Annotated in this window: 49 protein-coding genes and 1 tRNA gene (1 of these 50 running past the window's edge); 26 read left to right on the top strand and 24 right to left on the bottom strand. The window is 59.5% G+C overall.

All coding sequences use genetic code 11. The features are described from left to right. A protein-coding gene (gene crp, locus PMI32_RS20280) for a cAMP-activated global transcriptional regulator CRP (protein WP_008027103.1) crosses the window boundary here: on the top strand, positions 1 to 463 show its 3' portion. The gene continues 182 nt to the left of window position 1, outside the view; 463 of the gene's 645 nt are visible here — the last part of the coding sequence; the start codon falls outside the window, past its left edge; its stop codon occupies positions 461 to 463. Here the strand turns inward: crp and PMI32_RS20285 are convergent. From PMI32_RS20285 to PMI32_RS20350, 14 genes are all read right to left on the bottom strand, one after another. Then, positions 460 to 1,161, bottom strand: coding sequence for a lipoate--protein ligase family protein (locus PMI32_RS20285; protein ID WP_008027101.1), 702 nt, complete (start codon positions 1,159 to 1,161; stop codon positions 460 to 462). The two genes, crp and PMI32_RS20285, sit on opposite strands and share 4 nt — an antisense overlap. Before the next feature lie 141 nt (positions 1,162 to 1,302). Then, positions 1,303 to 2,139: an indole-3-glycerol phosphate synthase TrpC gene (trpC, locus tag PMI32_RS20290; RefSeq protein WP_008027099.1), complete on the bottom strand. Its 837-nt coding sequence runs from the start codon at positions 2,137 to 2,139 to the stop codon at positions 1,303 to 1,305. Next, positions 2,136 to 3,185, bottom strand: coding sequence for an anthranilate phosphoribosyltransferase (gene trpD / locus PMI32_RS20295; protein ID WP_008027097.1), 1,050 nt, complete (start codon positions 3,183 to 3,185; stop codon positions 2,136 to 2,138). The genes trpC and trpD overlap by 4 nt, the downstream gene beginning before the upstream one ends. A 9-nt stretch (positions 3,186 to 3,194) precedes the next feature. Next, positions 3,195 to 3,788 (bottom strand): aminodeoxychorismate/anthranilate synthase component II, encoded by a 594-nt coding sequence (locus PMI32_RS20300; RefSeq protein WP_008027095.1) that lies wholly within the window; start codon positions 3,786 to 3,788, stop codon positions 3,195 to 3,197. Between the two features lie 107 nt (positions 3,789 to 3,895). Further along, positions 3,896 to 5,377 carry an anthranilate synthase component I gene (trpE, locus tag PMI32_RS20305; protein ID WP_008027093.1) on the bottom strand — a complete coding sequence of 494 codons (1,482 nt, stop codon included), beginning with the start codon at positions 5,375 to 5,377 and terminating at the stop codon, positions 3,896 to 3,898. Positions 5,378 to 5,448: 71 nt separating this feature from the next. Beyond that, positions 5,449 to 6,267 (bottom strand): phosphoglycolate phosphatase, encoded by an 819-nt coding sequence (locus tag PMI32_RS20310; RefSeq protein WP_008027089.1) that lies wholly within the window; start codon positions 6,265 to 6,267, stop codon positions 5,449 to 5,451. Next, positions 6,264 to 6,938 (bottom strand): ribulose-phosphate 3-epimerase, encoded by a 675-nt coding sequence (rpe, locus tag PMI32_RS20315; protein ID WP_008027088.1) that lies wholly within the window; start codon positions 6,936 to 6,938, stop codon positions 6,264 to 6,266. Before rpe ends, PMI32_RS20310 begins: the two co-directional genes overlap by 4 nt. A gap of 80 nt (positions 6,939 to 7,018) precedes the next feature. Then, complete coding sequence (locus PMI32_RS20320) at positions 7,019 to 8,167, bottom strand: iron-containing alcohol dehydrogenase (protein ID WP_008027086.1); 1,149 nt, start codon at positions 8,165 to 8,167, stop codon at positions 7,019 to 7,021. 225 nt (positions 8,168 to 8,392) lie between these two features. Then, entirely contained in the window at positions 8,393 to 9,217 is an 825-nt protein-coding gene (locus PMI32_RS20325) for an ABC transporter permease (protein WP_008027084.1), read from the bottom strand. 13 nt (positions 9,218 to 9,230) lie between these two features. Next, positions 9,231 to 10,478 carry an ABC transporter permease gene (locus PMI32_RS20330; protein WP_008027082.1) on the bottom strand — a complete coding sequence of 416 codons (1,248 nt, stop codon included), beginning with the start codon at positions 10,476 to 10,478 and terminating at the stop codon, positions 9,231 to 9,233. Positions 10,479 to 10,684: 206 nt separating this feature from the next. Then, positions 10,685 to 11,728 (bottom strand): ABC transporter substrate-binding protein, encoded by a 1,044-nt coding sequence (locus PMI32_RS20335; RefSeq protein ID WP_008027080.1) that lies wholly within the window; start codon positions 11,726 to 11,728, stop codon positions 10,685 to 10,687. Between the two features lie 44 nt (positions 11,729 to 11,772). Then, positions 11,773 to 12,897 (bottom strand): ABC transporter ATP-binding protein, encoded by a 1,125-nt coding sequence (locus PMI32_RS20340; RefSeq protein WP_008027079.1) that lies wholly within the window; start codon positions 12,895 to 12,897, stop codon positions 11,773 to 11,775. Between the two features lie 316 nt (positions 12,898 to 13,213). After that, the gene (locus tag PMI32_RS20345) at positions 13,214 to 13,843 is read right to left on the bottom strand and encodes a response regulator (RefSeq protein WP_003210977.1); all 630 of its coding nucleotides are present in this window, start codon (positions 13,841 to 13,843) and stop codon (positions 13,214 to 13,216) included. 141 nt (positions 13,844 to 13,984) lie between these two features. Further along, positions 13,985 to 16,381, bottom strand: coding sequence for a PAS domain-containing sensor histidine kinase (locus PMI32_RS20350; protein ID WP_008027074.1), 2,397 nt, complete (start codon positions 16,379 to 16,381; stop codon positions 13,985 to 13,987). Positions 16,382 to 16,454: 73 nt separating this feature from the next. Here PMI32_RS20350 and PMI32_RS20355 point away from each other — a divergent pair, with 73 nt between their 5' ends. Beyond that, entirely contained in the window at positions 16,455 to 17,444 is a 990-nt protein-coding gene (locus PMI32_RS20355; RefSeq protein WP_008027072.1) for an alpha/beta hydrolase family protein, read from the top strand. Between the two features lie 138 nt (positions 17,445 to 17,582). Here the strand turns inward: PMI32_RS20355 and PMI32_RS20360 are convergent, their stop codons facing one another. Genes PMI32_RS20360 through PMI32_RS20370 form a run of 3 tightly spaced genes read right to left on the bottom strand, consistent with a single transcriptional unit; the run spans position 17,583 to position 20,039 of the window. Continuing rightward, entirely contained in the window at positions 17,583 to 18,350 is a 768-nt protein-coding gene (locus PMI32_RS20360) for a TerB family tellurite resistance protein (protein WP_008027071.1), read from the bottom strand. A gap of 1 nt (position 18,351) precedes the next feature. Continuing rightward, the gene (gene murU / locus PMI32_RS20365; protein WP_008027069.1) at positions 18,352 to 19,023 is read right to left on the bottom strand and encodes an N-acetylmuramate alpha-1-phosphate uridylyltransferase MurU; all 672 of its coding nucleotides are present in this window, start codon (positions 19,021 to 19,023) and stop codon (positions 18,352 to 18,354) included. Continuing rightward, a complete protein-coding gene (locus tag PMI32_RS20370; protein ID WP_008027067.1) occupies positions 19,020 to 20,039 on the bottom strand; it encodes an aminoglycoside phosphotransferase family protein in 1,020 nt (339 codons plus the stop codon). Before PMI32_RS20370 ends, murU begins: the two co-directional genes overlap by 4 nt. A 130-nt stretch (positions 20,040 to 20,169) precedes the next feature. Between PMI32_RS20370 and PMI32_RS20375 the strand changes: the two genes are divergently transcribed. The 11 genes from PMI32_RS20375 to PMI32_RS20425 all read left to right on the top strand — a co-directional run bounded on the left by PMI32_RS20375 (position 20,170) and on the right by PMI32_RS20425 (position 34,364). Next, the gene (locus PMI32_RS20375) at positions 20,170 to 22,968 is read left to right on the top strand and encodes an LPS-assembly protein LptD (protein WP_008027066.1); all 2,799 of its coding nucleotides are present in this window, start codon (positions 20,170 to 20,172) and stop codon (positions 22,966 to 22,968) included. After that, entirely contained in the window at positions 22,949 to 24,265 is a 1,317-nt protein-coding gene (gene surA, locus PMI32_RS20380; protein WP_032828657.1) for a peptidylprolyl isomerase SurA, read from the top strand. The genes PMI32_RS20375 and surA overlap by 20 nt, the downstream gene beginning before the upstream one ends. Next, a complete protein-coding gene (gene pdxA, locus PMI32_RS20385; RefSeq protein WP_008027062.1) occupies positions 24,262 to 25,251 on the top strand; it encodes a 4-hydroxythreonine-4-phosphate dehydrogenase PdxA in 990 nt (329 codons plus the stop codon). Before surA ends, pdxA begins: the two co-directional genes overlap by 4 nt. Continuing rightward, the gene (rsmA, locus tag PMI32_RS20390) at positions 25,248 to 26,066 is read left to right on the top strand and encodes a 16S rRNA (adenine(1518)-N(6)/adenine(1519)-N(6))-dimethyltransferase RsmA (RefSeq protein WP_008027060.1); all 819 of its coding nucleotides are present in this window, start codon (positions 25,248 to 25,250) and stop codon (positions 26,064 to 26,066) included. The genes pdxA and rsmA overlap by 4 nt, the downstream gene beginning before the upstream one ends. Positions 26,067 to 26,189: 123 nt before the next feature. Continuing rightward, positions 26,190 to 26,570, top strand: coding sequence for a Co2+/Mg2+ efflux facilitator ApaG/CorD (gene apaG, locus PMI32_RS20395; protein WP_008027059.1), 381 nt, complete (start codon positions 26,190 to 26,192; stop codon positions 26,568 to 26,570). Next, entirely contained in the window at positions 26,570 to 27,454 is an 885-nt protein-coding gene (locus PMI32_RS20400; RefSeq protein ID WP_008027057.1) for a symmetrical bis(5'-nucleosyl)-tetraphosphatase, read from the top strand. Before apaG ends, PMI32_RS20400 begins: the two co-directional genes overlap by 1 nt. A 33-nt stretch (positions 27,455 to 27,487) precedes the next feature. Continuing rightward, positions 27,488 to 27,817 carry a thiosulfate sulfurtransferase GlpE gene (gene glpE, locus PMI32_RS20405; RefSeq protein ID WP_008027054.1) on the top strand — a complete coding sequence of 110 codons (330 nt, stop codon included), beginning with the start codon at positions 27,488 to 27,490 and terminating at the stop codon, positions 27,815 to 27,817. A 296-nt stretch (positions 27,818 to 28,113) separates the two neighbouring features. Further along, positions 28,114 to 30,036 carry a PrkA family serine protein kinase gene (locus PMI32_RS20410; protein WP_008027052.1) on the top strand — a complete coding sequence of 641 codons (1,923 nt, stop codon included), beginning with the start codon at positions 28,114 to 28,116 and terminating at the stop codon, positions 30,034 to 30,036. A 204-nt stretch (positions 30,037 to 30,240) separates the two neighbouring features. Continuing rightward, positions 30,241 to 31,512, top strand: coding sequence for a YeaH/YhbH family protein (locus PMI32_RS20415; RefSeq protein WP_007947798.1), 1,272 nt, complete (start codon positions 30,241 to 30,243; stop codon positions 31,510 to 31,512). Further along, positions 31,509 to 33,071: a SpoVR family protein gene (locus PMI32_RS20420; protein WP_008027050.1), complete on the top strand. Its 1,563-nt coding sequence runs from the start codon at positions 31,509 to 31,511 to the stop codon at positions 33,069 to 33,071. Before PMI32_RS20415 ends, PMI32_RS20420 begins: the two co-directional genes overlap by 4 nt. Before the next feature lie 63 nt (positions 33,072 to 33,134). Continuing rightward, positions 33,135 to 34,364 (top strand): multifunctional CCA addition/repair protein, encoded by a 1,230-nt coding sequence (locus PMI32_RS20425; RefSeq protein ID WP_008027047.1) that lies wholly within the window; start codon positions 33,135 to 33,137, stop codon positions 34,362 to 34,364. 82 nt (positions 34,365 to 34,446) lie between these two features. Here the strand turns inward: PMI32_RS20425 and folK are convergent, their stop codons facing one another. Continuing rightward, positions 34,447 to 34,965: a 2-amino-4-hydroxy-6-hydroxymethyldihydropteridine diphosphokinase gene (folK, locus tag PMI32_RS20430; protein ID WP_008027045.1), complete on the bottom strand. Its 519-nt coding sequence runs from the start codon at positions 34,963 to 34,965 to the stop codon at positions 34,447 to 34,449. Beyond that, positions 34,956 to 35,312, bottom strand: coding sequence for a dihydroneopterin aldolase (gene folB, locus PMI32_RS20435; RefSeq protein ID WP_008027044.1), 357 nt, complete (start codon positions 35,310 to 35,312; stop codon positions 34,956 to 34,958). Before folB ends, folK begins: the two co-directional genes overlap by 10 nt. 74 nt (positions 35,313 to 35,386) lie before the next feature. Between folB and plsY the strand changes: the two genes are divergently transcribed. Beyond that, entirely contained in the window at positions 35,387 to 35,956 is a 570-nt protein-coding gene (gene plsY / locus PMI32_RS20440) for a glycerol-3-phosphate 1-O-acyltransferase PlsY (protein ID WP_008027042.1), read from the top strand. 23 nt (positions 35,957 to 35,979) lie between these two features. Here plsY and tsaD read toward each other — a convergent pair whose 3' ends face one another. Further along, on the bottom strand, positions 35,980 to 37,005 hold the full coding sequence (tsaD, locus tag PMI32_RS20445; protein WP_008027039.1) for a tRNA (adenosine(37)-N6)-threonylcarbamoyltransferase complex transferase subunit TsaD: 1,026 nt from the start codon (positions 37,003 to 37,005) through the stop codon (positions 35,980 to 35,982). A gap of 199 nt (positions 37,006 to 37,204) precedes the next feature. Here tsaD and rpsU point away from each other — a divergent pair, with 199 nt between their 5' ends. The 5 genes from rpsU (at position 37,205) to PMI32_RS20470 (ending at position 45,757) form a co-directional block, all read left to right on the top strand. Then, on the top strand, positions 37,205 to 37,420 hold the full coding sequence (gene rpsU, locus PMI32_RS20450) for a 30S ribosomal protein S21 (RefSeq protein WP_002551877.1): 216 nt from the start codon (positions 37,205 to 37,207) through the stop codon (positions 37,418 to 37,420). A gap of 481 nt (positions 37,421 to 37,901) precedes the next feature. Beyond that, positions 37,902 to 39,881: a DNA primase gene (gene dnaG / locus PMI32_RS20455; protein WP_008027037.1), complete on the top strand. Its 1,980-nt coding sequence runs from the start codon at positions 37,902 to 37,904 to the stop codon at positions 39,879 to 39,881. A gap of 67 nt (positions 39,882 to 39,948) precedes the next feature. Further along, a complete protein-coding gene (gene rpoD / locus PMI32_RS20460; protein ID WP_008027035.1) occupies positions 39,949 to 41,796 on the top strand; it encodes an RNA polymerase sigma factor RpoD in 1,848 nt (615 codons plus the stop codon). 122 nt (positions 41,797 to 41,918) lie between these two features. Further along, a complete protein-coding gene (locus PMI32_RS20465) occupies positions 41,919 to 45,665 on the top strand; it encodes a bifunctional diguanylate cyclase/phosphodiesterase (protein WP_008027034.1) in 3,747 nt (1,248 codons plus the stop codon). A gap of 15 nt (positions 45,666 to 45,680) precedes the next feature. Then, positions 45,681 to 45,757 (top strand) — tRNA-Ile (locus tag PMI32_RS20470). A gap of 84 nt (positions 45,758 to 45,841) precedes the next feature. On the opposite strand, the gene PMI32_RS20475 is transcribed toward PMI32_RS20470, so the two are convergent. Both PMI32_RS20475 and PMI32_RS20480 read right to left on the bottom strand, forming a co-directional pair. Next, positions 45,842 to 46,147 (bottom strand): helix-turn-helix domain-containing protein, encoded by a 306-nt coding sequence (locus PMI32_RS20475; RefSeq protein WP_008027032.1) that lies wholly within the window; start codon positions 46,145 to 46,147, stop codon positions 45,842 to 45,844. Beyond that, positions 46,140 to 46,505, bottom strand: coding sequence for a type II toxin-antitoxin system RelE/ParE family toxin (locus PMI32_RS20480; RefSeq protein WP_008027030.1), 366 nt, complete (start codon positions 46,503 to 46,505; stop codon positions 46,140 to 46,142). The genes PMI32_RS20475 and PMI32_RS20480 overlap by 8 nt, the downstream gene beginning before the upstream one ends. 494 nt (positions 46,506 to 46,999) lie before the next feature. Here PMI32_RS20480 and PMI32_RS20485 point away from each other — a divergent pair, with 494 nt between their 5' ends. Then, positions 47,000 to 47,308 (top strand): DUF3077 domain-containing protein, encoded by a 309-nt coding sequence (locus tag PMI32_RS20485; RefSeq protein WP_008027027.1) that lies wholly within the window; start codon positions 47,000 to 47,002, stop codon positions 47,306 to 47,308. A 69-nt stretch (positions 47,309 to 47,377) separates the two neighbouring features. Here PMI32_RS20485 and PMI32_RS20490 read toward each other — a convergent pair whose 3' ends face one another. Then, entirely contained in the window at positions 47,378 to 48,025 is a 648-nt protein-coding gene (locus PMI32_RS20490) for a zinc metalloprotease (RefSeq protein WP_008027024.1), read from the bottom strand. 146 nt (positions 48,026 to 48,171) lie between these two features. After that, positions 48,172 to 50,526: a glucose/quinate/shikimate family membrane-bound PQQ-dependent dehydrogenase gene (locus PMI32_RS20495; protein WP_032828656.1), complete on the bottom strand. Its 2,355-nt coding sequence runs from the start codon at positions 50,524 to 50,526 to the stop codon at positions 48,172 to 48,174. A 174-nt stretch (positions 50,527 to 50,700) separates the two neighbouring features. On the opposite strand from PMI32_RS20495, the gene PMI32_RS20500 reads away from it, so the two are divergent. The 6 genes from PMI32_RS20500 (at position 50,701) to pqqB (ending at position 57,591) form a co-directional block, all read left to right on the top strand. Continuing rightward, positions 50,701 to 51,162 carry an Lrp/AsnC family transcriptional regulator gene (locus PMI32_RS20500; RefSeq protein WP_008027020.1) on the top strand — a complete coding sequence of 154 codons (462 nt, stop codon included), beginning with the start codon at positions 50,701 to 50,703 and terminating at the stop codon, positions 51,160 to 51,162. A gap of 260 nt (positions 51,163 to 51,422) precedes the next feature. Beyond that, the gene (locus PMI32_RS20505) at positions 51,423 to 53,105 is read left to right on the top strand and encodes a flavin monoamine oxidase family protein (protein ID WP_008027019.1); all 1,683 of its coding nucleotides are present in this window, start codon (positions 51,423 to 51,425) and stop codon (positions 53,103 to 53,105) included. Between the two features lie 12 nt (positions 53,106 to 53,117). Further along, a complete protein-coding gene (locus PMI32_RS20510; protein ID WP_008027017.1) occupies positions 53,118 to 53,912 on the top strand; it encodes a carbon-nitrogen hydrolase family protein in 795 nt (264 codons plus the stop codon). Positions 53,913 to 53,950: 38 nt separating this feature from the next. Then, entirely contained in the window at positions 53,951 to 56,377 is a 2,427-nt protein-coding gene (pqqF, locus tag PMI32_RS20515; RefSeq protein ID WP_008027016.1) for a pyrroloquinoline quinone biosynthesis protein PqqF, read from the top strand. Positions 56,378 to 56,532: 155 nt separating this feature from the next. Beyond that, positions 56,533 to 56,607, top strand: coding sequence for a pyrroloquinoline quinone precursor peptide PqqA (gene pqqA / locus PMI32_RS29635; RefSeq protein WP_009045898.1), 75 nt, complete (start codon positions 56,533 to 56,535; stop codon positions 56,605 to 56,607). Positions 56,608 to 56,679: 72 nt separating this feature from the next. Next, complete coding sequence (pqqB, locus tag PMI32_RS20520) at positions 56,680 to 57,591, top strand: pyrroloquinoline quinone biosynthesis protein PqqB (protein ID WP_008027014.1); 912 nt, start codon at positions 56,680 to 56,682, stop codon at positions 57,589 to 57,591. The last annotated feature ends 80 nt before the right edge of the window (positions 57,592 to 57,671 follow it).

Below are 57,671 nucleotides of genomic sequence, written 5' to 3'. Positions count from 1 at the left end.
GATCATTGCCTACCTGAACTCCGGGGACTTCTTCGGCGAGTTGGGTCTGTTTGAACAGGCCGGTCTCGAACAGGAACGCAGCGCCTGGGTGCGCGCCAAGATCGAGTGCGAAGTCGCGGAAATCAGCTACGCCAAATTCCGCGAGCTGTCCCAGCAAGACCCGGACATTCTTTACGTACTTAGCGGACAAATCGCACAACGCCTGCGCAACACCACGCGCAAAGTCGGAGACCTCGCATTCTTCGACGTGACAGGCCGCGTTGCCCGTTGCCTGCTGGAATTGTGCAAACAGCCCGATGCGATGACCCACCCCGATGGCATGCAGATCAAGGTGACCCGTCAGGAAATCGGGCGGATTGTCGGGTGTTCCCGGGAGATGGTCGGTCGCGTCCTTAAAGATCTGGAAGAACGCAACCTGGTGGACGTCAAAGGCAAGACCATGGTGGTCTTCGGGACGCGCTAAGCCTTGAACATGTCTGCCAGCAACTGGCGATAGAGTGCATCGAGCCGTGCCAATGCGTCAGGTGCGGCGAACTTCTCATGGAGCGCGATGTGGCTTTCGGCACGGACCCGTTGCTCCAGGCCGCACGCCTCATTGAAGCGATTGACCGCCGCGACCATTGATTCGCGCTCGTTATCCAGCAACAACGCACCGTGCACCAATCCGACCGGGCGCGTGCCGCCCTTGCTCTGGCGCCAGCGCTGGGCGGTGCCGACCATCTTGCGACCGTCGAGATTGACGTTGAAACGGCCATCGCAAAATGCGCCGTCGATTTCGCCCAGGGACGAAACGCCGCCCAGTTCATCCAGCAACTGACAGATCGGATCGCAAAGTCGGCGATAGGCGGTTTCGATGCGGTTCTGGTCGCCCTCGCTACGCGGCGGCGCGTAGACCAGTGCGATGTTGATGGTCGAGGCCGATTGCGGCACGGGCTCGCCACCGGTTTCACGCAACAGCACAGGCCAACCGGCAGCGGCGGAGACTTCGCAAGCGTGATCGAAACCGGGCAGGCGATTCAAGCGGCGTGGCATGACCAGTGCGCGATCGCTTGGCTGCCAGAACAACAGGCCAAACTCGGCGTCGCTGGTGCAAACATGGGCCAGCAGGTCCTGTTCGGCGAGCAAACCCGCTTCGACAGTCAGTGAGGTAGGCTTGAACATGAACAACTCCTTAAGACCTAAGGTCTTTGGGGAATTTTGAGAGCCTCTTCGCGAGCAAGCCCGCTCCCACATTGGAATGCATTTCAAATGTGGGAGCGGGCTTGCTCGCGAATGGGGACACCAAGGTTTTTCTATCTGCACTCAGTCGAGTGTAGAACCGCTGACCGGAACACCACGCTCCGGGAAGAACAGGCGCTGAAGCTCGGTGCCCGGGCTTTCGGCGCGCATGAACGCTTCGCCGACCAGGAACGCATACACGTCGCTGATTTCCATCAGTTCGACATCGGCCCGATTGAGGATGCCGCTTTCAGTGATCACCAAACGGTCACGCGGAATCCGCGGCAACAGGTCGAGAGTGGTTTCGAGGCTGACTTCGAAGGTGTGCAGGTTGCGGTTGTTCACGCCGACCAGCGGCGTGTCGAGGGTTTTCAAGGCCCGCTCCAGTTCGTCGCCGTCATGGACTTCCACCAGCACGTCGAGGCCAACGCTTTTTGCCACCGCCGCCAGCTCGGCCATTTTCACGTCGTCCAGTGCGGAGACGATCAACAGCACGCAGTCGGCGCCCAATGCACGGGCTTCGACGATCTGATACGGGTCGATCATGAAATCCTTGCGGATCACCGGCAGTTTGCACGCCGCCCGGGCCTGTTGCAGATACGCATCTGCGCCCTGGAAATAATCGATATCGGTCAGCACCGACAGGCAGGTCGCGCCGCCCTTCTCGTAGCTCCTGGCGATATCGGCAGGAACGAAGTTCTCGCGAATCACGCCTTTGCTCGGCGAAGCTTTCTTGATTTCAGCAATGACCGCTGGCTGCTTTAGCTTGGCCTGCGCCAGCAATGCCTTGGCAAAACCACGGGGTGCATCGGCCGCCTTGGCCAGACTTTCCAGCTCGGCCAGGCTCACACGAGCGCTACGCTCGGCGACTTCCTGGACTTTGCGCGCCAGAATGTTTTCCAGAACCGTCGGTACACTCATCCCTCATTCTCCACTTTGAATACCGCGGTAAATGCACCCAACTCCTCAAGTTTTTCCCGAGCGAGGCCTGTGTGCAGCGCATCGTGCGCCAGGGCAACGCCTTCTTTCAAACTGGTCGCCAGGTCGGCGGCATAGAGTGCAGCACCGGCATTGAGCACGATCATCTCGGCAGCTTTCTGACCGCTCTCGGTCTTGCGCTTGCCCAGGGCATCGCGAATAAGCTCAAGCGAAGCGGCCGGGCTTTCCACCGCCAGGCCGTGCAGGCTCTGGCTCTTCATGCCCAAATCTTCCGGCTCGACCCAATACTCGGTAATCTGATCATTCTTCAATTCCGCCACGTAGGTCGGCGCAGCCAGACTGAATTCGTCCAGGCCGTCTTTCGAGTTCACCACCAGCACATGCTTGCTGCCCAGACGTTGCAAGACTTCGGCCAATGGCCGGCACAACGCCTGGCTGAACACGCCCACCACCTGATGTTTCACGCCAGCCGGATTCGTAAGCGGGCCGAGCATATTGAACAGGGTACGCAGACCAAGATCCTTGCGCGGGCCGGCGGCGTATTTCATGGCTTTGTGATGAGTCTGGGCAAACATGAAACCGATGCCGACGTTGTCGATGCAACGCGCCACCTGAACCGGCGTCAGGTTCAGATAGATGCCCGCCGCCTCCAGCAGATCGGCGCTGCCGCTTTTACCCGAGACCGCACGGTTACCGTGCTTGGCCACAGTGCAACCGGCGGCTGCCACCACAAAGGAAGAAGCCGTCGAGACGTTGAAAATGTTCGCCCCATCGCCGCCGGTGCCGACCACATCAACCACGCCGTCGAGGGTCTTCAGTTCGACCTTGTCCGCCAGCTCGCGCATGACCGACACGGCGCCGACGATCTCGTCGATGCTTTCGCTCTTCATGCGCATGGCCATCATGAACGCGCCGATCTGCGCGTCCGTGCATTGACCGGTCATGATCTCGCGCATCACATCGCGCATTTCATCGGTGCTGAGGTCGAGTTGATCGACGATACGGCTGAGGGCTGTCTTGATATTCATGGGAAGTCCTTAGCGCGTGCCGCCGGTTTGTTTGAGGAAGTTGGCGAACAGCTCGTGGCCCTGTTCGGTCAGGATAGACTCAGGGTGGAACTGCACACCTTCGATGTTCAGCGTCTTGTGGCGCAGGCCCATGATTTCGTCGACCGAACCGTCTTCAAGCTGAGTCCAGGCGGTCAGCTCCAGGCAGTCCGGCAAGGTTTCGCGCTTGACGATCAGCGAGTGATAACGCGTGACGGTCAGCGGATGGTTCAGGCCTTCGAAGACACCTTTGTCCTCGTGGAACACCGGGCTGGTCTTGCCGTGCATCACCTGGCGGGCACGAACCACATCGCCGCCGAAGGCCTGGCCGATGGATTGATGACCCAGGCACACGCCGAGAATCGGCAGTTTGCCGGCGAAATGCTTGATGACGTCAATCGAGACGCCCGCTTCGGTCGGCGTGCAAGGACCGGGCGACACAACGATGCGCTCAGGGTTGAGGGCTTCGATTTCGGCAACGGTCAGTTCATCGTTGCGCACGACTTTGACCTGGGAGCCTAGCTCACCGAGGTATTGCACAACGTTGTAGGTAAAAGAGTCGTAGTTATCGATCATCAGCAACATGGCTTGAGAACCTCTTGAATTCACGGACTATAAAGGCTGCCTTCGAATGAGCGACCCGCAGCGCTTTGTCAGCCAAAGCGACATGGCATACGGGTCACGTTCATCGGTCAGCTTTCCGGGGTTTGTTCAGCCAGGGCGACTGCGCGGAACATGGCACGACGCTTGTTCAGGGTTTCTTCCCATTCCAGCGCCGGCACCGAGTCGGCAACGATGCCGCCACCGGCCTGCACGTGCAGTTCGCCGTTCTTGATCACGGCGGTGCGGATCGCAATCGCCGTGTCCATGTTGCCGTTCCAGGCAAAGTAACCGACCGCGCCGCCATAGACGCCACGCTTGACCGGCTCCAGTTCGTCAATGATTTCCATCGCGCGAATCTTCGGTGCGCCGGACAAGGTGCCCGCCGGCAGGATCGCCCGCAATGCGTCCATCGCCGTCAGCCCGGCTTTCAGTTGCCCGGTGACGTTGGAAACAATGTGCATCACGTTGGAGTAACGCTCGATAACCATTTTCTCGGTGAGCTTCACCGAGCCGATTTCCGATACGCGACCGGTGTCGTTACGACCCAGGTCGATCAGCATCAGGTGTTCGGCGATTTCCTTGTCGTCGGAGAGCAGGTCTTTCTCCAGCGCCAGGTCTGCCTCTTCGTTGGCTCCACGTGGGCGAGTACCAGCAATTGGGCGAACGGTGATCAGATTGTCTTCGACCCGCACCAGCACTTCCGGTGAACTGCCGACGACGTGGAAGTCGCCGAAGTTGAAGAAGTACATATAAGGCGTCGGGTTGAAGCAACGCAGCGCCCGATACAGATCAATCGGCGCCGCCTTGAAGTCGATCGACATGCGCTGGGACGGCACGACCTGCATGCAGTCACCGGCCAGGATGTATTCCTTGATGGTGTCGACGGCTTTTTCGTAATCGTCCTGGGTGAAACTGGAGCGGAACACCGGATCAGCCGATTGTTGCTTGCTGAAGTCCAGGCCTCGGCGCGGGGTGATTGGCTGACGGAGTTTTTCCAGCAGCGCTTGCAGGCGCGCCTGACCTTGCTCGAAGGCATCGTCTTGCGACGGGTCGGCCAGGACAATTGCGTGCATTTTGCCGGCGAGGTTGTCGAACACCACCACCGCATCGGACACCATCAGCAGAATGTCCGGCACGCCCAGCGGATCGGGGTTCGGGCACTTGCCCAGACGCTTTTCCACATAGCGCACGCAGTCGTAACCGAAGTAACCCACCAGGCCGCCGTTGAAGCGTGGCAGGCCGGGGATGCTCGGTACGTTGTAACGGGCTTTGAATTCTTCGACGAACGCCAGCGGGTCTTCCGCTTCATGGCTTTCGATCTCGACGCCGTCATGGGTCACGCTGATGTGATGGTCATGAGCCCGCAGCACGGTGCGGCACGGCAGGCCGATGATCGAGTAACGGCCCCACTTCTCCCCGCCCTGCACGGATTCGAGCAGGTAGGAATTGGGCTCGTCGGCCAGTTTCAGGTAGATCGACAGCGGCGTGTCGAAGTCGGCCAGGGTTTCGCAAGCAAGCGGGATGCGGTTATAGCCGGCAGCGGCCAAACGCAGGAATTCTTCGCGGATCATGGGGTAGCCTCGTGGCTTGAGGTGCTAACAGTCAGGTATGCAAACGCGCCGGTAGACCGGCCAGGAACAAGTCAGGCGCGCCAACGCCAGCGGGCCAGGGCCTTGATGACTTTCATCCAGAGTTTGCGGGTGACCACCACGATGGCGTTTCCAGAAGGGGGTTGAACAGCGTCGGTCAACGTTATCTCAGCGGCCGGATCCAGGCAACCGGGAATTAGCTTGCGCAGGTCGTCGATGACCAGCGCCGGCGACTCTTCGGCAATCGGCCGACCGTGGTTATAGCCATAACTGAGGGCCACGCACTTGACCCCCGCCGCTTTTGCCGCCAGCACATCGCTGCGCGAATCGCCGACAAACAGCGATTGCGACGCCGGGATGTTGGCCATTTTCATCACGAAAAACAGCGCAGCCGGGTCGGGTTTCTTCTGCGGTAGGGTATCGCCGCCGATGATCCATTTGAAATAGCGGCCGATTTTCATCTGATCCAGCAACGGCGCGACGAAGCGCTCCGGCTTGTTGGTGATCAGCGCCATCTCCACGCCTTGCTTGTTCAGCCACTTGAGGGTGTCACGCACGCCGGGGTAAACCACCGTCAGGTCGTGACCGTCCTCGTAAAAGCCGTTGAACAATTCCAGGGCATGTTCAGCCTCGACATCATCGACACCTTCGGCGTCGATGTGATTGGCCAGGGCCCGGCGCACCAGCATGTGCACGCCGTTGCCGACCCAGTCACGCACCGATTCGATGCCGACAGGCTGGCGCCCGAGTTTGAGCAGCATGTTATCCACCGCCGCGGCGAGGTCAGGGACCGAATCGACCAGCGTGCCGTCCAGATCGAACATCACCAGCCGTGGCAGACGCCCCGGGAACAGCTGCTCAAAGCCACTCATGGACGGGCCAGCGCCAGTTCGGAACGCATCTTCTCGATGACTTCCTGGTAGTTCGGCGCGTTGAAGATCGCCGAGCCGGCCACGAAGGTATCGGCGCCAGCAGCCGCGATTTCACGAATGTTGTTCACGTTCACGCCGCCGTCGATTTCCAGGCGGATGTCACGGCCCGAGGCATCGATCAATGCGCGTGCTTCACGCAGCTTGTCGAGGGTGCCGGGGATGAACTTCTGCCCGCCGAAGCCAGGGTTGACGCTCATCAGCAGGATCATGTCGACCTTGTCCATCACGTACTTGAGCACGTCCAGCGGGGTCGCCGGGTTGAACACCAGGCCCGACTTGCAGCCGCCTTCGCGGATCAGTTGCAGGGAACGGTCGACGTGCTGCGAGGCTTCCGGGTGGAAGGTTATGTAAGTCGCGCCGGCCTCGATGAAGTCGCCAACGATGCGATCCACCGGGCTGACCATCAGGTGCGCGTCGATCGGCGCGGTTACGCCGTACTTGCGCAGCGCGGCACAGACCATCGGGCCGATGGTCAGGTTCGGCACGTAGTGGTTGTCCATGACATCGAAGTGCACGAAGTCGGCGCCGGCGGCCAGAACGTTGTCCACTTCTTCACCCAGGCGGGCGAAGTCGGCGGAGAGAATCGACGGAGCAATTACGAAGGGCTGCATGACGCACCTTTTCTGAGCAGAATCACGATGGCGCGCATTGTATACCTCATGCTTTGACGCGCGCACCGTAAGGACGATGATCAGTAGGCCGCGCGGTAGATCTTCTCGATATCAATCGCACTCAATTTGCGTGGATTGTTGCGCATCAAGCGCTCGATACCCGCTGCTTCCAGGGCCAAGGCCGGAATCGCATCCTCTGGAACACCGAAACTGCGCAGGCCCGACGGGATTTCTACCGCTGAGCACAACGCGGTCATCGCCTCGACGGCTTTGTCCGCGGCGTCATTGGCGCTCAGATGAGCGGTCTTCACGCCCATGGCTTCGGCAATATCCTGCATGCGCTCGACGCAGGCCATCTTGTTCCAGTTCATGACGTACGGCAGCAACAAGGCGTTGCTGACACCGTGGGCGATGTTGAAACGCCCGCCCAGCGGATACGCCAGCGCATGCACCGCGCCGACCCCGGCATTGCCGAACGCCATGCCGGCCATCAGGCTGGCGGTGGCCATGTCTTCACGCGCCTGCAGATTGGAGGGATTGGCGTAGGCCTTGGGTAACGCCTGGGTGATCAACTTGATCGCGCCGATGGCCAGCGCGTCGGTAATCGCTGAAGCATTGAGGGACAAATAGGATTCGATGGCGTGCACCAGCGCATCGACGCCACTGGCGGCGGTGACACTGCGCGGGCAGGTCAGGGTCATTTGCGGGCTGACCAGCGCCACGTCGGGCAACAGATAGTCGCTGATGATGCCCTTTTTCAGCTGCGCGACCTTGTCGGAGAGGATCGCGACGTTGGTCACTTCCGAGCCGGTGCCGGCGGTGGTCGGGATGGCGATCAGCGGCGGCCCCTTGCGCGGCACCTGGTCGATGCCGAACAGATCCTCCAGCGCGCCGTGATAACCGGCATACGCGGCAACACTTTTGGCGATGTCGATCGCGCTGCCGCCGCCCAGGCCGATCAGCCCGTCGTGCCCGCCTTCGCGGTAAACGCGCATGCAGTCTTCGACGATGGCGATTTCCGGGTCTGGCAGTACACGGTCGAAAATCTCGTAGCTACGGTCCCCCAACTGCGCGAGCGCCAGCTCCACCGTGCCGGATTTGACCAGCGCGGCGTCGGTGACGATCAGCGGGTTGTCGATGTCCAGGCGCGTGAGCTCGGCGGACAGTTGCTCGATGGCAGCTGCGCCGGTGATCAGTTTGTGTGCGATTTTGAAAGAGGAAAGACTCATCGTGCGCAGCCTCTTATAGATAGGGGAGCTGGGCACAATAGTAGCTGGGGATTGGGGTTTGTCTGCTATTCAGGGTGTGAATGATCAAACATCCTGAATACCACCGAAAACACCTGTAGGAGCGAGCCTGCTCGCGATGGACTTGAAAACGCCGCTGGGTGTCAGGCTTCCAGCGTTATCGTTGACAACCATCGCGAGCAGGCTCGCTCCTACAGGTGATCGGTGTCAGACCTGGGCGGTGCGCAGTTTTTCGCTGCGGCCACGCAGCCATTCCAGGGTCAGCAGCAGGATCACCGAGAAGGCGATCAGCAGCGTTGCCGCGGCGGCAATCGTCGGGCTGAGGTTTTCGCGGATACCGCTGAACATCTGCCGTGGCAAGGTCGCTTGCTCGGGACCGGCGAGGAACAACGTCACCACCACTTCATCGAACGAGGTTGCGAAGGCAAACAGCGCACCGGAGATCACACCCGGAGCAATCAGCGGCAAGGTCACGCGGCGGAACGCCGTCAGCGGCGAAGCACCGAGGCTGGCGGCGGCGCGCACCAGGTTGTGGTTAAACCCCTGCAACGTTGCCGACACTGTAATGATCACAAACGGCACGCCCAACACCGCGTGCACCACGATCAACGAGAAGAAGCTGTTGCCCAGGCCCAGCGGTGCAAAGAACAGATAACTCGCGACGCCGATAATCACCACCGGCACCACCATCGGCGAAATCACCAACGCCATCACCAGCGCCTTGCCCGGAAAGTCGCCCCGAGTCAGGCCAATCGCCGCCAGCGTACCGAACACCATCGCCAGCACGGTCGCCGCCGGGGCGACGATGATGCTGTTCTTCAGTGCACGCATCCATTCCGCCGAGGCGAAGAAGTCCTGATACCAGTGCAGCGAAAAACCTTGCAGCGGATACACCAGGAAACTGCCCGAGTTGAACGACAACGGGATGATCACCAACACCGGCAGAATCAGGAACAGCAAAATCAAGCCGCAGAGAATCCGCAAGCTGTAGAACCACACCCGTTCGATGGGCGACATGTAAGGACTCAGCATTTCGATTCTCCCCTTAGCTCAGGCGCAGGCGACTGGCGCCCACCAGCCAGCTGTAAATCAGATAAAGCACCACGGTCGCCAACAGCAGCAGCCCACCGAGTGCGGTCGCCATGCCCCAGTTGATGCTGGTGTTGGTGTAGAAGGCGACGAAGTAACTGACCATCTGATCGTTCGGGCTGCCCAGCAAGGCCGGGGTGATGTAGTAGCCGATGGCGAGGATGAACACCAACAGGCAACCGGCGCCGACACCGGCATAGGTCTGCGGGAAGTACACCCGCCAGAAACTGGCGAACGGGTGGCAGCCGAGGGAAATCGCGGCGCGCATGTAGGTCGGCGAGATGCCTTTCATCACGCTGTAGATCGGCAGGATCATGAACGGCAGCAGGATGTGCACCATCGAGATGTAAACCCCGGTGCGATTGAACACCAGCTCCAGCGGCTTATCGATAATGCCCATGGCCATCAGGCCGCTGTTGATCAGCCCGCCCGATTGCAGCAATACGATCCACGCGGCGACGCGCACCAGAATCGAGGTCCAGAACGGCAGCAGCACCAGGATCATCAGCAGGTTGCTTTGACGCGACGGCAGATTCGCCAGCAGGTAAGCCAACGGATAGGCGAGTACCAGGCAAATGGCGGTGATGATCAGGCCCATCCAGAAGGTGCGGGCGAAGATGTCGAGGTAAATCGCCTGATCGGGCGTGGCCGGGGCGATTTCGCCAAGGTCATCGATGCGGTGATCGACCGCTGCCAGCAAGTAGTACGGCGTGATGTTGCTGGTGTTGCGGCGCACCGCTTGCCAGTAGGCCGGGTCGCCCCAACGCTCGTCGAGCCCTTCCAGCGCGTCTTTATAAGAGGCCGGTTCGGTAGCGAACGGCAAGGCGCGGGCGGTTTTGGTCAGCAGGCTGCGATAGCCGGCCAATTCCATGTTCAAGCGCTTGGACAGGTCGCCCAGGGTCTGATTCTTGCGAGCTTCAGCGAGGTCTTCGCTGGCCGCTTTGTAAACCGGTTCAGCGGGCAGGCCACGGCCGTCCCAGCTGGCGATGGCCGCCACGGTGCGCGGCATGCCGCCGACCACTTCCGGGTTACCAACGCTTTTGTAGAGCAGCGCCACGATGGGCACCAGGAACACCAGCAACAGAAACAGCACCAATGGCGCGATCAAGGCCTGGGCCTTCCAGCGGTTGATCCGCTCGGCGTGCTTGAGCCGCTGCTTCAAGGTGGGGTCAGTGCCCGCGTTCAGGGGAATGGCGGTGGCCATGGCGTACTCCGGAAATCTTTGATCGTTACAGAGGCGGCATCCATTGACCGCGAGGCCGCCTCTGTTCTTGATAACTACACATCCCCCCCGTAGGAGCGAAGCTTGCTCGCGAAGGCAGCGTGTCAGTCAACATTGCTGTTGAATGTGCTGACGTCTTCGCGGGCGAGCCTCGCTCCTACGGGAGTCGATAAGCCCGCGGTGCGGTCTTACTTCGCAGCCCAGGAATTGAAGCGCTGTTCCAGTTGCTCGCCGTTGTCAGCCCAGAAGCTGACGTCGATCTGCACTTGGTTGGCGATGTTTTCCGGGGTGGTCGGCATGTCTTTCAGGACATCCTTGGCCAGCAACGGTACGGCTTGGGTGTTGGCCGGGCCGTAGGCGATGTTTTCCGAGTAGGTCTTCTGCTGCTGCGGCGCCACCGAGTACGCGATGAATTTCTTCGCCGCTTCAGCACGTGCCTTGTCCAGGCCTTTTGGAATGGCCCATGCGTCGAAGTCGTAGATACCGCCGTTCCACACGACTTTCAGGTTGCTTTCTTTCTGCACGGCAGCGATCCGGCCGTTGTAGGCCGAGCTCATGACCACGTCACCGGAAGCGAGGTATTGCGGCGGTTGTGCACCGGCTTCCCACCACTGGATGTTTGGTTTCAGCTCATCGAGCTTCTTGAACGCGCGGTCCTGACCGTCTTTGCCGGCCAGTACTTTGTAGACGTCTTTCGGCGCAACGCCGTCGGCCATCAGTGCGAATTCCAGGGTGTACTTGGCGCCTTTACGCAGGCCGCGCTTGCCCGGGAATTTCTTGGTGTCCCAGAAATCCACCCAGCTGGTGGGTGCGGAGGCCAACTTGTCGGCGTTGTAGGCCAACACGGTCGACCACACGAAGAAACCTACGCCGCAAGGCTGGATAGCGCCTTTGACGTAGTCTTCGGTCTTGCCGAACAGCGCCGGGTCGAGTTGCTCGAACATGTCTTCGTCGCAACCGCGGGACAGTTCTGGCGACTCAACTTCCACCAGGTCCCAGGACACGCTCTTGGTGTCGACCATGGCTTTGACCTTGGCCATCTCGCCGTTGTACTCGCCCGCTACGATCTTGCCGTTACCCGCCGCTTCCCACGGTGCGTAGAAGGCTTTGACCTGCGCGGCCTTGTTCGCCCCGCCAAAGGACACCACGGTCAGGTCCGGGCCCGCCGCCATCGCGTGTGCCGCACCGATCATGCCCATGACCAGGGCGGTGAATTTCAGGGATCTCAACATTTATTGTTCTCTCCACGTGCAGGGTTGGTTGAAGCAGGGGGCGATCAGTTCGCCTCTAGAAGTGGGTCGAGCGCGCGAACGTGTTCGACCTCCCAGCCAAGCGGTACCACGTCGCCGACAGCAAGCCCGGGATCGAGCTCGGCAATCGGTTGTTTCACGAAGAAGTCGGTCTTGCCGCAGACTTCCAGGCGAACCCGGACGTGGTCGCCCAGATAGATGAATTCCGCCACCCTCCCTGAGAAGCGGTTGACACAGGACTCGCTCGAACCATTGAGGCTCACGCGTTCCGGACGAATCGACAGCGTGACGGGTTCGCCGGTCTTGCCGACATTGACCGCCAGCGCTTCAACCTTTTCACCGCGACCGAGTTCGACGATGCAACGATCGCCGGTCTGGCTGTGCAGGCGGCCGTTGAGACGGTTGTTCTCGCCGATGAAGTTGGCGACGAAGGTGTTTTTCGGTTCTTCGTAGAGGCTGCGTGGAGGGGCGATCTGCTGGATTTCGCCCTGATGGAACACCGCCACACGGTCGGACATGGTCAGGGCTTCGCCCTGGTCGTGGGTCACGTAGACCACGGTCACGCCGAGGCGCTGGTGCAGATGCTTGATCTCCATCTGCATGTGTTCGCGCAGTTGTTTGTCGAGTGCGCCGAGGGGTTCGTCCATCAGCACCAGTTGCGGTTCGAACACCAATGCACGGGCCAGGGCCACACGCTGTTGCTGACCGCCGGACAGTTGCGCCGGATAACGCTGGGCGAAGGTCTCGAGCTGAACCATGCTCAGGACACGTTTGACCCGGTCGCTGACATCGCTCTTGTTCAAGCCGCGCACGGTCAGCGGGAACGCGAGGTTCTCGGCGACGGTCATGTGCGGGAACAGTGCGTAGTTCTGGAACACCATGCCGATGTCGCGCTTGTGCGGCGGCACGTTGTTGATGGCGCGCCCGGCCAGGAGGATTTCACCGGCGGTCGGGGTTTCGAAACCGGCGAGCATCATCAGGCTGGTGGTCTTGCCGGAACCGGATGGCCCGAGCAACGTGAGGAACTCGCCTTTGCGAATGTCCAGGTTGAGGTCTTTGACGATCAGGTTCTCGCCGTCGTAGCTCTTTTGCACTCCACGAAAGCTGACCAGAATGTCATTGGCCCCTGCGCTTGAATCGACCTGGCTCATACCCACACCTTTGTTATTGATGACTGCTGTGGACTAAGCCTAGTGGACGCTGGGGAGCACGCAAATCGGGGCGCAGGAGAGAATCGCCTCAGCCGGATGGAAGGTTGGGGGTAGGGATTGCCCTACAAGGATGGCGGGAATGGATAGGTTGGCGGCGATTGTCCAGCTGCAACCCACAGGAACGGGCAATAGCGATTTGGCGGGATGTCGCAAATGGATATGCGCATGCGATCTCCTGTAGGAGCCCGGCTTGCCGGCGATGGCGATTTCGAGGGCGCCATCGCCGGCAAGCCGGCTCCTACAAGGGATTGGGGTGTCAGAGCAGTTTGTGTTCCATGGCGTACTTCACCAGTTCGGCCAGCGAGGTGATGTTGAGTTTCTGCATCAACCGCGCCTTGTGGGTGCTGATGGTTTTGCTGCTCAGGGCCAGTTGCTGGGCGATGTCGTTGACGTTGGCGCCCTGGGCCAGGCGTTCGAACACCGAGAATTCGCGCTCCGAAAGCAACGAATGCAGCGGCCGCGAATCGGTCAGGCCGACTTCGAAAACCATGCGGTCGGCCAGGTCCGGGTCGATGTATCGACCGCCCGCCGCAACCTTGCGGATCGCCGTCAGCAGCAGCGCCGGGTCGCTGTCCTTGGTTGCATAACCCGCCGCGCCGACCTTCAACGCCCGGGCAGCCATTTGCGCTTCGTCGTGCATCGACAACACCAGGATCGCCGGTGGATTGTTCAGTGCGCGAATCCGCGGAATCGCTTCCAGGCCATTGACGCCCGGCATCGAGATGTCCAGCAACACCACTTCGCAAGGCACATGACGCAAGGTTTCGAGCAACTGCTCGCCATTGCTCGCCTCGCCCACCACCAGCAAGTCCTTGGCCAGGCCGATCAGTTGTTTAATACCTTCGCGAACGATGGTGTGGTCTTCGGCTACCAGTACACGGATCACGGTCTTTCTCCAGATTCAAGATCTATCGCGAGCAGGCTCGCTCCCACATTTGGATCTGTGGCGTTCACACAATCCGTGTGGGAGCGAGCCGGCTCCGGGCGGCGTTCCGACGAAGGTGTCAGTAAAACCAACACAAATTCTTCAGGCCTCATCCAAAGGTACGCGCACACTCAACGTCGTGCCCTCCCCCGGCTCACTTTCAAGCGACAGCTCCCCGCCCATGATCAACACTCGCTCGCGCATGCCCACAACCCCAAAGGATGTTGGCCGACCAGTAGTGGCGACAAATCCTACGCCATCATCGCTGACAGTCAGGCACAACTCGTCGCCCTCAAGCGTCAATGTCAGTTCAACAGTATGCGCCTGGGCATGCCGCATGACATTGGTCAGCGCTTCCTGAAGAATCCGGAACAAGCCGATCGCCTTGGCATCGCTGAGCACCGGCAAGTTCTCCGGTACTTGCACCAGACACGGAATCTGCGTGCGCGCCTCGAAACGCCGGGCCTGCCATTCGATGGCCGAAGCAATCCCGGCATCGAGAATCGGTGGCCGCAGCGCCGTGGCCACATCGCGCACCAGTTGGAACAGCTGAGCGATCAAGCGCTTCATGCTGTTCAAACGCTCATTCAGACCTGGGTCGAGCTGGGCGTAGGCCAGTTCGCACATGGACGTTTCCAGTTTCAGCACGGTCAACATCTGACCCAACTCGTCATGAACTTCCCTGGCGATGCGCGCCTTTTCCTCTTCTCGCACGCTCTCCAGGTGTGCGGACAATTCACGCAATTGCTCACGGGAGCTGGCCAGTTCCAGCTCGATGCGTTTGCTCTCGCTGATGTCCCAGACGATGCCGTCCCAGACATAGGTGCCGTCATCGAGACGACGCGTGATGGCCTTGATCTCGGCCCAGCGCTGATCGCCCTGGCGCGTGAGAATCCGCCCTTGCCACGACCAGTCACTGTCAGTGTCCAGCGCATGATCCTGCGTCTGGTGGTAACTGGCCTTGTCATCTGGATGCACCAGGCTACGCAGGCCTTTGTCGCGGTGGGCCAAGGTGGTGGGGGAATAACCGACCAGGCTCTCGCTGCCCTCACTGATGTAGGCAAAGTCGATCTGCCCTGTCACCGGAGCCCGCTCCAGGCGAAAGACCAATCCCGGTACGTTGGCAGCGATCCCTTGCAGACGCGCCTCACTTTCCTGCAACGCGGCCAGCGCACGACGACGCTCGGTGACGTCGTTGAGGTAGACCACCAGGTATTCACCATCGCGAAAACGCAGGAAGCTCAACGACACATCCGTCGGCAGAATGCTGCCATCGGCTCGCAGGCAATTGGTTTCAAAGCTGAGCGGCCCTTCTTCGCTGGCGCGGGCGCGTTTCCACAGGTTCAGCCAGCGGTCCATGTGCAGACCCGGTTCAAAGTCGATCAACGGCCGATCGATGATGCCACCCGACGGATAGCCGAGCATGGTTTCGGCGGCGCGGTTGGCGTAGCGCACATGGCTATCCCAGTTGACCCAGAGAATGCCGACGGTGCTTTGGTCGATAGAAAACTGGGTGAGGCGCAATGCTTCTTCGCTGGCGGCACGCAAGGCAATGTCTTCCCGTGCTACCAACAACCGTTGCTCAAGACTGTGTTGCTGCCGACGCTGCCAGACCACGATCGCCATGCAGCTCAGCATCAACACCGCCAACAGCAGGCAGAGGTTCTGCCAGAAACCCGGCGACTCGGTCAGTCGCGGGTATTTGGCCTGCAGCCATTGGTTGTGCAGTTGCTCCAGGTCCTTGGCGGGGATCGCCCGCAGCGCGCTTTCGATGATGCCGGCGAGCTCCGGCCAGTCCCGCCGTGTAGCCACACGCAGCAGTTGCGGCAGGCCAATATCACCGACCACCACCAACCCGGCAAACTCCGGCTCGACAGACAAACGCCCCAACTGTGCCTCGTCGACCACGGCATAACTGGCCTGCTGACTCAACAACAGTTGCAGTGCCTGACGCTCGATCGGCACGCCCTGAAGGTTCAAGTGCGGGTAATTGCTGCGCAGGTAATCGGCGGTGGCGCTGGGCATGCGTACAGCGACGCGGGTCTGGCTGTCGAGTTTTTCCAACTCGACCACGCCGGCGCCCTTCTGGTCACTGACCACCAGTTGCGGCACCCGCATGTATGGATCGGAAAACTGCCACAGGCGCAGGCCGCCAGGGGTTTGCGCCAACCCCGGGGCGATGTCGATTTCACCTTCGCGCGCGGCGGCTTCCAGTTGCGCAAGGTCGGGATAGTTACGCCAGCTCAGCTCGACCTTGAGCGCTTTTGCCACCCACTTCATCAGCTCGACGTTAACCCCGGACAGCCGCTGCAAACGGCGATCGTATTGCGCATAGGGCACTTGCAACACCAGTCCGACGCGCAATTCATTATGTTGCGCGAGCCATTGCTGCTGGCTCGCAGACAACTGCGCGGTGTGCTCCGGTGGCGCAGGCGCCGCCCAGCCCATCAAGGGAAACCACAAACAGCCGATAACCCACAGACAGCAAAAACGCATCATTGAAGTCTCACACACTGACAAATACTGACCAACCCATTAGGCTGCCGGAACCACTTCTGGCCTGGAATATCCGATGCCCCCTGTCTACCGCCTGGCACTGCCAGCATTGTGCCTGTCGCTGATCCTGCCTTGCGCCTTTTCCGTCGAGGCCGCAGACCCGGCACCGGCCGCCGCGGAAAAGTCCGCAGACGAAAAACCGGTCGAACGTCAGCCGCTGCTTGAGCGTAGTCAGGAAGAAGCGGCAGCACTTGAGCGAAAAATTCCCGCTCAGGAACAGCAACAACTCCAGGCCGGCAGCGACACGTTTCTGGCCTTGTGGAAGCCGGCCAATACCGCTGACCCCAAGGGTGCGGTGATTATCATCCCGGGCGCTGGCGAAACCGTTGACTGGCCGCAGGCAATCGGCCCGTTGCGGCGCCAATTGCCGGACGCCGAGTGGAGCAGCCTGAGTATCACCTTGCCAGACGTGCAAAGCGATGCCATTGCGCCACGTATTGTTGAAGTAACGCCACCGCCCAAAGCACCTGATGCCGCCAGCAAGGACTCGACCACGGCGGCGCCCATCGAGCAGGCGGCGGGCGGTGAAGCGGAGGTGGCCGACAAGGCCATTGCTGAAACCAGCGATGAACAGGTCAAAGCCGACGCCGAACGAATTTTCGCACGCATCGATGCGGCTGTTGCCTACGCCGAACAGCAGAGCGCTCGCAGCATCGTGGTGCTGGGTCATGGCACCGGCGCTTACTGGGCCGCGCGTTATCTGAGCGAGAGGCAGCCCTCGCAGGTCGAGAAGTTCGCGATGGTCGCTGCGCAGACGCCCGTGGCAGCAAAACCTGGCTTGGCTGAGCTGACGCCGACACTAAAACTGCCCACCGCCGACATCTTCTACAAGGACAAGCCGCTGGACCGCAACGCGGCTCTGGAACGCTTGCAGGCCAGCAAGCGTTTGAAGGGTTCGGCGTTCAGTCAGGTATCGCTCAAGGCGTTGCCGGGTGACTCGAAAGCAGAGCAAGAGCAGTTGGTTCGCCGGGTGCGGGGCTGGTTGAATCCTCAGGCTGCGGACTGATAGACCGAGTTGCCCCCTTCGCGAGCAGGCTCGCTCCCACAGGGTTTATGCCGTACGCAATTTTTGTGATCGACATAAAACCTGTAGGAGCTGGCTTGCCAGCGAAGGCGTCATCACTGACGACGCATCACACACTGACTACCTGAAATCCCGCCGCTGACGAATCAACGTATAGGCGCTATGCAATTCACGCGTCTTGTCCGTCGCCTCGCGTACCTGCAACGCCGTCGCACCGCTGCCGGCAATTTTGTCCGGATGATGACGACTCAGCAGGCGCCGATAGGCGCGTTTGATCTGCGCCGGTTCGGTGGTGGCGGACACACCCAACAGCGACAACGCTTCCTGATAAGTGATGGCAGTGCCGGCCGACGATTGCTTGTGCGGCTCATAGTCAGCCGCCAGCGCCTGCACCTGATACGACGTCCAGCCCAGCCATTTACCCCATTGGCGAATCAGTTCGCGCTCGGCATGCCCGGCACGACCATCGGCCCAGACCATTCGCCAACAGGCGCGCAACACACCTTCCGCCGCGTGGGGTTGCTCACTCAAGCGCCGCAGATAACCACGCAACCGGTCATGGCCCGACTTGCCGCGGTTAAACGCCGCAATCGCCCGACGCTTGGCCGGCTCGGTCATGTCCAGTGCCTGCATTTCCAGGCGCGCCTGCTGGATATGCCCGTCTACCACTCGCCCATCGCATTTGGCCAGCCGTCCCAGCAACACGAACAGCAGCTCATCGTTGCGCAGCACCGGCCTGCCACCGAGCTTTTCACGCAAATGTCCCCACGAATGCAATTGCAGGTGCCGATCCAGCGCCTGCCCCAATAAAGCGCCGAGCAAGGCCCCCGGAATGCTGGCAATGGCAAAGCCCGCTCCGGCTCCAATCAGAGTCCCTGGCCACAGCATCTCAGCGACTCGCTTCGATCAGAGTTTCAACTTCCGCCAGACGCTCGTGAGTTCCGACATCCACCCACCGTCCGCTCAGCCGTTCACCCGAAACTTGTCCATCGGCCATGGCCGTGCGCAGCAGCGGTGCAAGCTTGAACGCCCCGGCGGTGTGCCCGTCGAACAGCTGTGGATGCAACACTGCAATGCCGCTGTAAGTCAGGGTCGGCGAATCTGCCTGGCCGTCGTGCACTTGCCCGTCGACCAGCGTGAAATCGCCTGCCGGGTGGTGGCTCGGGTTATCCGCCAACACCAGATGCGCCAGGCCGCTGATGGGTTGATGCAAGACGCTGAAGTCGTAGTCGGTCCAGATATCACCGTTGACCACCACAAACGCCTCATCACCCAACAATGGCAATGCGCGGAAAATTCCGCCACCGGTCTCGAGCGGTTCACCTTCGGGCGAGTACTGGATGCTCACGCCATAACGCGAACCATCGCCCAGATAGTCTTCGATCTGCTGTCCCAGCCAGGCATGGTTGATCACGATTTCGGTAAACCCGGCAGCCTCCAGCGCGCGCAGGTGATACTCGATCAGCGGCACCCCGCCAGCGCGGACCAGCGGTTTTGGCGTGGTCAGGGTCAGCGGGCGCATGCGCTCGCCTTTGCCCGCAGCCAGAATCATTGCCTTCATGCATTCACTCCAGCACGCAGACTCAGCAGCAACACATCCAGCTCCGCCAGTTCAGGACGGCGGGCGATCACTGCGTCTATATAAGCAAAGAAGCGCGGCACGTCGGCGAGGTAACGCGGCTTGCCATCGCGATGACAGATGCGGGCGAAGATACCGATGACTTTCAGGTGACGCTGCACGCCCATCAGGTCGCTGGCGCGCAGGAAGTCTTCGAAGTCTGGCTGGACGGGAATGCCGAGGGCGCCCGCTTGCTGCCAGTAATCTTGCAACCAACCGTGCACTCGCTCCTCGGGCCAGCTCAGGAACGCGTCCTTGAACAGGCAGGTCACGTCATAGGTCACCGGCCCATAGACCGCATCCTGGAAATCCAGCACGCCGGGATTCGGCTCGCTGAGCATCAGGTTGCGCGGCATGTAGTCGCGATGCACCAGGACTTTCGGTTGCGCCAGGGCGCTGTCGATCAGCAGCTGCAACACGTTCTGCCAGAGCATTTGCTGCGCAGCGTCGAACTCGATGCCCAACTCACGCTTCACAAACCACTCGGGGAACAATTCCAGCTCGCGACGCAACAGCGCCACGTCATAACTCGGCAGCGGAGCAACCATCGGCAACTGCTGAAAAGCCAACAGAGCCTGCAACGCATCCTTGAACAAATCGTCGGCATTTTCGCTGTCGATAACGTCCAGATAGGTCTTGTTGCCCAAGTCATTGAGCAAAAGAAAACCGCGTTCGAGGTCTTCGGCATAAATTTTCGGCACATTTATTCCGGATTTCGCCAGCAAAAAAGCGATATCCACGAAGGGTTTGCAGTTTTCCTGGGGCGGCGGCGCGTCCATTACGACGAAACTTTTGCCGCCGCCTTCCCAACGGAAATAGCGCCGAAAACTCGCATCACTGCTGGCCGCGGTCAACGTGGCCGGGGGTACGGCGCCCCAACTCTGTTCTGCAAAGAGGGTCGCCAATTGCTCATCGAGCCAAACTTTCAGGTGTTGCAAACGTACATCTTGGTCAGGCATTGCAAGGGTCTCCGACGGCGCTAGCCGTCAAGCGGGTCATGCTTTATTATCCAGCATCTTTTTCAGACCATCGAGAGGCGTGCGGCCCACACCGCGGGCAGATGGCACGCAGGAAGCCCGGACTAATAAGATGGCATTGAAATCCCCCGCGTTTCGTAAAAAATTTCCGTTGTTGGTCACTGGCAGTCTGCTGGCCCTGCAACCTCTAGCCACTTCGTTCGTGGTCGCCGCGGAACAGTATGACTGCTCAGTCTCTGCTTCGGGTGCCTGGAACTGTGCGCCCAAGACGCCGGCGGCTGCATTGCCACCGCGTCCCATCCATGAGGGCAGCGCAGTCTCCGCAACCGGTGAAGCACCTACCGAGAGCGGCGCCAGTGAAGACACCGGCACCAAGCCTGTGCAGGTCACCGAATCCAAAGGCCGCGGCCTCAAGTCCCGTAGCGCAGACTACAGTCACCTTGACTGGGTTCCGCGCGAGAATCTCACTGCAGCGCAATTGGCCGAAACCGGTCCTTACTGCTCTGGTTCCTATATCGAACCAATTCGTCCTGGCATGAATGACAAGACGAATAAAAGTGACGCCCCGACGTTTGTCGGTGCCAAGGCTTCTCGCTACAAGCAGGATGAACAGATCGCTACCCTGGCCGGTGACGTGGTCCTGCGTCAGGGCAGCATGCAGGCCGAAGCCGACGAAGCGAACCTCTACCAGGCCGAGAGCCGTGGAGAGCTGGACGGCAACGTGCGCATTCGCGACAACGGCGCGCTGATCGTCGGCGACCACGCCGAAGTGCAGCTCGACACCGGTGAGGCCAAGGTCGACAACGCCGAATACGTGATGCACAAATCCCGTATCCGCGGTAACGCGCTGTACGCCAAACGTGCCGAGAACGCGATCATCCGCCTCAAGGATGGTACGTACACCACGTGCGAACCGAACAGCAACGCCTGGCAGCTCAAGGGCAACAACATCACCTTGAACCCGGCCACCGGTTTCGGTACCGCGACCAACGTGACGCTGCGGGTCAAGGACATTCCGGTTCTGTACACGCCGTACATTTATTTCCCGATCGACGACCGTCGTCAGTCCGGCTTCCTGCCGCCAACCATTGGCAGCGGCAGCGATACTGGCTTCCTGTTGGTCACCCCGTACTACTTCAACCTGGCGCCGAACTACGATGCCACGTTGTACCCGCGCTACATGAGCAAGCGCGGCCTGTTGATGGAAGGTGAGTTCCGCTACCTGACCAAGTCCAGCGAAGGTCAGTTCGGTGCTGCGTACCTCAATGATGACAACACCGACCGCAGCAAGCAGACCGACTACGAAAAAACCCGCTACATGTACAACTGGCAGCACAAGGGCGGTCTCGACTCGCGCGTTTACACGCAAGTCGATTACACCAAGATCAGCGATCCTTATTATTTCCAGGATCTGCAGACCGATCAGATTGGTGTAAAAACCGAGGATTACGTCAATCAGCAAGGCTCCGTTTCTTACCGTGGCGACAACTACACCGCTCGTTTGAACGCCCAGGCGTATCAGCTTGCAACCGTTTCCAACATCACGCCCTATGATCGTTTGCCGCAGATCAGCCTCAATGGTCGGCTGCCAATGCGCCCGTACGGCCTGAAATTCGACTACGAAACAGAAGTCGTGCGTTTCGATCGTGATTTGAAAACGGGTCAGTTCTCCGATGAAAACGGCAACCTGTCGCCTCGCCTGGACACCAATGTGTTCGGCCTGGCCCGCGCCAACGGTGACCGCCTCAACCTCAAGCCAGGCGTCAGCCTGCCACTGGACTGGACCTATGGCTTCGTGAAGCCAACGCTCAAGTATCAGTACACCCAATATCAGCTGGATCTCGATGGCAAGGGTAAAGCCGACATCGCCGGCCAGAGCGCCGAACGTGATCGTCTCAACGGTACGTTCAGCAGTAACCAGAACCGCGGCGTCCCGATCGCAAGCATCGACAGCGGCCTGTATTTCGACCGTAACACCACATGGTTTGGCAAGAACTATCGCCAGACCCTGGAGCCACGCCTGTTCTACCTGTACGTCCCTGAAGAAGACCAGAAGGACATCCCGGTTTTCGACACTGGCGAATACACCTTCAACTATGCGTCCCTGTTCCGCGACAACCGTTTCTCTGGTTCCGACCGTGTCGGCGACGAGAACAAACTGTCGCTGGGCGTGACCAACCGCTGGATCGAAGAAGACGGCTTCGAACGTCAACGCCTCAGCGTCGGCCAGGCCTTGTATTTCCAAGACCGCAAAGTCCAGTTGCCGGGGATCGATGCGAATACCCGCCTGGATTCGCAGACTGATGTTTCGCCTTATGCGCTGGAATACGAATACCGCTGGAACCGCGATTGGCGCACCACTGCCAATTACAACTGGGACCCGGAAAGCCGCAGCCCTCGCTCGGGCAGCGCGATGTTCCACTACCAGCCTGAAGACAACCCGAACAAAGTCATCAACGCCGGCTATCGCTATCGTAATGACCAGGTCCGTTACGACCAGAACACCGGTCAATGGTCGGTGGGCGGTGGTGACTACGGTACTCCGGGCACCCCGGGCTACGTGAAGGACTACTACAAGATCCAACAGCACGACTTCTCGGTGATCTGGCCGATCGTGCCGCAATGGAACGCCATCAGTCGCTGGCAGTATGACTACAACCGCAACCGTACCCTGGAAGCCTTCGGTGGTTTCGAGTACGACAACTGCTGCTGGAAACTGCGCCTGATCAGCCGTTACTGGGTTTCGTATGAGGAGTTCAGCCAGAACTCCCCGGAAAACGAAAAAGGCGACCATGGCATCTTCCTACAAATCGTTCTGAAAGGTCTCGGCGGCCTCACCGGCGCCAAAGTAGAGAGCTTCCTCGACAAAGGCATCCAAGGTTATCGTGAACGTGAAGACCAAGCTTTCTGATTGTCTGCGCCCGCTAATGCTGGGCGCGCTGTTCCTGGGTACTGCGGCGAATGCCGCGGTACAGTCCATCGATAAAGTGGTGGCCATTGTCGACAACGATGTGGTCATGCAGAGCCAACTGGACCAGCGTGTTCATGAAGTTCAGCAAACCATCGCCAAACGCGGTGCTTCTGCGCCGCCGGCCAGCGTGCTGGATCAGCAGGTGCTTGAGCGTCTGATCGTCGAAAACCTGCAACTGCAGATCGGCGAGCGCTCCGGCATTCGCATCACCGATGAAGAGCTGAATCAGGCGGTCGGCACCATTGCCCAGCGCAATAACATGTCGATCGATCAATTCCGCGCGGCCCTGACTCGTGATGGCCTGTCTTATGAAGACGCTCGCGAGCAGATTCGTCGTGAAATGATCATCAGCCGCGTGCGTCAACGCCGTGTGGCTGAGCGCATTCAAGTGTCCGAGCAGGAAGTGAAGAACTTCCTCGCTTCCGACCTTGGCAAAATGCAGCTGTCCGAAGAGTTCCGCTTGGCCAACATCCTGATTCCTACACCGGAAAGTGCTAATTCCGATGCAATTCAGAGTGCTGCCAAACAGGCCGACGCGGTTTACCAGCAGCTCAAGCAAGGCGCTGACTTCGCTCAGTTGGCAATTGCCAAATCCGCCAGCGAAACCGCACTGGAAGGCGGCGACATGGGCTGGCGTAAAGCCGCTCAATTGCCACCTCCGTTCGATCGCATGCTGAGCACCATGTCGGTCGGCGATGTAACCCAGCCGATGCGCACGCCGGGCGGCTTCATCATCCTGAAGATCCTCGACAAGCGTGGCGGCGAGACCCAGACGCGTGACGAAGTACACGTGCGTCATATCCTGGTCAAACCTAGCCCGATCCGCGACGAAGCAAAAACCAAGGCCCTGGCCCAGTCGCTCTACACCCGTATCGAATCGGGCGAAGATTTCGGCGAACTGGCGAAAAGCTTCTCGGAAGACCCGGGTTCCGCCCTCAACGGCGGCGACCTGAACTGGATCGACCCGAATGCATTGGTGCCCGAGTTCCGCGAAGTGATGGCCAAGACCCCGCAAGGTCAGCTGTCCAAGCCGTTCCAGACCCAATATGGCTGGCACGTCCTGGAAGTCCTTGGCCGCCGCGCCACGGACAGCACCACCCAGGCCCGTGAGCAGCAAGCAATGACCGTACTGCGTAACCGCAAATACGACGAAGAGCTGCAAACCTGGCTGCGTCAGATCCGTGACGAAGCGTACGTAGAGATCAAACTCCCTGGTGCAGACCAGGCAGCGCAGTGAAACCCCAACGTTTCGCGCTGACACCCGGCGAACCGGCCGGCATAGGTCCTGACCTGTGCCTGCTGGTTGCCTCGCAAGCCCAGCCACATCCCCTGATTGCCATTACCAGCCGCGACCTGCTCCTTGAGCGGGCCGCGCAGTTGGGCGTGGTCGTTGATTTGCTGCCGGTGACCCCGGACAGCTGGCCGGATGTCCCCGCGCCAGCCAACAGCCTGTATGTCTGGGATACGCCGCTCAATGCGCCGGTGACTGCCGGTCAGCTCGACAAAGCCAATGCCGCTTTCGTACTGGAAACCCTGACCCGCGCTGGTCAGGGCTGCCTGGACGGGCACTTCGCCGGAATGATCACCGCCCCTGTGCACAAGGGCGTGATCAACGAATCGGGTATCGCCTTTTCCGGGCATACAGAATTTCTCGCCGACCTGACGCAAACCGCGCAAGTGGTGATGATGCTTGCGACACGCGGATTGCGCGTGGCACTGGTCACCACTCACCTGCCCCTTCGCGAGATTGCCGATGCAATCACACCGGAGCGTCTGGAGCGCGTCACGCGGATTCTGCATGCCGACCTGCAACAAAAATTCGGCATCGCCCAGCCGCGTATCCTGGTGTGCGGGCTCAATCCCCATGCCGGCGAAGGTGGACACCTGGGCCATGAAGAAATCGACATCATCGAACCTACATTAGAGCGCCTGCGTGACGAAGGCATGGACCTTCGCGGCCCCCTGCCCGCCGACACTCTGTTTACCCCCAAATATCTGGAGCACTGCGACGCGGTGCTGGCGATGTACCATGACCAGGGCTTGCCCGTGCTGAAATACAAAGGCTTCGGCGCAGCAGTCAACGTGACCCTCGGCTTGCCGATCATCCGCACGTCGGTCGACCACGGCACTGCCCTGGACCTGGCCGGCAGCGGCAAAATCGACACCGGCAGCCTGCAAGTCGCCCTGGAAACCGCCTACCAGATGGCCGAGACCCGTTTATGACCGAGCATTACCAACACAAGGCGCGCAAACGCTTTGGCCAGAACTTCCTGCACGATGCCGGCGTTATCGACCGCATCCTGCGCTCCATCCATGCCAAGCCCGAAGACCGCCTGCTGGAAATCGGTCCGGGCCAGGGTGCGCTGACCCAGGGCCTGCTGAACAGCGGTGCCCAGCTGGACGTAGTAGAGCTGGATAAAGACCTGATCCCGATCCTCAACCAGCAGTTCGCCGGCAAGAGCAATTTCAACCTGCACCAGGGCGACGCGCTGAAGTTCGACTTCAACAGCCTGAACGCCGCGCCGAACAGCCTCCGCGTGGTGGGCAACCTGCCGTACAACATCTCCACGCCGCTGATTTTCCACCTGCTGCACAACGCAGGCATCATTCGCGACATGCACTTCATGCTGCAGAAAGAAGTGGTCGAGCGCCTGGCGGCAGGCCCTGGCGGCGGTGACTGGGGTCGTCTGTCGATCATGGTTCAGTACCATTGTCGCGTAGAGCACCTGTTCAACGTTGGCCCCGGCGCGTTCAACCCGCCGCCGAAAGTCGATTCTGCCATCGTGCGCCTGGTGCCTCACGCCGTACTGCCGCACCCGGCCAAGGATCACCGCTTGCTGGAGCGCGTCGTGCGCGAAGCCTTCAACCAGCGCCGCAAGACCCTGCGCAACACCCTCAAGTTGCTGCTGAGCAACGACGAAATCACCGCCGCCGGTGTCGACGGCAGCCTGCGCCCGGAGCAGCTCGATCTTGCAGCCTTCGTACGCTTGGCCGACAAACTCAGCGAACAAGTCCTACAGAAACCCGCCGCCGACTGACAGGCAACAAGCGTTATCGGGTAGGACACCAGCCCTCATGTCTGGTTTACTACCCGATACTTGGCCTAGACTGAATTCCATCAGCTACGCCCCGCGTCCCGCTTCGTTTTTAAGGCCTCTTGAATGTCCGATCCTCGTTATCAGGTCGACGTCAGCGTCGTCACCCGCTATCTGGCAGAACAATCGCAACCCGAGCAAAACCGCTTTGCCTTCGCTTACACCATCACCGTGCACAACAATGGCGAATTACCGGCCAAGCTGTTGTCTCGGCACTGGGTGATCACCGATGGTGACGGGCATGTCGAGGAGGTTCGCGGTGCCGGCGTGGTTGGCCAACAGCCGTTGATCAAGGCAGGCGAGAGCCACACCTATAGCAGCGGCACGGTGATGACGACCAAGGTCGGCAACATGCAAGGCAGCTATCAAATGATTGCCGAAGACGGCAAACACTTCGACGCCATCATCGCTCCATTCCGCCTGGCGGTGCCCGGAGCCCTGCACTGATGGCGACGTATGCCGTTGGCGACCTGCAAGGTTGCCTCGAACCGTTGAAATGCCTGCTCAAGCAAGTCGCCTTCGACCCTGCCCGGGACAAACTGTGGCTGGTGGGCGATCTGGTCAACCGTGGCCCGCAGTCGCTGGAAACCTTGCGCTTCCTCTATAGCATTCGCGAATCACTGGTATGCGTGCTCGGCAACCACGATCTTCATCTGCTGGCCGCCGGGCATAACATCGAACGCCTGAAGAAAGCCGACACCCTGCGCGAGATTCTCGAAGCGCCGGATCGTGTGGAACTGCTGGAATGGGTGCGCCAGCAAAAGCTCATGCATTACGACGAGCAGCGCAACATCGCCTTGGTCCACGCCGGCATCCCCCCGCAATGGTCGCTGCGCAAAGCCCTGAAGTGCGCCGCCGAAGTCGAAGAAGCCCTGCGCGACGACAATCGCTTCGCACCTTACCTCGACGGCATGTACGGCAACGAACCACTGAAATGGGACAGCGATCTCAAAGGCGTAACCCGTCTGCGCGTGATCACCAACTATTTCACCCGCATGCGTTTCTGCACCAGCGAAGGCAAACTCGACCTCAAGGGCAAGGAAGGCGTCGACACCGCGCCGCCAGGTTATGCGCCCTGGTTCACTTACAAGGAGCGCAAGACCAGGGACGTGAAGATCATCTTCGGCCACTGGGCAGCGCTCGAAGGTCAGTGCAACGAGCCGGGCATCTTCGCCCTCGACACCGGTTGCGTCTGGGGCGGGTCGATGACCCTGATGAACGTCGACACCCTTGAACGCCTTCAGTGCAAATGCGACGAGCATGGCCACACCTTCCTGCCGTCAGTCGCCTCCCCTATTTCCGAACAAACGCCAGCCAGCGCCCGGCGCTAGACTGCGCTTTCAGCCGAGCCACAGGAGCCCGCCATGAGCGAATTCAAACGTATCCCCCCAGAACAGGCCCAGGCCCTGCGCGAACAAGGCGCGGTGGTGGTCGATGTTCGAGACCCGGCAACATTTGCCGCGCTGCACATCAGCGGCTCGAAGCATCTGGACAACCATTCCCTGCATGCTTTCATTCAGGGCGCGGACCTGGACGCACCGACGGTGGTGGTCTGCTATCACGGCAATTCCAGCCAGGGCGCAGCGGCCTACCTGATCAGCCAGGGCTTCTCCGATGTCTACAGCATGGACGGCGGTTTTGAGCTGTGGCGTACGACTTATCCTTCGGAAACCGCGCAAGGCACTTCCGAATAATTTTTTTGTAACGTACAAGCCCCGGCTGCCGCGGGCTTGCGCGGTGGCAGACGAACGGTCTGCCACAACTAATTACGCATCTCGCCTTTACCTCCCGAATAAGCAACTATCCTTAAGCGCAGGCCATCCAAAACAGGGGAGAGCCGGTACACCGGCGCGCGGGTCATCGGGAGTAGCTTTCGGGGCGGTACGCTTTGAAAGGGTTCTGGGGGGTAAACAGCGACTGCATATCCGGTTGCTGCCAGCATCGACTGACTGATCCGGCGTCGGCTCCACGTATCGAGCGAGGTGACGTCATGAGTATCTTTAGCCACTTCCAACAACGCTTCGAGTCCACACGCCAGGAAGAACTCTCACTGCAAGAGTACCTGGAGCTGTGCAAAAAGGACCGCAGCGCCTACGTTTCCGCCGCCGAGCGTTTGTTGCTGGCCATCGGAGAACCGGAGCTGCTCGACACCTCGACCAACTCGAGGCTTTCGCGAATCTTTTCCAACAAGGTGATCCGCCGCTATCCGGCCTTTGAAGACTTCCACGGGATGGAAGAATGCATCGACCAAATCGTCTCGTATTTCCGCCATGCCGCTCAGGGCCTGGAAGAGAAAAAACAAATCCTCTATCTGCTCGGCCCCGTCGGCGGCGGTAAATCGTCCCTGGCCGAGAAACTGAAACAGCTTATCGAGAAGGTGCCTTTCTACGCGATCAAAGGCTCGCCGGTTTTCGAATCTCCTTTGGGTCTGTTCAACGCCACCGAAGATGGCGCGATCCTCGAAGAAGACTTCGGCATTCCGCGGCGCTATCTCAACACCATCATGTCGCCATGGGCCACCAAACGTCTGGCCGAGTTCGGTGGTGACATCAGCCAGTTCCGCGTAGTGAAGCTCTATCCGTCGATCCTCAACCAGATCGCCGTGGCCAAAACCGAGCCGGGAGACGAAAACAACCAGGACATCTCGGCACTGGTGGGCAAGGTCGATATCCGCAAACTGGAAGAATTCCCGCAAAACGACGCCGACGCCTACAGCTACTCGGGCGCACTGTGCCGGGCCAACCAGGGCCTGATGGAATTCGTCGAAATGTTCAAGGCACCGATCAAGGTGCTGCACCCATTGCTGACCGCCACCCAGGAAGGCAACTACAACAGTACCGAAGGTCTGGGGGCGATTCCGTTTACCGGGATCCTGCTGGCTCACTCCAACGAATCGGAATGGCACACCTTCCGCAACAACAAGAACAACGAAGCCTTCATCGACCGGATCTACATCGTCAAAGTGCCGTACTGCCTGCGGGTCAGCGACGAAGTGAAGATCTACGACAAGCTCTTGTTCAACAGCTCCCTGGCCAAGGCGCACTGCGCACCGGACACGCTGAAGATGCTCGCCCAGTTCACCGTGCTCTCGCGCCTCAAGGAGCCGGAAAACTCGAACATCTACTCCAAGATGCGGGTCTACGACGGTGAAAACCTCAAGGACACCGATCCGAAGGCCAAGTCGATCCAGGAATACCGCGACAATGCCGGTGTCGACGAAGGCATGAACGGTCTGTCGACCCGTTTCGCGTTCAAGATTCTGTCGAAGGTCTTCAACTTCGATCCGCACGAAATCGCCGCCAACCCGGTGCATTTGCTCTACGTGCTGGAACAACAGATCGAACAGGAACAATTCCAGGCTGAAACCCGCGAACGCTACCTGCGCTTCCTCAAGGAGTACCTGGCGCCGCGTTACATCGAGTTCATCGGCAAGGAAATCCAGACCGCCTACCTCGAGTCGTACAGCGAGTACGGCCAGAACATCTTCGATCGCTACGTGCTGTACGCCGACTTCTGGATCCAGGACCAGGAATACCGCGACCCGGAAACCGGCGAGATCCTCAATCGCGTGGCGCTGAACGAAGAACTGGAGAAAATCGAAAAACCGGCCGGTATCAGCAATCCGAAGGATTTCCGTAACGAAATCGTCAACTTCGTGCTGCGCGCCCGTGCCAACAACAACGGCAAGAACCCGACCTGGCTCAGCTACGAAAAACTGCGGGTGGTCATCGAGAAGAAAATGTTCTCCAACACCGAGGACCTCCTGCCCGTCATCAGCTTCAACGCCAAGGCGAGCAAAGAGGACCAGCAGAAACACAACGACTTCGTCACACGGATGGTCGAGCGGGGCTACACCGACAAACAGGTACGACTGCTGTCCGAGTGGTACCTGCGGGTCAGAAAATCACAATAACCCGCTGCCGGTCAGACCGGTTGTCGTCAGCCAGAGGCCTGTGTACGCATTTTCTGTTACACAGGCCTCTGGAAGGTGTTCGAAAGTCGGTAGCGAGTTCAGGCAGCATCCAAAGCGCTTGGGGGAGCGTTGAATATCCCTTGGCCTTCGGTCCGATGCTGCATCACCGCTCGCCCCTTTCAGGACAGCTTCTAAGGAGCAGTCATGAGCTATGTGATCGACCGACGTCTCAATGGCAAGAACAAGAGCACGGTGAACCGTCAGCGGTTTCTGCGGCGTTACCGTGATCACATCAAAAAGGCTGTCGAAGAGGCGGTCAGCCGGCGCTCCATCACCGACATGGAACACGGCGAACAGATCAGCATTCCCGGCCGCGACATCGACGAGCCGGTGCTTCACCACGGTCGCGGGGGCAAACAGACCGTCGTGCACCCCGGCAACAAAGAGTTCACCAGCGGCGAGCACATCGCCCGTCCGCCCGGAGGTGGCGGCGGCAGAGGGCCCGGCAAGGCTGGCAACTCGGGTGAAGGCATGGACGAGTTCGTCTTCCAGATCACCCAGGAAGAGTTCCTCGAGTTCATGTTCGAGGACCTGGAACTGCCCAATCTGGTCAAGCGCAACCTGACCGGCACCGATACCTTCAAAACCGTTCGTGCAGGCATCAGCAACGAAGGCAACCCGTCGCGGATCAACATCATCCGCACCTTGCGCTCGGCCCACGCCCGACGAATCGCCCTGTCCGGCAGCAGCCGGGCGAAACTGCGCGAAGCCAAAGAGGAATTGCTGCGACTCAAGCAGGAAGAACCGGACAACTTCGGCGATATTCAGAAAATCGAGGCAGAAATCGAAAAACTCAGTGCGCGCATTCATCGCGTACCGTTCCTCGACACTTTCGACCTCAAGTACAACCTGCTGATCAAGCAACCCAACCCCAGTTCGAAGGCGGTGATGTTCTGCCTGATGGACGTGTCCGGCTCCATGACCCAGGCGACCAAGGACATCGCCAAGCGTTTCTTTATCCTGCTGTACCTGTTCCTCAAGCGTAACTACGACAAGATTGACGTGGTTTTCATCCGCCACCACACCAGTGCCCGGGAAGTCGATGAGGAAGAATTCTTCTATTCCCGCGAAACCGGCGGCACCATCGTTTCCAGCGCGTTGAAACTGATGCAGGAGATCATGGCCGAACGCTATCCGAGCAACGAGTGGAACATCTACGCCGCCCAGGCTTCCGACGGCGATAACTGGAATGACGACTCGCCGATCTGCCGCGACATTCTGATCAACCAGATCATGCCGTTCGTGCAGTACTACACTTACGTTGAGATCACCCCACGCGAACATCAGGCCCTGTGGTTCGAGTACGAGCGCATCGCCGAAGCCTTTTCTGACACCTTTGCCCAGCAACAACTGGTCTCGGCCGGGGATATCTATCCGGTCTTCCGTGAACTCTTCCAGCGCAGGTTAGTGACATGACCGCCAAAGAGCAGAAGCGCCAACCCATTTCCACCGGCTCCGAATGGACGTTCGAGCTGATCCAGGCCTACGACCGCGAAATCAGTCGTATCGCGGCTCGCTATGCGCTCGATACCTACCCTAACCAGATCGAAGTGATCACGGCCGAGCAGATGATGGACGCGTATGCCTCCGTCGGCATGCCGCTGGGTTATCACCATTGGTCGTACGGCAAACACTTCCTCAGCACCGAAAAATCCTACACTCGCGGGCAGATGGGGCTGGCCTACGAAATCGTGATCAACTCGGACCCCTGCATCGCCTACCTGATGGAAGAAAACACCATCTGCATGCAGGCGCTGGTGGTGGCTCACGCCTGCTACGGGCACAACAGCTTCTTCAAGGGCAACTACCTGTTTCGCACCTGGACCGACGCCAGCTCGATCATCGATTACCTGGTGTTCGCCAAGCAGTACATCATGCAGTGCGAAGAGCGCCACGGCATCGACGCGGTCGAGGACCTGCTGGACTCCTGCCATGCGCTGATGAACTACGGGGTTGACCGCTACAAACGCCCTTACCCGATTTCCGCCGAGGAAGAACGTCGTCGGCAAAAGGACCGGGAGGAGCATTTGCAGAAACAGATCAACGATCTGTGGCGCACCATTCCGAAAGGCGCGGACAAGTACAGCGACCGGGACAACGCACGCTTCCCCGCCGAACCGCAGGAAAACATCCTGTACTTCATCGAAAAACACGCGCCGCTGCTGGAGCCCTGGCAGCGGGAGATCGTGCGGATCGTGCGCAAGATCGCGCAGTATTTTTACCCGCAACGCCAGACTCAGGTGATGAACGAAGGCTGGGCCACGTTCTGGCATTACACCCTGATGAACGACCTGTACGACGAAGGCCTGGTCACCGACGGCTTCATGATGGAGTTCCTGACCTCCCACACCAGCGTGGTCTTCCAGCCGGGCTTCGACAGCCCGTACTACAACGGAATAAACCCCTACACCCTGGGCTTTGCCATGTACCGTGATATCCGGCGCATGTGTGAAACCCCCACCGAGGAAGATTACCGCTGGTTCCCGGAAATCGCCGGCACCGACTGGCTATCGACCATCAAGTTCGCCATGAGCAGCTTCAAGGATGAAAGCTTCATCCTGCAGTACCTGTCACCGAAAGTGATCCGCGACCTGAAATTGTTCAGCATTCTCGATGATGACCAGAAGGACGACCTGCTGGTACCGGCCATCCACGACGAAGATGGCTACCGCACCATCCGGGAAACCCTGGCCGCACAGTACAACCTGGGCAATCGCGAACCCAACATCCAGATCTACAGCATCGACCGCCGCGGAGACCGCTCCCTGACCCTGCGTCACCAGCAACACGACCGCAAACCGCTGGGCGAGTCCACCGAGGAAGTGCTTAAACACTTGCACCGCCTCTGGGGCTTCGACATTCACCTGGAAACCCTGCAAGGGGATCAGGTGATGAAAACCCACCACGTACCGCCCAGAAGCGAGCACAGCGAAGGCGAATACGGCCGACTGGACCTGGCCGTCATTCATCTTTGATCCTGTTCGCACCTCCGCAAGCTCGACGCAACGGTTATTCTGTCGGGCTAACGGAGGTTTTTTATGCGGATTTATAAAGTCGGCGGTGCGGTACGCGATCGCCTGCTGGGCAAACCTGTCACCGATATCGACTGGGTCGTGGTCGGCGCCACCACCGAAGAAATGCTCGCCAAGGGCTATCGCCCGGTGGGCGCGGACTTCCCGGTGTTTCTTCATCCAAAAAGTGGTGAGGAATATGCCCTCGCCCGGACTGAACGCAAAAGCGGACGCGGTTACGGCGGTTTTACCTTTCACGCCAGCCCCGAAGTCACCCTCGAAGAAGACCTGATTCGTCGCGACCTGACGATCAACGCAATGGCTGAAGACGATCAACAGAATTTGACCGACCCGTACCATGGCCAACGCGATCTCGAAGCTCGCGTTCTGCGTCACGTTTCCCCCGCATTTGCCGAAGATCCGCTCCGTGTTCTGCGCGTTGCGCGCTTTGCCGCTCGTTATGCGGAACTGGGCTTCACCGTCGCACCGGAAACGCTGGAGCTGATGCGCCAACTCAGCGAGTCGGGCGAACTGGAGGCATTGACCGCCGAACGCAGCTGGAAAGAAATTTCCCGCGCACTGCTGGAAGATCAACCGCAGGTGTTTATCGAAGTGCTGCGCGAGTGCGGCGCTCTCAAGGTACTGATGCCAGAAGTCGATGCCCTGTTCGGCGTGCCGCAACCGGAAGCTCATCACCCGGAAATCGACACGGGCGTGCACACCTTGAGCGTGCTTGAGCAATCAGCGCTGCACAAACAACCACTGACTGTGCGTTGGGCTTGCCTGCTGCATGACCTGGGCAAAGGACTGACGCCGAAAGAAGACTGGCCGCGGCACATCGCCCACGAACACACCGGCCTGAAGCTGATCAAAGCGGTCAATGAACGCTTCAAGGCACCGAAGGACTGCCAGGAACTGGCTTTGCTGGTGGGGCAGTATCACACCCATGGCCATCGCGCCCTGGAGTTAAAGCCCTCGACGTTGCTGGAGCTGCTGCAGAGTTTTGACGTCTATCGTCGCCCGCAGCGGTTTGAGGAGTTTATTGCAGCGTGTGAAATGGACGCGCGCGGGCGCAAAGGGCTGGAGCAGAGAAGTTACCCACAGGCGGATTATTTGCGCGGGGCGGCGAATGCGGCGCGAAGCGTGGCGGTACAGCCGTTGTTGGAGAAGGGATTCAAGGGGCCTGAATTGGGAGAGGCGATCAAGCGTGAGCGGCTTAAAGCGCTGAAGATTTACAAAGAGACGGCGCCTTCCTGAAAAGCTTCGCGGGCAAGCCTCGCTCCTACAGGGTAACGCATACTTGTAGGAGCGAGGCTTGCCCGCGAAGGCGTCATTCAGGTCACAGCAAATTCTGGGGAGTCAGCTGCTGACCACGCCATTCAAACGCCACTGGCGCCAACACTTGATCGATTTCAGCCTCATCCCACAACGTCGCAAAGCTTTTGCCTACGCCCGGATGCACACGATCCGGCGCAATGAGCGACAACGGCCACAACACGAAGGCATTTTTCAGGATCTCTGCACGCGGCAGAATCAATCCGTCGAAGTTGCCCACCAGATCACCAAACAACAGCACGTCGATATCCAGTGGCAAACCCTTGCGGTCCGGTGCATAGCGACCGTTGTCTGCCTCGATGAATTTCAGTCGGCGGTCCAGCTCTATCAGCGGCAAATCGGTGTAAGCCGAGACCACGAAATTGAAGAACGGCCCGCTCTTGATCCCCACCGGCTGGCTTTCAAACACCGCCGAGCATCTTATATCCACCAGAAAACCCGCCAGGGCTTCCAGGCCAGCCTGCAAATGGGTTTCGCGCTCGATATTGCTACCGAGCCCGAGATACACCTGAGTCAGCGACATCCGCGCTCGATCTCCACGCCCACACCACCGGTAGCCGCCGGGACGGCACCTGGCTTGGTCAGTTTGAGACGCATCCAGGTAATGTTGAACTCGCTCATCAGCACTTCAACCAGACGCTCGGCAAAGGTTTCGACCAACTGGAACTGCGCTTGCTCGGCAAAGGCCTGGATGCGCGACGAAACGCTCGCGTAATCGAGCGCCAGGGTCAGGTCATCACCAGCCGCGGCCGGGCGATTGTCCCAGGCGAAGCTCAGATCAAGACGCAAGCACTGTCGGATGCCTCGCTCCCAGTCGTAGGCACCGATCACGGTGTCGACTTCCAGGCCCTCGATAAACACTCTGTCCAAGCACTTTTCTCCGCTGCACGACAAGGGCGCAATGCGCCGTTAGAATCAGGGCGTCCTCGCCCGGAATAGTTAGCATGTTTTGGTTACTGGCGACTCTCGCCTACCTGCTCGGCTCTCTGTCCTTCGCCATTTTGCTCAGCCGCCTGACCGGTAACCCCGATCCGCGAATGAGTGGCTCGGGCAATGCCGGTGCCACCAACATGTTGCGTCTGGCCGGCAAGAAACTCGCCATCCTGACCTTGATCGGCGACCTCTGCAAAGGGCTGTTGCCGGTGCTGATCGCCGGTGTTGCGGGTCTTTCGCTGCAAGAACAGGCCTGGATTGGCGTTTGCGCCGTCATCGGCCACCTGTTCCCGCTGTATTTTCGCTTTCGCGGTGGCAAAGGTGTCGCCACTGCTGCCGGCATGTTACTGGGACTTTACCCGCCAGCGGCCCTGCTGGCGGTCTGTGCCTGGCTGCTGACGTTCTACCTGACCCGCACCAGTTCACTCGCCGCGCTGATCGCCACACCGCTGACCCTGCCGTTGCTAGCCTGGCAGGAACCGGCGGCCTTGCTGCCCATGAGCGCGCTCACGGGCATGATTGTCTGGCGTCATCGGGGCAATCTACGCGACCTGTTTGCCGGGCGCGAACGGCATTTTTAAATACCGGACGTGAGCGCCGCTCATCACAGCCCTGACAATTGCTCCATCGGCCAGCGTGCCTGCACGCTGATCGCCAGACTTTCGTGCTGACCGGCCTGCAAGCGCTGGCAGCCGGCAAACGCAATCATTGCGCCGTTGTCGGTGCAGAACTCCGGACGGGCGTAAAACACGTCGCCCTTCATGTCGCCGAGCATTTTTTCCAGTGAAGAGCGCAGCGCCTTGTTGGCGCTGACGCCCCCTGCGATGACCAGACGCTTCATGCCCGCCTGTTTCAGGGCCCGCTTGCACTTGATGGTCAAAGTCTCCACCACGGCCTGCTGGAACGCCAGCGCGATGTCGCAACGGGCTTGCTCGCTGTCGTCCCCGGCGCTGACGCTCTGCTGCCAGGTGTTGAGGGCGAAGGTTTTCAGGCCACTGAAGCTGAAAGCCAGGCCCGGGCGGTCGCACATCGGACGCGGAAAAGTGAAACGTCCTGCAACGCCTTGCTCCGCCAGACGAGCGATTTCCGGACCGCCCGGATAATTCAGCCCCATCATCTTCGCGGTCTTGTCGAAGGCTTCACCGGCAGCATCGTCGAGGGTTTCGCCCAAGAGCGTGTATTGACCGATCCCGTCGACCTGAACCAGCTGCGTATGACCGCCCGACACCAACAAAGCGACGAACGGGAATTCCGGTGGTTGCGACTCCAGCATCGGAGCCAGCAAATGGCCTTCCATGTGGTGCACGCCGAGCGCCGGAATACCCCAGGCAAAGGCCAGCGCCTGAGCACAGGAAGCACCGACCAGCAGCGCCCCGACCAGCCCCGGACCCGCGGTGTAGGCGATCGCGTCGATCTCGGTGGGCACGCAGCCCGCCTCGGCCAACACCTGACGAATCAAGGGCAGCATGCGTTTGACGTGGTCACGCGAAGCCAGCTCCGGCACCACGCCACCATAGGCGCGATGCAGGTCGATCTGGCTAAACAGCGCGTCGGCCAGCAAGCCGCGTTCACTGTCATATAATGCGACACCGGTTTCGTCGCAGGAGGTTTCTAATCCCAGTACTAGCATGGGTTTGCGCCTTGTTTAGGCTGAATTCGAAGGCGCGCATAATAGTCGCCATGTGATGCCCCGACTAGCGGTTTTCGATCAGAGGCTTTGCATTCCGAGCGATGAGGGGTTAACATCCGCAACCCTTAAAAACCGACGTCTTCAAGTGCTCTTTTGCCGCGAGGATGTTGACCCCGGTAATGAATGAAGGTAGCTCTGGATGCCAGCCGTCAAAGTAAAAGAGAACGAACCCTTCGACGTAGCTCTGCGTCGTTTCAAGCGCTCCTGCGAAAAAGCCGGTGTACTGGCTGAAGTTCGTAGCCGCGAATTTTACGAGAAGCCAACTTCTGAGCGTAAGCGCAAAGCAGCAGCCGCTGTTAAGCGTCACGCCAAGAAAGTTCAGCGCGAACAGCGCCGCGCCGTTCGTCTGTACTAATACACAGACGTTCGTAGCAAGCTTCTGCCAAGCCCGGCCCTCAGCCGGGCTAATGGCATTTGCGGACAACGCTTGATGCTTCACCGTCAAAGCCGCAGACGCGACCGAGACAAACCTGCTTCACAGCGTCAGACCTGGCTCTTTTGCCAGCGGTGCACGTCTTTTCTGACGAGCCTTCCAAGGCTACTGACGAGCACACCCACTGATTCCTCTCACGACGATCAGCCCAAGGCACCTTCTTGCGTGCCCGCTTATGAGCTATCCGAGGCCATCGACTGGCCGCAGCGGATTCAGCGAAACACTTTCAAATAGTCGAATACTGATTGGTATTAACGTCAGTGGATTTTCGGCAGATACACTTCCCGACAGCGATTACGCAGACGACACTGGTCGAGCCGCACACTTTGCGCGCCTCAAGCAATGACCCGCGTTCGCCGGCCCTTCGTTTTGGGTCCATTTCAGCGCAGATGACGAGACCGCCATGGCCGGGCTAATTCCCCAGAGCTTCATTGACGACCTTCTGAACCGCACCGACATCGTCGATGTGGTCAGCTCGCGCCTGCAACTGAAAAAGGCTGGCAAGAACTACACTGCCTGCTGCCCGTTCCACAAAGAAAAAACCCCGTCTTTCAGCGTCAGCCCCGACAAGCAGTTCTATTACTGCTTCGGCTGCGGTGCTGGCGGTAACGCCCTCGGCTTCATGATGGACCACGACAACCTGGACTTCATCCAGGCGGTCGAAGAGCTGGCCAAAGCCGCCGGCATGGAAATCCCCCGCGAAGAAAGCGGCCGGCCGCACAAACCGCGGCAGCCAACTGATTCGCCGCTGTACCCGCTGCTCACTGCCGCCGCCGACTTTTACCGCCAGGCATTGAAAAGCCATCCGTCGCGCAAAGCCGCTGTGGATTACTTGAAGGGTCGCGGACTGACCGGCGAGATCGCCCGGGACTTCGGCCTCGGCTTCGCTCCGCCCGGCTGGGACAATCTGTTCAAGCACTTGAGCAGCGACACGCTGCAACAGAAAGCCATGGTCGATGCCGGCCTGCTGATCGAAAACGCCGAAACCGGCAAGCGCTATGACCGCTTCCGCGATCGCGTGATGTTTCCGATCCGCGACAGCCGCGGCCGCATCATTGCTTTTGGTGGACGGGTGCTGGGCGATGACAAACCGAAATACCTGAACTCACCGGAAACCCCGGTATTCCATAAGGGCCAGGAACTCTACGGCCTTTATGAAGCACGCAAAAACAACCGCAACCTCGACGAAATCATCGTCGTCGAAGGCTACATGGACGTCATCGCCCTCGCCCAGCAAGGCCTGCGCAATGCCGTCGCCACACTCGGCACCGCCACCAGCGAAGAGCACTTGAAGCGCTTGTTTCGCGTCGTGCCCAACGTTTTGTTCTGCTTCGACGGCGACCAGGCTGGCCGTAACGCCGCATGGCGAGCACTTGAAGCCACCCTGCCCTGCCTGCAAGACGGGCGACGGGCGCGCTTTCTGTTTCTGCCCGAGGGCGAAGACCCGGATACGCTGGTCCGCTCCGAAGGCACCGATGCTTTCCGCGCGCGGATCAACCAGCACGCGCAGCCATTGGCAGACTACTTTTTCCAGCAACTGACCGAGGAATCGGACCCGCGCTCGCTCGAAGGCAAGGCCCACATGGCCACCCTCGCGGCGCCGCTGATCGACAAGGTTCCGGGCGCGAACCTGCGGATCCTCATGCGCAAGCGCCTGTCCGAAATCACCGGGCTCAGTGGCGAAGCCGTGACCCAGCTGGTGCAAAGCGCACCTCAGGACGCGCCGCCTGCCTACGATCCGGGCATCGATTACGACGCGATGCCGGATTACGGCGATTACCATCAGCCGCAGGCGCAAGAGATGTACGTGCCGCAGCAGGAATGGACGCCGAAGAAACCCGGTGCCGGCGGCAAGAAATGGGACAAGAAACCGTGGGACAAAAATGGCAAGCGTGGCGGTGATCGCGATCAACAAAGCGCCCCACGCACACCGATTGCCGTGGAAGCCCCGACCCTGATTGCGCTTCGCACGCTCATTCATCATCCGGAACTGGCCGGCAGGGTAGAAACCGCCGATCACTTCGCCAATGAGAGCAACACCTACGCGCAATTGTTGGTGGCCCTTATCGAGGCCGTGCAAAAAAATCCTAAGCTAAACTCAATTCAGTTAATGGCCCGCTGGCATGGGACGGAGCAGGGACGTCTTCTCAAAGCATTGGCGGAAAAGGAATGGCTGATTGAAGGCGGCAACCTTGAACAACAGTTTTTAGACACCATTACTAGGCTATCAGCCGGTCAACACACCGATAGCCTGGAAGCACTTATCAGAAAAGCAAGACAGCCGGGATTGACCGCAGAGGAAGCAAATCAGATCGCAAATCAGATGCGCGACCTATTAAAACGCAATATGACTGTACCAAACCCGACCTCAACTGGCGCGTGAGGTCATAGCTCAGGTATAATCCTCGGCTTGTTTTTTGCCCGCCAAGACCTTCAGTGGATAGGGTGTTATGTCCGGAAAAGCGCAACAGCAGTCTCGTATCAAAGAGTTGATCACACTTGGTCGTGAGCAGGGCTACCTGACTTACGCGGAGGTCAACGACCACCTGCCGGAGGATATTTCAGATCCGGAACAGGTGGAAGACATCATCCGCATGATCAATGACATGGGGATCAACGTATTCGAGGTTGCGCCAGATAAGGATTCCCTTATGCTGGCCGACGCCGATACCGACGAAGCCGCGGCCGAAGAGGCAGCAGCAGCGTTGGCAGCGGTCGAAACCGACATCGGTCGCACCACCGACCCGGTGCGCATGTACATGCGCGAAATGGGTACGGTAGAGCTCCTGACACGTGAAGGCGAAATCGAAATCGCCAAACGTATTGAAGAAGGCATCCGCGAAGTGATGGGCGCAATCGCGCACTTCCCTGGCACGGTTGACCATATTCTCTCCGAATACACTCGCGTCACCACCGAAGGTGGCCGCCTGTCCGACGTCCTGAGCGGTTATATCGACCCGGACGACGGCATTGCGCCGCCTGCTGCAGAAGTGCCGCCGCCAGTCGATCCGAAAGCCGTGAAAGCGGACGACGATACCGACGACGATGACGCCGAAGCTTCGGATGACGAAGAAGAGGCCGAAAGCGGTCCGGATCCGATCATCGCCGCACAGCGTTTTGGCGCTGTCGCTGATCAGATGGAAATCACCCGCAAGGCTCTGAAAAAGCACGGTCGCAACAACAAGGCAGCTATTGCTGAACTGTTGGCCCTGGCTGAGCTGTTCATGCCGATCAAACTGGTGCCGAAGCAATTCGAAGGCCTGGTCGAGCGTGTTCGCAGTGCCCTGGATCGTCTGCGTCAGCAAGAGCGCGCAATCATGCAATTGTGCGTGCGTGATGCCCGTATGCCGCGTGCCGACTTCCTGCGCCAGTTCCCGGGCAACGAAGTTGACGAAAGCTGGAGCGACGCTCTGGCCAAAGGCAAAAGCAAATATGCTGAAGCCATTGGTCGCCTGCAGCCGGACATCATTCGTTGCCAGCAGAAGCTGACCGCGCTGGAAACCGAAACAGGTTTGACGATCGCCGAGATCAAGGACATCAACCGTCGCATGTCGATCGGTGAGGCCAAGGCCCGCCGCGCGAAGAAAGAGATGGTCGAAGCGAACTTGCGTCTGGTGATCTCCATCGCCAAGAAGTACACCAACCGTGGCCTGCAATTCCTCGATCTGATCCAGGAAGGCAACATCGGTTTGATGAAAGCGGTAGACAAGTTCGAATACCGCCGCGGCTACAAATTCTCGACTTATGCCACCTGGTGGATCCGTCAGGCGATCACTCGCTCGATCGCCGACCAGGCCCGCACCATCCGTATTCCGGTGCACATGATCGAGACGATCAACAAGCTCAACCGTATTTCCCGGCAGATGTTGCAGGAAATGGGTCGCGAACCGACCCCGGAAGAGCTGGGCGAACGCATGGAAATGCCTGAGGACAAGATCCGCAAGGTATTGAAGATCGCTAAAGAGCCGATCTCCATGGAAACCCCGATCGGTGATGACGAAGACTCCCATCTGGGTGACTTCATCGAAGACTCGACCATGCAGTCGCCAATCGATGTTGCTACCGTTGAGAGCCTTAAAGAAGCGACTCGCGAAGTCCTGTCCGGCCTCACTGCCCGTGAAGCCAAGGTTCTGCGCATGCGCTTCGGTATCGACATGAATACCGACCACACGCTTGAAGAGGTTGGTAAGCAGTTCGACGTGACCCGTGAACGGATTCGTCAGATCGAAGCCAAGGCGCTGCGCAAGCTGCGCCACCCGACGAGAAGCGAGCATCTGCGCTCCTTCCTCGACGAGTGATCACAAAACCCCCGGCCCAGGCCGGGGGTTTTGCTTTATGCAGATTAAATCCCCCGCACTTCCCTCCCGCCGAATTGCCCGTCTACACTCGAAACATTCCCCCGAGCCATAACGAGACCGTTATGCCCAGACTGCCGACCGTGCTTTTTTTGCTGTCGCTGATGACCTGGACCGCAACGGCTGGCGCGCTGACTCTGACCGACGAAGAACGTAGCTGGTTGACGGCCCACCCTGACTTACGCTTGGGTGTCGATGCGTCATGGCCACCCTTTGAGTTTCGTGACGATCAGGGCCGCTATCAGGGCCTTGCGGCGGATTACATCGACCTGATTCGCCAACGCCTGGCCATCAAGCTCACGCCCATCGAGCCTGTGAGCTGGACGGCTGTGCTTGAGCAGGCCAAACAAGCGAAACTGGACCTGTTGCCGGGCATCATGTCGACGCCGGAGCGTCAGAAATACCTGGCGTTTACGCGCCCCTACCTCGACTTTCCGATCGTCATCCTTGCCCACGTCGGAGGCGCTCAACCGCACAAGCTTGAAGAGTTGTACGGTCTGAAAATCGCCGTAGTGGAAAACTACGCACCTCATGAACTGCTGCGCACTCATCACCCCGACCTGAACCTTGTGGGCATGCCCAACGTCAGTTCGGCCTTGCAGGCACTGGCGACCGATGAAGTGGACGCGGTGGTCGGCGATCTCGCTTCCAGCGTCTGGAGTTTGCGTCAACTCAAACTCGATGGGCTCTATGTCAGCGGCGAGACGCCCTATCGCTATCAACTGGCCATGGGCGTGCCTCAGAACAAGAAGATTCTGGTCGGCATCCTGGACAAAGTCCTGGCGGACATGACACCGGCAGAAATCAGCGCCATCCAGGAACATTGGGTCGGTAACGTCCTCGATCATCGAACCTTCTGGTCCGATTTGATCGTTTACGGTCTGCCGGGGTTGCTGTTGCTGATAACCGTGCTGGCGGTGGTCATCCGGATCAATCGCCGACTGAGTTCGGAAATTTCCCGTCGCGTCGACCTGGAACAGGAACTGCGCAGCAGCGAATACCATTATCGCGGGCTGGTGGAGAGCCTTTCGGCCATTGCCTGGGAAGCGCGGATCACCGATTTCACCTACAGCTATGTGTCGCCCCACGCCGAAGAGTTGCTTGGTTATCCCCTGTCCCACTGGCTGATTCCGGGGTTCTGGCGCAACATCATCCACCCCGCCGACCTGACCCGTGCCCAGACCTTCTGCGATCACGAAGTCCTGGCCGGGCGCGATCATAGCCTCGATTACCGGGTCATCACCGCCGACGGCCGTTGCCTGTGGGTGCGCGACATCGTCAGCCTGATCGAGCACGGTCATGAGCCGGTGATGCGCGGGCTGATGATCGACATCAGCGAAACCAAGCGCACCGAAGAGGCGTTGCGCCTGTCGGAGCAGAAGTTTGCCTCGGTGTTCCAGCAATGCCCGGACATTCTGGTCATTGCGCGGCTGTCGGATGGCTGCCTGCTGGAGGTCAACGAAGCGTTCGAGGAGCAGATTGGCCTCAAAGCCGAGGAAGTCATCGGTCAGACCGCCACCGACCTGAACATCTGGGGCATACCCGGCGTTGGGCCAGGCCTGTTGCAACGCTTGCAGGCCGGCAGCATCCGCAACCTGGAGATGCCCTTTCGCCGCAGCAATGGCCAAGTGTTTACCGGCCTGATCTCCGCCGAACCTTTCGATCTCGATACGACCCCGGCGTTGGTGGTGGTTGTGCGCGATATCAGTAAGCTCAAGGAAACCCAGCAACAGCTGCAAACGTCCGAAGAGAAATTCGCCAAAGCCTTCCACGCGTCCCCCGACGGTTTGCTGTTGTCCCGGCAAAGCGATGGCTTGCTGCTGGAGGTCAACGAAGGCTTCAGCCGCATTACCGGTTTCAACAGTGCGATGTCGGTGGATCGTTCGGCGCTTGAGCTGGGGATCTGGGTCAACCTCAACGAACGCAAACAGATGCTCGACCTGCTGCACCGGGACGGTTTCGTCCGTGACTTCAGTTGCCATATCCGCCGCAGCGACGGGCAGATCCGCCTCTGCGAGGTGTCCAGCCGGCCGCTGCCGATCGGCGATGAAGACTGCATGCTGACCATCGCCCGGGACATCACCGAACGACACCTGATGCAGGAAAAACTGCAACAAGCCGCGACTGTGTTCGAGAGCACCGCCGAGGGGGTTTTGATCACCGACACGCAGCAACACATCAGCGCGGTCAATCGCGCGTTTACCGAAATTACCGGCTACAGCGAAAGCGAAGCACTGGGCCACACCCCACGCCTGCTTGCCTCGGGCCTGCATGACAGCGCTTTCTACGCGGCCATGTGGCATCAACTGACCGCCGAAGGCCATTGGCAGGGCGAGATTTCCAACCGGCGCAAAAACGGCGAGCTGTACCCGAGCTGGCTGACCATCAGCGCCGTGCGCAACCGCGATAAGTTCATCACCCACTTTGTTGCCGTGTTTGCGGACATTTCCAGCCTGAAGCACGCGCAAGCCAAACTCGATTATCAGGCGCACCACGATCCGCTCACCGGCCTGCCCAACCGCACGCTGTTCGAGAGCCGCTTGCTGACCGCACTCAACAACCAACAGGAAAACGGCGGCCAGGGCGCGGTGTTGTTCCTCGATCTGGACCGTTTCAAACACATCAACGACAGCCTCGGCCACCCGGTCGGCGACCTGCTGCTCAAGGGCATCGCCGTGCGTCTGAAGGAGCAGTTGCGCGATATCGACACCGTGGCGCGGCTGGGCGGCGACGAGTTCATCATCCTGCTACCGGGCCTGCAGCAATCCACCGACGCCGACAATATCGCAACCAAGTTGCTCAACTGCTTCAGCGCGCCATTCCAGGCGGGCGAGCATGAGTTCTTCATCAGCGCCAGCATCGGCACCAGCCTGTATCCCAAAGACGGCTGTGACGTCGCCACGCTGGTCAAAAACGCCGACGCGGCGATGTATCGCTCGAAGGCCAAGGGCCGCAACCGGGTCGAAAGCTATACCCGCGACCTGACCGCCCAGGCCAGCGAGCGCGTCGCACTGGAGCACGAGCTGCGCCGTGCCATCGAGCGCAATGAGCTGTCCCTGTGTTACCAGCCCAAAATCAGCCTGGAGGACCATCGCCTTGTCGGCGCCGAAGCGCTGATCCGCTGGCATCACCCGACCTTCGGCGCCGTGCCGCCAGAACACTTCATTCCACTGGCCGAAGAGAACGGGATGATCCTGCAAATCGGCGACTGGGTGCTCGAGACCGCGTGTCGGCAGATGTACGAATGGAATCAGACCTATGAATGCCTCGGCCCGCTGTCAGTCAACCTCGCAGGCGCACAACTGCGTCAACCCAACCTGCTCGGCCGGATAGAACAACTGCTCAAGGACAACGGTCTTCAGCCCGGGTTATTGCAACTGGAAATTACCGAGAACTTCATCATGAGCCAGGCCGAGGAAGCGCTGGCGGTGCTGCATCAACTCAAACACCTGGGTGTGCAACTGGCCATCGACGACTTCGGCACCGGCTATTCCTCCCTGAGCTACCTCAAACGCCTGCCGCTGGATATTCTCAAGATCGACCAGTCTTTCGTCCGCGGCCTGCCGGATGATCCCCACGATGCGGCAATCGTTCGCGCCATCATCGCGCTGGGCCGCAGCATGCAATTCACCGTGATAGCCGAAGGCGTCGAGACCCTGGCGCAGCAACTATTTCTCGCCGAAGAAGGCTGCGAACAGATTCAGGGCTACATCGTCAGCTTGCCGTTGCGGGCGGACGAATTCGCCGCGACGTTTCTTCGTATAGCCGTATCGGATTTTTCGGATAGCACAGCCGAGAAACCGTCGCTATAATCCGCGGCCTACTGAGGGCCTATAGCTCAGTTGGTTAGAGCAGAGGACTCATAATCCTTTGGTCCACGGTTCAAGTCCGTGTGGGCCCACCAAACAAAAAAAGCCGCGCTTAATGCTAATGCGCGGCTTTTTCGTGTCTGAGTGACTGGTTTTTGTAGCACTATTTTTCGGATCGCTCAGTTCGCAAAATTTTCGATCTTTACCTGTCCCTCAGGAAAGGTCGCGATGATTTCCAGCTCGCCCCCCATTGCGCGTATGTAGTTGCGCAGCGTGCTGATGTACATGTCTGTACGTCGTTCCATCCTGGAAATCGCCGCCTGATTGACATGCAGCATCTTGGCCAGTGTTTCCTGGCTCAACTCCTGGGCCTTACGCAGCTCGTGCAGGGGCATTTCCTTCAGGTGCTGCTGGAACAACCGCTCTGCGTTTGCGCGAGACTCTGGCGTCATACGAGCTTGAAGTTCAGCAAATTTTTTAGCCATCGTTGCGGCCCTCTTTACGCAATGTTTCCAAATGGTCGTCATACAGTTTTTCAGCCAGCGGGACATGCTCGTCATACCAACGGTTTTGCCCGGTTTTATCCCCTCCGATTAAAAGTAGTGCGCATCGGCGTGGATCAAACGCATAAAGCACGCGAATGGGACGACCGGCATGCTGGACCCGCAACTCTCGGAGGTTGCCCAGTCGTGAACCTTTAATGTCGCTGCTATGTGGGAAACGCAGGCCCGGGCCGAGTAACCCAAGCAGATCGACGCTGGCTGACACCGAGGACTGCTCTTTCGCGTCCAACCTCTCCCACCAGCCTTCAAATTCATCGGTGTATTCAATTTCCCAACCCATACCAATATGCCATCCAAGGAATATGATCTCAAGGGAATAACTTTAGGCATTAGCGGCCGTGCGGCCACCTTGGTTGCCAATGCAATTGTTAAGGGCGGTTTCGAGCGGGATGTGGGTGTTCGGCTTCTGGCGTTTGGTTTTGTTTACTTCAGGTGGCGCAATATCGGATGACGCCCGCAGACCTTGTAGGCAAACTCCGAATCGTGTTTTGTGGGCACTTTGATGCCTTGTTGCGCGTTTCTTCGACGGGATAGTCTCCGGACGTCGCTGACCATTCAGCGGTCGGGCTTGGAAACCCGTCGAAATTATTCGCAACAGCGCCCCTTCACGATTGCAAAGGCTTTCCTGGCTTGAGCTCTTGAGTTATGGCGGCTGTGCGCGGGACGTCTTCGGACGTGCCGGTTTCCTAATTTCCCGGTTTTCCAACCTGCGTACAGCTGTCACCCATTCGCTTGGAAACGAATGCGACAGTCTCCCAAATTAGGAGCTACACAATGACAAAAGCGAACCCTTCAGCCCCCTCAGAACTACAAACCATCGGCCTCACCCCCTTCATCTACTGCTCAAACCAACCGCTGTTCCATGTCAGTAGTGGCGTTCCCCTCGCCGACGCTCTAGCTCAGGCCTCAAATCTGTTGTACCTCGCCAAGGAACTGACCATGGACGCCGCCTACGCCAAAGACACCGACCGCCACGCTTGGGCAGCGCATTACCTGACGTCGATGAGCAAGGCTGTGGTCGATGATGTGATGAAGGTGCTGGAGCGCGGACCTGATCGCACCGATACGAAGTCCAAAAAATAACGGCCGATGGGCCGTGGAATGAGCCCCGAGAATTCGGGGCTTTCACAGGATGATCGGTGGTGCGCTGTCTTACGCCCAAACACCCAACGCTGGAATGGCCTGCACTGGCCGCAACCGCTCAAGCATCTCACGCGTAAACACCACCTCATACGTATCCGCCGCCCTGCCCCACTGCTCCACGATGACCATGCCGTCGACCAACACGCGCCCCAATTCGGTAATCGTGTCCGCCAGGTCCTCGACGATTGCTTGAGTCCGGCCCCACATGCGATCAGTCATCGCTTGAAGCTCAGCCGCAATAAGGTCAGATGACGCGGGGGCCGTATCGGGATAGGTGATGTTGCGCAGCAAATGCTGAAGTTCTTTTACTTTTGCGTAATCCTGTTCCGCCCCCAGCACACCTTTCAGAATGCTGACGGCTTTCGTCTTGTCGACGCGATTCCCGGACCGATGTGTCGAAGACAATGTCTGCCCCATGGCGCCAGCCATCAGGACCATTATTCGGGCTTCCACGTGCGCTTTCATTGCTTCCATCGATGAAATCGGGCGCGCCAGGGTAATGGCAGCGCCCCCTTGATGGCGCAAATCCATGGTCACGGACAGAGTCACGCCGCCGGTTGCAAACCCCAAAGCGCGGGCCACGACGTAGTGGCCCATTTCGTGATTGGCAATCTGCAACGCACGATCGCGCATGGCTGAAGGCATCTGCTTCGTCATCTCCGTCTCCTTGCATCCCTCGACTTAGCATTCGACTACGAGTGGCGATTGCTGTCCATCCTGTGCGTTTCTGCCTTCGGGTCGGTTCGCTCAACAAAAAAAAAGCCGCGCAATCGCGCGGCTTTTTCGTACGTGCGATTCAGCCTTTACTCAGGCAAGGCGTACGCAATCACATAGTCCCCACGATCTGTCGACTGACGCGCACCGCCCACCGTCAGCAGGATGTACTGCTTACCGGTTTTCGGCGAAACGTACGTCATCGGACCCGACTGGCTACCCACTGGCAAACGCGACTTCCAGATCTCATTCCCGTTACCCGTATCGAACGCCCGCAGGTAGAAATCCTGGGTGCCGGCGAAGAACAGCAGGCCGGACTGGGTGGCCAGGGAAGCACCGAGGGTCGGCATGCCAATCGGAATCTGCAAATGCATGCGGATGCCCAGCGGACCTGTGTCTTGCACGGTGCCGACCGGTACTTGCCACATCAGTTTGTGGGTCTTGAGGTCGATAGCGGACATGGTGCCGAACGGCGGCTTCTGGCACGGAATGCCCACCGCCGAGAGGAAGCGTTCGCGCATCGCCCCGAACGGTGTGCCTTCCTGTGGCACGACGCCCATTTCGATACCGCTGGCCCCGGCGGCGATCTTGTTACGCGGGATCATGTAGTTGGCGAGGCCCAGGCGCATGTCGTTGACGAACATGTAGTTCGTGTTTGGATCTACCGAGACGCTGCCCCAGTTCATGCCGCCCAACGAACCCGGGAATTGCAGCGCGCGGTCCATGCCCGGCGGGGTGTAGACGCCTTCGTGGCGCATGCCTTTGAACTGGATGCGGCACATCAACTGGTCAAACGGCGTGGCGCCCCACATGTCGGCTTCGGTCAGGGTCTTGTTGCCGATGGACGGCATGTCCACCGAGAACGGCTGGGTGGGCGAATAGCGTTCGCCGGGCACACTACCTTGCGGAACCGGGCGCTCTTCGACGCGCGCGATCGGCACGCCGGTTTCGCGGTTGAGCAGGAAGATCTCGCCTTGTTTGGTGACTTGCGCCAAGGCTGGCTGGGTACCGCCCTTGTCGTCCGGCACGTCGTACAACAACGGCTGAGCCGGCAGATCGAAGTCCCACAGGTCGTGATGGGTGGTCTGGAAGTGCCAGCGCACCTGACCGGTCTTCACGTCGATGGCGACGATGGACGAACTCCACTTGTCATCGAATGCCGTGCGTTGGCCGCCAAAGAAGTCTGGCGTGGCGTTGCCGGTGGGCAAGTAGACCAGACCGAGTTTGGCGTCGTAGGACATGGCCGACCAGACGTTTGGTGTGCCGCGTGTATAGGTCTCACCAGCCGGTGGACGTTTGGTGGTGTTCGGATTGCCCGGATCCCACGCCCACACCAGTTCACCGCTGCGTACATCGTAAGCGCGGACCACGCCTGGCGGTTCACCGGTGGAGTAGTTGTCGGCCACACGGCCACCGACGATCACCACGTCACCTGCGACCAGCGGGGTCGAGGTTTGCTGGTAGTAACCGGGCTTCACTTCACCCATGTCGGTGGTCAGATCGACCGTGCCTTTGTTGCCAAACTCTTCACACGGCTTGCCGGTCTCGGCATTGATCGCGATCAGACGGGCATCGCCGGTCGGCAGAAACAGACGTTTCGTACAGGCAGTGGGCTGGTTATCCGAAGACACTGGCGTCTCGGAATAACCCAGGCCACGGCAACGCTGCCAGTTTGGCGCAGTACCTTGCGGGTCGAACTTCCAGCGTTGGGCGCCGGTGTCGACGTCCAGCGCGAAGACTTTGCCGTAAGCGGTGCAGGTGTAGACCGTGTCGCCGATTTGCAGCGGGGTGTTCTGGTCTTCAGCGCCAGCGCCGGTGCTTTGCGGGATGTCGCCGGTGCGGAAGGTCCACGCCACCTGCAACTTGTCGATGTTGCCTTTGTTGATCTGGTCCAGTGCGGCAAAGCGGTTGCCAGCGGTGGTGTTGCCCCAATGGGCCCAGTCTTTCTGCTCGGTACCCGGAGCGACCGGCGTAACAGCCGGTTCAATGCTGGCCTTGACCACATGGGTCGGCACGAACATGTAGGCCATCGTTGCGACAACGCCGACGCCCAGAATACCGGCGAGGCCATAAGCGCCACGGCCGGCAGTCGCGCCTGAAGCACGCACCAGCGTCGGATAGATCAACGCAACGACCACGCCGATCACGGCGAAGGTCAGCACGCGCGAGACCAGCGGCCAATATTCGAAACCGGTGTCCCATACAGCCCAGATCGCGGTAAGCATCAGCGCCACGCCATACAGCCACGCACCTTGCGGCTTACGACGGGCGATCATCAGCCCGGACACCAGCATCGCCAGACCCATCAGCAGGAAATACCAGCTGCCGCCCAGCGAGACCAGATAACCGCCGCCACCAGCCAGGCCGAGTCCGATCAACGCAATCAGGACACCCAGCCCCGACAGCAACCATTTGCCGCCGCCGGCAGCCCCAGAATTATTCATGTCGGTAATTTTCCCCATTTGTGACAAGCGCGGAATAATGTACTACCTAGTTACTTATGGCAAATTGTCGCAGGCAAAAATGGCATGAACGGTACTGAGGCTAGATCAAACATCCGGTATGCGAGCGGTGCTGTAACATGTTGACCCATTGATTTGTGTTGCTGGAGACGACCATTGCCTGACACTCGCCCGCCCGTTCTTGACGAAATCGACCGCCAATTGATCGCGGCCCTGCAAATCAATGCCCGCGAAAGCGTGGCCATGCTCGCCCGGCAATTGGGCATCGCCCGCACCACCGTGACGTCGCGGCTGTCGCGCCTGGAAAAGGCCAGGGTCATCACCGGTTACGGCGTGCGCTTGGGCCAGCGTGTGGTGGACGGCGGATTGCAGGCGTACGTCGGGATCACGGTGCAACCGCGCTCCGGCAAGGAAGTGTTGCGGCGGTTGAGTGCTATGGCTCAGGTTCAGCAGTTGTGTGCGGTGAGTGGCGAATTTGATTATGTGGCGTGGTTGCGCACTGATTCGCCGGAGCAGCTGGATCAGTTGCTGGATCAGATCGGTAGCGTGGATGGGGTGGAGAAGACGACCACGTCGATCATTCTCAGCAGCAAGATAGATCGCGGCCAGCCGGTTTAACCGCAATCTTTATGTGGGAGCGGGCTTGCTCGCGAAAGCGGTGTGCCATTGAAAAATGAAATAACAGACATACCGCTTTCGCGAGCAAGCCCGCTCCCACAGTGGACAGTGTGTATCGACATCTCGTCATTTTGCTCAATTAATTAGCAAAACGACGACACATTGCGTCTTATTAACGTGTTCTACGCTCTCTAGAATGGCTGCCATCTTTTCCTATACTCAGACGCGCACCCCGCGTCCGGTCGCCAGCAAGGTCAGCCATGAACAAGAACAATCGCCATCCTGCAGACGGTAAAAAACCAGTCACCATTTTTGGCCCGGACTTTCCTTTCGCTTTCGACGACTGGATCGAACACCCAGCCGGCCTCGGCAGCATTCCTGCGCATAACCACGGCGCCGAAGTAGCGATTGTCGGCGCCGGTATCGCCGGTTTGGTCGCGGCCTACGAACTGATGAAACTGGGCCTCAAGCCCGTCGTCTATGAAGCCTCGAAATTGGGCGGCCGTCTGCGCTCGCAGGCGTTCAACGGGACCGATGGCATCGTCGCCGAACTGGGCGGCATGCGCTTCCCGGTGTCGTCCACCGCGTTTTACCACTATGTCGACAAGCTCGGCCTCGAGACCAAACCCTTTCCCAATCCGCTGACCCCTGCCTCTGGCAGCACCGTCATCGACCTGGAAGGCAAAACCCATTACGCACAGAAACTGGCGGATCTTCCGGCACTGTTCCAGGAAGTGGCTGACGCGTGGGCGGACGCACTGGAAGCCGGCTCACAGTTCTCCGATATCCAGCAAGCGATCCGCGACCGCGACGTGCCACGCCTCAAAGAGCTGTGGAACACCCTGGTTCCGCTGTGGGACGACCGCACCTTCTACGACTTTGTCGCCACCTCAGAAGCATTCGCCAAGCTGTCGTTCCATCACCGCGAAGTATTCGGCCAGGTTGGTTTCGGCACTGGCGGCTGGGACTCGGACTTCCCGAATTCGATGCTGGAAATCTTCCGCGTAGTGATGACTAACTGCGACGATCACCAACACCTGGTCGTCGGCGGCGTCGAACAAGTGCCGCAAGGCATCTGGCGCCATGCGCCGGAACGTTGCGTGCACTGGCCCGAAGGCACCAGCCTCAAGTCGCTGCACAGAGGCGCACCACGCTCCGGGGTCAAAAAAATCGCTCACGCCGCGGATGGCCGTTTTGCGGTCACCGATAACAACGGCGATACCCGCGAGTACGCGGCGGTGCTGACCACCTGCCAGAGCTGGCTGCTGACCACCCAGATCGAGTGCGACGAAACCCTGTTCTCGCAAAAGATGTGGATGGCCCTCGACCGCACCCGCTACATGCAATCTTCCAAAACCTTCGTGATGGTCGACCGCCCGTTCTGGAAGGACAAGGATCCGGAAACCGGCCGCGACCTGATGAGCATGACCCTCACCGATCGCCTGACCCGCGGCACCTATCTGTTCGACAACGGCGACGACAAGCCGGGCGTGATTTGCCTGTCGTACTCGTGGATGAGCGATGCGTTGAAAATGCTTCCGCACCCGGTGGAAAAACGCGTCGAACTGGCGTTGAACGCGCTGAAAAAGATCTACCCGAAAGTCGACATCGCCGCGCGAATCATCGGCGATCCGATCACCGTGTCGTGGGAAGCCGACCCGCATTTCCTTGGCGCGTTCAAAGGCGCATTGCCCGGTCACTACCGTTACAACCAGCGCATGTACGCACACTTCATGCAGGCTGATATGCCAGCCGAACAGCGCGGGATTTTCATCGCTGGCGACGACGTTTCGTGGACACCAGCGTGGGTCGAAGGCGCGGTGCAGACCTCGCTCAATGCGGTGTGGGGCATCATGAAACACTTCGGCGGTGAAACTCACGCCGAGAACCCGGGTCCAGGAGATGTGTTCAACGAGATCGGTCCGATCGCCCTGCCCGAGTAAAAGGAGTTCGAAATGCGCGTAGCCCTTTACCAATGTCCACCACTGCCTCTGGACGTCGCCGGCAATTTGCAACGCCTGCATCAACTGGCGCTGGAGGCCAAAGGCGCCGATTTGCTGGTGCTGCCGGAGATGTTCCTGACCGGTTACAACATCGGCGTCGATGCCGTCAGCGTCTTGGCGGAGGTGCACAACGGTGAATCGGCGCAGCAGATCGCGCGCATTGCCAAGACCGCGGGGATCGCCATTTTGTATGGCTATCCCGAGCGTACCGAAGACGGGCAGATCTACAACGCCGTGCAACTGATCGACGCCAATGGCGAACGCCTGTGCAACTACCGCAAGACTCACCTGTTCGGCGACCTCGATCACTCGATGTTCAGCGCCGGCCAGGATGATTTTCCGCTGGTGGAGCTCAACGGCTGGAAGCTCGGTTTCCTGATTTGCTACGACATGGAGTTCCCGGAAAACGCGCGGCGTCTGGCCCTGGCCGGCGCCGAGCTGATTCTGGTGCCGACGGCGAACATGATTCCTTACGACTTCATCGCGGACGTCACCGTCCGCGCCCGCGCCTTCGAAAACCAGTGTTACGTGGCTTATGCCAATTACTGCGGCAACGAAGGCGACATCCACTACTGCGGCCAGAGCAGCATCGCCGCGCCGGATGGTAGCCGCATCGCACAGGCGGGCCTCGATGAAGCGCTGATTGTCGGTGAGCTGGATCGCCAGTTGATGATCGATTCCCGCGCCGCCAATCGTTACTTCCTCGATCGCCGCCCGGAGCTTTACGGCGAGCTGAACAAGCGCTAATCCGCTAGCATTAGCGCTTCCCTGTTCTGGAAGTGCTCATGCCTGCGCTGAATCCCCCTCGCCCTCACACTGAAACCCTGGCCAACGGCCTGCGGGTGACGCTGCGTCATGCCCCGAATCTGAAGCGTTGTGCGGCCGCGTTGCGGGTCGCCGCGGGCAGTCACGACGTGCCATTGGCATGGCCAGGCCTGGTGCATTTTCTTGAGCACCTGTTGTTTCTCGGTACCGAGCGTTTTCCTGCGGAACAAGGGCTGATGGCCTACGTACAAGGTCATGGCGGGCAGGTGAATGCACGGACCAGCGAGCGCACCACCGACTTCTTTTTCGAATTGCCGCCTCAAGTTTTCAACGGAGGATTGCAGCGTCTGTCAGACATGCTCGCTCATCCGCGTATGAATCTGGACGATCAGTTGCGGGAACGGGAAGTGCTGCACGCGGAGTTTGTCGCTTGGTCGCAGGATCCTACGGCACAGCAGCAACTGGCGTTGTTCGATGGGCTTTCGCCGACTCATCCGTTGCGCGGCTTTCATGCCGGCAACCGCGACAGCCTGCCCGTGCAGCAACCGGAGTTTCAGCAAGCGCTGCAGGATTTCCATCAGCGGTTTTATCAGACCGGACAGATGACGCTGAGCCTGGCCGGCCCGCAAAGTATCGAAGAGTTGAAGCAAATGGCGCTGACGTTCGGCGCGGTGATTTCCCTGGGAGAAAACCTCCCACAACAGGCTCCTGCGCCGTTGATGGAGTCTTCAGTCGCAAGTTATCAACAGGCTGGCGAGCGTCGGCTGGATCTGCTGTTTACCTTCGAAGCACTGCCCAATTCGTCGACCGAAGCATTGGCGTTTCTGTGCCATTGGTTGAACGCCGCGAAACCCGGCGGGCTGCTGACTGTATTGCGCGAATGCGGTTTGGCTGAGCATCTGAATGCCAAGCCGCTGTATCAATTTGCCGGACAGGCCGTGCTGCACGTTGAATTCACAACGACCGCGTCGGCGAGCATCCTGAGCGAGAAGCTCCTGGACTGGCTGGGCTTTTTTGCCGCTCAGCAAGATTGGGCCCTTCTGCGTGACGAGTACGCTGCCGTGCTTCAGCGCCAGCAACAAGCCAGCAGTGCGCTGCAACTGGCCCGACTCGACAGCGAACAGCTTGAAACCGGGTTATCCGAGCAAGGCGTTGTAGCGCTCAAGGACATCCTGAAGAAAATCGGCGCTGTGGATAACTTCAGCGGTGAATGGCAACTGCCGACACCGAATCCGTTCTTGCGCGCCGAGGCGCCACCCTCAAATGCCGGTCTGATTCGCGGCCAGACCAGCAAACACCGTGGCCTGCGGACATTCGCGCAGGACCGCTCGCGCAGCCGTCGCGAAAACTCGCCGATGCAATTCAGCCAGGCCCTGCCGGACAACACCGCTGAAGGCGCGATTTATCTGCGCTGGCGACTTGAGTCCAAACCTCAACCCCGCCATCAACAGAGTCTGGAAAACCGCCTGCAACCACTGCTCGAAGATGCCCGTCAGGCGGGCGTCGACTTTTCCTTCAGCGCTTCTGGAAATGAATGGTTGCTGAAAATGACGGGGCTGCAAGAGTCGATGCCGACCGTCCTCGAACATGCGCTGAAAGAGCTGACAAACCCTGACGCCGGTTTCCCACAGGAAGAACCGAAAAGCGCCTCGTTGATACCGATTAAACAACTGCTGAAAGCGCTGCCTGATCATTGCCTTGAGCACAGCGCTGTCGCTGATGACTTGCAGCAGCTGTGGTCGACGGCGCGCTGGGAAGGCCTGGCAATCGGGTTGTCGGCTCAGACTCAAGCAGCGATGGGGTTCGCCCTGAGTCGCGTGCCCGGCATTGCGGACACTCAACCGTCGCCGCTGTCCTCGATCAACGGGCAGCGTCTGTGGACCGCCGTCGACACCGGTTCCAGCGAACACGCGCTGTTGCTGTTCTGTCCGACGGCCACGCAGGAACTCTCTGACGAAGCTGCGTGGCGTTTGCTCGCGCACATTTGTCAGACGCCGTTCTACCAGCGTCTTCGCGTGGAGTTGCAACTGGGTTATGCGGTGTTCAGTGCGCTGCGTCAGGTCCATGGGCAGACGGGCGTTCTGTTTGGCGTGCAATCACCGAGCGTCGCCCCTCTGAACTTGCTGCAACACATGGAAGACTTTCTGAACGACCTTCCCGCAATGATCGACGGCATTGACGAGGCGACCTTCGTTGCACAGCGTCAGGCCTTGACCGATCAATTCCAGATCGCTGCGTTGCCCGTCGCCCAGGCCGCCGAACTGCTCTGGCAGGGCAAGCTGGCCGGCCACTCGTCGGATTATCTGGCGCAGCTTCCCCAAGCCATTCTGGACATCGATCGTTCTGCCCTGCGCGCCGCTGCACAACGCCTGATCAACGCCGAGGGCGGCTGGCGCGGTCTGGCCAGCAGTTCGCAGCCGGAGGCGCCTTGGCAAGTGGCAAAATGATCATTACCGCTGGTGCAATTAGCTTTTTCCGAGATTGCAGGCCAATCGCTCTGTAATTTTGAGTAACATAGCCACCTAACTATCTGAACATCTCCGGCTGGAGGTGGACTATATGTATAGATCTCAACCGTCCCATCACCTGAAGGAGCGCTCCCATGTCCTGGTCCAAACCTGCTTACACCGACCTGCGTATCGGCTTTGAAGTCACCATGTACTTCGCAAGCCGCTAAGCTTGTCCTGCCGTTCAGCGCCTCGGTTTGCCGAGGCGTTTTTATTTTCAGCGTTAAAATGATGGAGCACCCATGTTTGTCCAGATTCTAGGTTCCGCCGCCGGCGGCGGTTTCCCCCAGTGGAACTGCAACTGCGTGAACTGCGCAGGTTTTCGCGACGGGAGCCTGAACGCCAAGGCGCGGACCCAGTCGTCCATCGCGATTTCCGATGACGGCGTGAACTGGGTGCTGTGCAACGCCTCGCCGGACATCCGCGCCCAGCTCCAGAATTTTGCCCCGATGCAACCGGGCCGCGCCCTGCGCGATACCGGTATCAGCGCGATCATCCTGATGGACAGCCAGATCGACCACACCACCGGCTTGCTCAGCCTGCGCGAGGGTTGCCCGCACAACGTCTGGTGCACCGACATGGTCCATGAAGACCTGAGCACCGGTTTCCCGCTGTTCACCATGCTGACCCACTGGAATGGCGGGCTGAACTGGAACCGCATCGAACTCGACTGCAGCTTCACCATCCCGGCCTGCCCGAGTCTGCGTTTGACCCCGCTGCCACTACGCAGTGCCGCGCCACCGTATTCGCCGCACCGTTTCGACCCGCATCCGGGCGACAACATCGGGTTGATCATTGAAGACCTGAACACCGGCGGCAAGCTGTTCTACGCACCGGGCCTGGGCAAGGTCGACGCGCCGCTGCTGGAGATCATGGCCGGCAGCGACTGCCTGCTGGTGGACGGCACAATGTGGGACGACGACGAAATGCAGCGCCGTGGTGTCGGCACCCGCACCGGCCGGGAAATGGGCCATCTGGCGCAGAACGGCCCCGGCGGTATGCTGGAAGTGCTGGAACAGTTGCCCAAGCAGCGCAAGGTGCTTATCCACATCAACAACACCAACCCGATCCTTGATGAGGATTCGCCGGAGCGCGCCGAACTGGTTCGACGGGACGTTGAAGTGGCGTATGACGGCATGAGTATTGTGTTGTAGCGGATGGCCTCTTCGCGGGCAAGCCTCGCTCCTACAGGGATAGCACCGAACCTGTAGGAGCGAGGCTTGCCCGCGAAGGC

The sequence above is a fragment of the Pseudomonas sp. GM60 genome (genome assembly GCF_000282415.1).
Classification (GTDB): Bacteria; Pseudomonadota; Gammaproteobacteria; order Pseudomonadales; family Pseudomonadaceae; genus Aquipseudomonas; species Aquipseudomonas migulae.
Note: the sequence above shows the minus strand (reverse complement) of the source record. Positions and strands in the feature narration are given on the sequence as shown.

Coding starts and splice junctions, on each gene's coding strand:
- PMI32_RS20285 (WP_008027101.1), bottom strand. CDS start 1,161: ATGTTCAAGCCTACCTCACTGACTGTCGAAGCGGGTTTGCTCGCCGAA.
- trpC (WP_008027099.1), bottom strand. CDS start 2,139: ATGAGTGTACCGACGGTTCTGGAAAACATTCTGGCGCGCAAAGTCCAG.
- trpD (WP_008027097.1), bottom strand. CDS start 3,185: ATGAATATCAAGACAGCCCTCAGCCGTATCGTCGATCAACTCGACCTC.
- PMI32_RS20300 (WP_008027095.1), bottom strand. CDS start 3,788: ATGTTGCTGATGATCGATAACTACGACTCTTTTACCTACAACGTTGTG.
- trpE (WP_008027093.1), bottom strand. CDS start 5,377: ATGATCCGCGAAGAATTCCTGCGTTTGGCCGCTGCCGGCTATAACCGC.
- PMI32_RS20310 (WP_008027089.1), bottom strand. CDS start 6,267: ATGAGTGGCTTTGAGCAGCTGTTCCCGGGGCGTCTGCCACGGCTGGTG.
- rpe (WP_008027088.1), bottom strand. CDS start 6,938: ATGCAGCCCTTCGTAATTGCTCCGTCGATTCTCTCCGCCGACTTCGCC.
- PMI32_RS20320 (WP_008027086.1), bottom strand. CDS start 8,167: ATGAGTCTTTCCTCTTTCAAAATCGCACACAAACTGATCACCGGCGCA.
- PMI32_RS20325 (WP_008027084.1), bottom strand. CDS start 9,217: ATGCTGAGTCCTTACATGTCGCCCATCGAACGGGTGTGGTTCTACAGC.
- PMI32_RS20330 (WP_008027082.1), bottom strand. CDS start 10,478: ATGGCCACCGCCATTCCCCTGAACGCGGGCACTGACCCCACCTTGAAG.
- PMI32_RS20335 (WP_008027080.1), bottom strand. CDS start 11,728: ATGTTGAGATCCCTGAAATTCACCGCCCTGGTCATGGGCATGATCGGT.
- PMI32_RS20340 (WP_008027079.1), bottom strand. CDS start 12,897: ATGAGCCAGGTCGATTCAAGCGCAGGGGCCAATGACATTCTGGTCAGC.
- PMI32_RS20350 (WP_008027074.1), bottom strand. CDS start 16,381: ATGATGCGTTTTTGCTGTCTGTGGGTTATCGGCTGTTTGTGGTTTCCC.
- PMI32_RS20355 (WP_008027072.1), top strand. CDS start 16,455: ATGCCCCCTGTCTACCGCCTGGCACTGCCAGCATTGTGCCTGTCGCTG.
- PMI32_RS20360 (WP_008027071.1), bottom strand. CDS start 18,350: ATGCTGTGGCCAGGGACTCTGATTGGAGCCGGAGCGGGCTTTGCCATT.
- murU (WP_008027069.1), bottom strand. CDS start 19,023: ATGAAGGCAATGATTCTGGCTGCGGGCAAAGGCGAGCGCATGCGCCCG.
- PMI32_RS20370 (WP_008027067.1), bottom strand. CDS start 20,039: ATGCCTGACCAAGATGTACGTTTGCAACACCTGAAAGTTTGGCTCGAT.
- PMI32_RS20375 (WP_008027066.1), top strand. CDS start 20,170: ATGGCATTGAAATCCCCCGCGTTTCGTAAAAAATTTCCGTTGTTGGTC.
- rsmA (WP_008027060.1), top strand. CDS start 25,248: ATGACCGAGCATTACCAACACAAGGCGCGCAAACGCTTTGGCCAGAAC.
- apaG (WP_008027059.1), top strand. CDS start 26,190: ATGTCCGATCCTCGTTATCAGGTCGACGTCAGCGTCGTCACCCGCTAT.
- PMI32_RS20400 (WP_008027057.1), top strand. CDS start 26,570: ATGGCGACGTATGCCGTTGGCGACCTGCAAGGTTGCCTCGAACCGTTG.
- glpE (WP_008027054.1), top strand. CDS start 27,488: ATGAGCGAATTCAAACGTATCCCCCCAGAACAGGCCCAGGCCCTGCGC.
- PMI32_RS20410 (WP_008027052.1), top strand. CDS start 28,114: ATGAGTATCTTTAGCCACTTCCAACAACGCTTCGAGTCCACACGCCAG.
- PMI32_RS20415 (WP_007947798.1), top strand. CDS start 30,241: ATGAGCTATGTGATCGACCGACGTCTCAATGGCAAGAACAAGAGCACG.
- PMI32_RS20420 (WP_008027050.1), top strand. CDS start 31,509: ATGACCGCCAAAGAGCAGAAGCGCCAACCCATTTCCACCGGCTCCGAA.
- PMI32_RS20425 (WP_008027047.1), top strand. CDS start 33,135: ATGCGGATTTATAAAGTCGGCGGTGCGGTACGCGATCGCCTGCTGGGC.
- folK (WP_008027045.1), bottom strand. CDS start 34,965: ATGTCGCTGACTCAGGTGTATCTCGGGCTCGGTAGCAATATCGAGCGC.
- plsY (WP_008027042.1), top strand. CDS start 35,387: ATGTTTTGGTTACTGGCGACTCTCGCCTACCTGCTCGGCTCTCTGTCC.
- tsaD (WP_008027039.1), bottom strand. CDS start 37,005: ATGCTAGTACTGGGATTAGAAACCTCCTGCGACGAAACCGGTGTCGCA.
- rpsU (WP_002551877.1), top strand. CDS start 37,205: ATGCCAGCCGTCAAAGTAAAAGAGAACGAACCCTTCGACGTAGCTCTG.
- dnaG (WP_008027037.1), top strand. CDS start 37,902: ATGGCCGGGCTAATTCCCCAGAGCTTCATTGACGACCTTCTGAACCGC.
- rpoD (WP_008027035.1), top strand. CDS start 39,949: ATGTCCGGAAAAGCGCAACAGCAGTCTCGTATCAAAGAGTTGATCACA.
- PMI32_RS20465 (WP_008027034.1), top strand. CDS start 41,919: ATGCCCAGACTGCCGACCGTGCTTTTTTTGCTGTCGCTGATGACCTGG.
- PMI32_RS20475 (WP_008027032.1), bottom strand. CDS start 46,147: ATGGCTAAAAAATTTGCTGAACTTCAAGCTCGTATGACGCCAGAGTCT.
- PMI32_RS20480 (WP_008027030.1), bottom strand. CDS start 46,505: ATGGGTTGGGAAATTGAATACACCGATGAATTTGAAGGCTGGTGGGAG.
- PMI32_RS20485 (WP_008027027.1), top strand. CDS start 47,000: ATGACAAAAGCGAACCCTTCAGCCCCCTCAGAACTACAAACCATCGGC.
- PMI32_RS20490 (WP_008027024.1), bottom strand. CDS start 48,025: ATGACGAAGCAGATGCCTTCAGCCATGCGCGATCGTGCGTTGCAGATT.
- PMI32_RS20495 (WP_032828656.1), bottom strand. CDS start 50,526: ATGAATAATTCTGGGGCTGCCGGCGGCGGCAAATGGTTGCTGTCGGGG.
- PMI32_RS20505 (WP_008027019.1), top strand. CDS start 51,423: ATGAACAAGAACAATCGCCATCCTGCAGACGGTAAAAAACCAGTCACC.
- PMI32_RS20510 (WP_008027017.1), top strand. CDS start 53,118: ATGCGCGTAGCCCTTTACCAATGTCCACCACTGCCTCTGGACGTCGCC.
- pqqF (WP_008027016.1), top strand. CDS start 53,951: ATGCCTGCGCTGAATCCCCCTCGCCCTCACACTGAAACCCTGGCCAAC.
- pqqB (WP_008027014.1), top strand. CDS start 56,680: ATGTTTGTCCAGATTCTAGGTTCCGCCGCCGGCGGCGGTTTCCCCCAG.